Here is a 57,671-nt window from a genome sequence, read left to right as displayed (position 1 = left end):
AGCAGTTCGCCCTGCGCCCGCCGCCCCGCGGCAATCTCGCGCACCCCGGTCACCGTCGACCGGAACACCGCCCACCCCCGCAACCGCTCCCGGTCGACGTCCAGGGAGTCGGCCAGCTTCGCCACCCGGCGCCGCGCGGCGGCCGCGGCCCCCGGTGAGGCCAGGAGGGTGTCGAGCCGGTCCCGTACCAGCCACGCCACGTCGTACGCGCGCTCGCCGACCACCGGCCGCGGTGCGATCGCCAGCCACGGCGCCCGGTCCCCGGCGAGGACGCTGCCCTGCTCGAACTCGCCGTGCAGCAGCACGGGATCCCCGTCGGCCTCCCCGGCGGCCAGCGCCTCGCGCAGCTCCAGCGCCTCGTCCACCACCGCCCACGGCTCCTCGCAGAGCTCCCGCAGGCCGCCCGCCAGGGCCCCCGTGTGCTCGGCGACGCTCGCGAAGGGGTGGCCGGCCGGCGGCGGCACCCACAGCCGCTGCAGCGTCGCCGCGGCCTCCAGCTGCGCCTTCGGCTCCGCCAGCGACCGCAGGCTCACCTCGCCGTGCAGCCGTTCCAGCAGCAGCGCTCCGGCCGCGGGGTCCGCGTCCAGGACCTGTACCGCGCAGCGGCCGTCCCAGTGGACGAGGGCCGCGTGCTCGCGGGCGGGCGCGCCGTCCGGAACGCCGAGCTTGAGCGCGGCGGGCGTGCCGTCGGCCCGGTGCACCAGGACGACCAGACTCGTCCGCCCGCCCGGGGTCCGTACCCGTTCGGGCGTCAACTCCCAGCGCTCCAGATACTCCTGAACGGTGATCGGCAGCCGGGCCAGCCACTGCTGCGCCGCCTCCCCGTACGCGGGGTCGGAGCTCAGGGTGCGAACCAGCCGCTCCGGCGGTTCGAGGCGGTCGTGCACGTTTGCCATCCCTGGGCTGTCCTTTTCGTCTTCGCTGGTCAGGCCCGCTCGGCGAGCCCAGGGAAGGCTACGCTGCCACCCCGCCAGCGCGCCTCGCGCACCGCCGCCTCGCGCAGTGCCGCCGCCGCCTCGGCCCGCAGGGAGCCGTCGGCGGCACGGACGAGATCGGCGTAGACGCCCGCGACCCGGCCCTCCAGACCGGTCGCGAGCCGCACCGCCGCCTGCGCGTCCTGCACCGGGAAGGGGAGCGCGTACGCGGCCGACGCCGCCTGCGGGGTGCCGCCGAGGCCGCGCACGGCGCGGTCCATGGCGTCCCGCCGGGCGCGGTGCGCGTCGTAGGCCTCCCGGGCCTCCGCGGCCCGGGACTCCTCGACGCGGCTGCCGACCACCCCGTACCCGTACACGGCGGCGTGCTCGGCCGCGAGCGCGGCCTGGGCCGCTTCGAGCGCGGTCACGCCGCACCACCTCCGGAGCCGAGCAGGTACGCGTGGGCCGCGCCGGCCGCGGCGACGGAGGCGAGCAGCCGGGCGAGTTCGGGCGGGGCCCCGGCGAGCGCGGCGGTCCGGGCGTCGGCGGTGCGCCGCTCCGCGTCGGCGAGGGCGGCCAGCGCGGCCTTCTCGTCCGCGGGGGCCTGCACCCGCGGGGCGGGCGCGGAGGCGGAAGCAGAGGGGGCCGGCTGCGGCCCGAACGCCTCGGCGTGCCGGGCCACTTCGGCCCGCAGCGGGCGCAGCCGCGCCGCCAGCCCCGCATGGGCGGCGATCGTCGCGTCGTACCGTTCCAGCAGTGCCGCGGAATCGCGTCCCGCCCGTATCCGCAGCTGCTCCGCGGCCGAGGAGTGCTCGGCGCCGGGGCTGCCGGAGCAGCCGCCCAGCAGCGCGGCGGCGCCCCCGGTCAGCAGGGCCGCGGCACCCCCCGCCAGTACCCTGCGTCTGTGCGGGCCGACTGCACCTCGCGTCGTCGTCGTGAGCGGCACGGTCCTCATTTCCGGCTCGTACGGGCCTGATCACCGCACGCGAGCGTACCGGCGCGCGGCAGCACGGCCGTGGACCGGGCACCGAATCGTCAGGCGGCTGCCGGAACAGATAGGCTTTGACCTGACACGCGACTTTCCCACAACAGCACACGCGGCCGAGGAGTCACCCGGATGAGCACCACCCAGAGCGAGAGGCTGCGCGAGCTGCTCGCCCCTCTCGTCGACGCGCGAGAGCTGGATCTGGAAGAAGTCGAAGTGACTCCGGCCGGCAAGCGGCGTGTGCTGCGCATCGTGGTGGACTCCGAGGACGGCGTCCAGCTGGACGAGTGCGCGGAGCTGAGTCGCGAGGTCTCCGCGAAGCTCGACGAGACCGATGCCATGGGTGGCGCCCCGTACGTCCTGGAGGTCACCTCTCCCGGCGCCGACCGCCCCCTCACCCAGCACCGCCACTACGTCCGTGCCACGGGCCGCCTGATGAGGGCGCAGCTCACGGAGGGCGGTGAGCTCGTCGCACGGATCCTCTCCGTGGACGAGGACGGGCTCGATCTGGAGATCCCGGGCGTGAAGGGCCGCAAGCCCACCGCCCGCAGGCTGGCCTTCGGCGAGATCGCCAAGGCGCGGGTGGAGATCGAGTTCAACCGCAAGGCCGCGGACAAGGCCGAAGAGACCGACGACATTCAAGAGGAGGCGTAGCCGTGGACATCGACATGAGCGCCCTGCGGGGTCTGGTGCGAGAGAAGGAGATCTCCTTCGACCTGCTGGTCGAGGCGATCGAGTCGGCCCTCCTCATCGCCTACCACCGCACCGAGGGAAGCCGCCGCCGGGCCCGCGTCGAGCTGGACCGGTCCTCCGGGCACGTGACGGTCTGGGCCAAGGAGGACCCGCAGGATCTTGAGGAGGGCGAGGAGCCCCGCGAGTTCGACGACACCCCGTCCGGTTTCGGCCGGATCGCCGCGACCACCGCGAAGCAGGTCATCCTCCAGCGTCTGCGCGACGCCGAGGACGAGATCACTTTCGGTGAGTTCGCAGGCCGCGAGGGCGATGTCGTCGCGGGCATCGTGCAGCAGGGCAAGGACCCGAAGAACGTCCTGGTGGACATCGGCAAGCTGGAAGCCATCCTGCCGGTCCAGGAGCAGGTGCCGGGCGAGGAGTACAAGCACGGCACCCGCCTGCGGACGTACGTCGTCCGGGTGGCCAAGGGCGTCCGCGGCCCGTCCGTGACCCTCTCGCGCACCCACCCCAACCTGGTGAAGAAGCTTTTCGCCATGGAGGTCCCGGAGATCGCGGACGGCTCGGTGGAGATCGCCGCCATCGCCCGCGAGGCCGGCCACCGCACCAAGATCGCCGTCCGGTCCACCCGGTCCGGCCTCAACGCCAAGGGCGCCTGCATCGGCCCCATGGGCGGCCGGGTGCGCGCGGTGATGGCCGAGCTGCACGGCGAGAAGATCGACATCGTCGACTGGTCGGACGACCCGGCCGAGCTCGTCGCGCACGCCCTGTCCCCCGCACGGGTGAGCAAGGTCGAGGTCGTGGACCTCGGGGCGCGCTCCGCACGGGTGACCGTGCCCGACTACCAGCTCTCCCTGGCCATCGGCAAGGAAGGGCAGAACGCCCGGCTCGCGGCGCGGCTGACCGGCTGGCGGATCGACATCCGCCCGGACACCGAGCAGCCGGCCGAGCAGGCCTGACGGCGGACGGAAGCAGCAGGGGGCGCACGGTGCGCCCCCTGAGCCCGTCCCCGGGCCCGGAAAACTGGCCGATCTTGGCCGAAACGCATACGCGCACGATCAGTGCCCCAAAGGGGTGAGGTCGGCGCGGGGAGGTAGACTTAACCAGTGTCTGGCCGGACGCATGCCCGCGCATGCCCTGAGCGCACCTGTGTGGGGTGCCGGGAGCGAGCGGCCAAGGGCCAACTGCTGCGGACCGTGGTGATCGAGGGCGCCGTCGTCCCCGATCCTCGCGGTACGCTGCCCGGCCGGGGTGCATCCGTGCATCCCACACCGGTCTGCCTCGATCTGGCGGTGCGCCGCCGGGCGTTCCCGAGGGCGTTCAAAGCCCCCGGGCCGCTCGACACCGCGGAGCTGCGCCGGTACATCGAAGGGACCGGCTGATGGCCGGCAGCACCGGCAGGCAACACCGTAAGAAGAACGGCACGGGCGACCGTGCGGTCAGGTACCTCGCGAGTTGGAAGTAGGTCGAGATTGCGATGAGCACTCGATGAGTACGCGATGAGTACGCCCATGAAGTAGCGACGGTCCGGTGGACACCCCGGACCTAGAAGGAGCGAAGTGGCTAAGGTCCGGGTATACGAACTCGCCAAGGAGTTCGGAGTGGAGAGCAAGGTCGTCATGGCCAAGCTCCAAGAACTTGGTGAATTCGTCCGTTCGGCGTCCTCGACGATCGAGGCGCCGGTCGTCCGTAAACTGACTGATGCGCTGCAGGGTCCCGGCGGAGGCGCCGGCAAGCCCTCGGCAAAGCCCGCGGCGCCGCGCAAGGCTGCCGCGAAGCCGGGCGCACCCACTCCGGGTGCCCCGAAGCCCGCCGCCCCGGCCCCCAAGCCGGCCGCGGCTCCCACCACCCCCAAGCCCGCAGGTGCCGCGCCGACGCCCGGCCCGCGCCCGGGTCCCAAGCCCGCCCCGGCGGCTCCGGCCAAGCCCGCCCCGGTCACCCCGGTGCCCGCGGCCGAGTTCTCCGCGCCGGCCCCGGCCGCTCCCCAGGAGCGTCCGGCCCAGGAGCGTCCGGCCGCGCCGCGTCCGGGTGCCACGCCCGGCCCGCGCCCCGGCGCCCGTCCGGGTCCCGCCGGCCAGCGTGAGGGCGGCCGTCCCGGCGGCCCGCGTCCCGGTGCTCCGGGCGAGCGTGCCCCGCGTCCGGGCGGCCGTCCGGCCGGCCCGCGTCCGGGCAACAACCCCTTCACCTCCGGTGGCTCCACCGGCATGGCCCGTCCGCAGGCCCCCCGTCCGGGTGGCGCCCCGCGTCCGGGTGCGCCCGGCGCCCCCGGTGCTCCCCGTCCGCAGGGCGGTCCCGGCGGTGCCCCGCGCCCGCAGGGCCAGGGTCCCCGTCCGACCCCCGGCGGCATGCCTCGCCCGCAGGGCGCTCCCGGTGGCGCTCCGCGTCCCGGTGGTGCTCCCGGCGGCAACCGTCCGAACCCGGGCATGATGCCGCAGCGTCCGGCTGCCGGCCCGCGTCCGGGCCCCGGCGGCGGCGGTCGCGGTCCCGGCGGCGGCGCAGGCCGTCCCGGCGGCGGTGCCGGTCGTCCCGGCTTCGCCGGTCGTCCGGCCGGTCCCGGCGGCGGCGGTCGTCCGGGCGGTGGTGGCGGCGGCTTCGGCGGCGGTCGTCCCGGTGGCGGCGGCCCCGGTGGCGGCGGCGGCTTCGGCGGCGGTCGTCCCGGCGGCTTCGGCGGTCGTCCCGGCGGTCCGGGTGCCCGTGGTGGCACGCAGGGCGCCTTCGGCCGTCCCGGCGGTCCGGCCCGTCGTGGCCGCAAGTCCAAGCGCCAGCGTCGCCAGGAGTACGAGGCCATGCAGGCCCCGTCCGTGGGCGGCGTGATGCTGCCCCGCGGCAACGGCGACACCATTCGCCTGTCGCGCGGTGCCTCCCTCACCGACTTCGCGGAGAAGATCGGCGCCAACCCGGCGTCCCTCGTCGCCGTGATGATGAACCTCGGCGAGATGGTCACGGCCACGCAGTCCGTCTCCGACGAGACGCTGCACCTTCTCGGTGGCGAGATGAACTACCAGGTTCAGATCGTCAGCCCGGAGGAGGAGGACCGTGAGCTGCTCGAGTCCTTCGACATCGAGTTCGGCGAGAACGAGGGCGGCGAGGAGATGCTCGTCGCGCGTCCGCCGGTCGTGACCGTCATGGGTCACGTCGACCACGGTAAGACGCGACTCCTCGACGCGATCCGCAAGACCAACGTGGTCGCGGGCGAGGCCGGTGGCATCACCCAGCACATCGGTGCCTACCAGGTCGCGACCGAGGTCAACGACGAAGAGCGCAAGATCACCTTCATCGACACCCCGGGTCACGAGGCGTTCACCGCCATGCGTGCCCGTGGTGCGAAGTCGACCGACATCGCGATCCTCGTGGTGGCGGCCAACGACGGTGTCATGCCGCAGACGATCGAGGCCCTGAACCACGCCAAGGCGGCCGACGTGCCGATCGTGGTCGCGGTCAACAAGATCGACGTCGAGGGTGCCGACCCGACCAAGGTCCGCGGTCAGCTGACCGAGTTCGGTCTGGTGGCCGAGGAGTACGGCGGCGACACGATGTTCGTCGACATCTCCGCCAAGCAGGGTCTGAACATCGACAAGCTGCTCGAGGCCGTCGTCCTCACCGCCGACGCCGCGCTCGACCTGCGCGCCAACGCGGAGCAGGACGCGCAGGGCATCGCGATCGAGGCCCACCTCGACCGTGGTCGCGGCGCCGTGGCCACCGTGCTCGTCCAGCGCGGTACCCTCCGCGTCGGTGACACGATGGTCGCCGGTGACGCCTACGGCCGTGTCCGCGCCATGCTCGACGACAAGGGCCAGAACGTGGAGGAGGCGGGTCCGTCGACTCCGGTCCTCGTCCTCGGTCTGACCAACGTCCCGGGCGCCGGCGACAACTTCCTCGTCGTCGACGAGGACCGCACGGCACGCCAGATCGCCGAGAAGCGCGCTGCGCGCGAGCGCAACGCCGCCTTCGCCAAGCGCACCCGCCGGGTTTCCCTCGAGGACCTGGACAAGGTGCTCAAGGCCGGTCTGGTGCAGGATCTCAACATCATCATCAAGGGCGACGCGTCCGGTTCGGTGGAGGCTCTCGAGTCCTCGCTGCTCCAGCTCGACGTCGGCGAAGAGGTCGAGATCCGCGTGCTGCACCGCGGTGTGGGTGCGGTCACCGAGTCGGACATCAACCTGGCGACCGGCTCCGACGCCATCGTCATCGGCTTCAACGTCCGCGCCGAGGGCCGTGCCACGCAGATGGCCGAGCGCGAGGGCGTCGACGTCCGCTACTACTCGGTCATCTACCAGGCGATCGAGGAGATCGAGGCGGCCCTGAAGGGCATGCTGAAGCCGGAGTACGAAGAGGTCGAGCTCGGTACGGCGGAGATCCGCGAGATCTTCCGCTCGTCCAAGCTGGGCAACATCGCGGGTGTGCTCATCCGCTCCGGCGAGGTCAAGCGCAACACCAAGGCGCGCCTCATCCGCGACGGCAAGGTCGTGGCCGAGGACCTCACCATCGTCGGTCTGCGTCGCTTCAAGGACGACGTCACCGAGATCCGCGAAGGCTACGAGGGTGGTATCAACCTCGGAAACTTCAACGACATCAAGGTCGACGACGTCATCGCGACGTACGAGATGCGCGAGAAGCCGCGCGGCTGATCACCGCACAGCAACCGGGGCCGGTCGGCGGAATGAATATCCGTCGATCGGCCCCGGCCGTTGCGTGTACGGTGCGAGGAGCGCTGTGCACCAGGCACAGGCACCACACGCCTTCCGGGTGGGCTTCACCCGTCACACATGTATGTAGGGACGCTGTCCTTCGACCTCCTCCTCGGCGACGTCCGGTCGCTGAAGGAGAAGCGCTCCGTCGTCCGCCCGATCGTCGCCGAGCTGCACCGCAAGTACGCGGTCAGCGTGGCGGAGGTCGGCGACCAGGACCTCTACCGCCGTGCCCTGATCGGGGTGGCGGCGGTCTCCGGGGACACGGGGCACCTCACGGACATACTGGACCGCTGCGAGCGCCTGGTCGCCGCACGGCCCGAAGTGGAGCTGCTGTCGGTCAGGCGGCGGTTCCACGGCGACCACGACGACTGAGCACGTCGCGGGCGCCGACAGCACAATGGTTGGAAGACGAGAAGGAGTAGGACCAGTGGCCGACAACGCGCGGGCGAAGAGGCTGGCGGACCTCATTCGCGAGGTGATCGCCAAGAAGCTCCAGCGCGGAATCAAGGACCCGCGGCTGGGCACGCACGTGACCATCACGGACACCCGGGTCACCGGCGACCTGCGGGAGGCGACGGTCTTCTACACGGTCTACGGCGACGACGAGGACCGGGCCGGCGTGGCAGCGGGCCTGGAGAGCGCCAAGGGCATCCTGCGCTCGGAGGTCGGGCGCGCGGCGGGCATCAAGTTCACGCCGACGCTGACCTTCGTTCCCGACGCCCTGCCGGAGAACGCCCGGACGATCGAGGACCTCCTCGACCGTGCGCGCTCGTCCGACGCCCAGGTCCGCGAGGCCTCCTCGGGTGCGAAGTACGCCGGCGAGGCCGACCCGTACCGCAAGCCGGGCGAGGACGGGGACGCAACCGCCGAATGAAGCACAAGAACACGACGCCGGACGGGCTGGTCATCGTCGACAAGCCCGCCGGCTTCACCTCGCACGACGTCGTGGCGAAGATGCGCGGCATCGCCAAGACCCGCCGCGTCGGCCACGCCGGGACCCTCGACCCGATGGCCACCGGCGTGCTCGTCCTCGGCGTCGAGCGGGCCACCAAGCTCCTCGGTCACCTCGCGCTGACCGAGAAGGAGTACGTCGCGACGATCCGGCTCGGCCAGAACACCGTGACGGACGACGCGGAGGGCGAGATCACCTCGTCCACGGACGCCTCCGGGGTCACCCGCGAGGCGATCGACGCCGGGATCGCCAAGCTCACCGGCGCGATCATGCAGGTGCCGTCGAAGGTCAGCGCGATCAAGATCGACGGCGTGCGCTCGTACAAGCGGGCACGCGACGGCGAGGACTTCGAGATCCCCGCCCGCCCGGTGACCGTCTCCTCCTTCGTCGTGCACGCCGTGCTCCCGGCCGAGGCCGAGGACGGCACCCCGGTGCAGGACCTGCTGGTCTCCGTCGTCTGCTCCTCCGGCACCTACGTCCGCGCCCTGGCGCGCGACCTCGGCGCCGACACCGGAGCAGGCGGGCACCTGACGGCCCTGCGGCGCACCCGCGTCGGGCCGTACCGCATCAACGACGCCCGGACGCTCGACCAGCTCCAGGAGGAGCTGACCGTGATGCCCGTCGCGGAGGCCGCTGCCGCCGCCTTCCAGCGCTGGGACGTGAACGAGGAGCAGGCCCGCCTGCTGGGCAACGGCGTGCGCCTGCGGCTGCCGCTCTTCGAGGGCAGCGGTCCGATCGCCGTCTTCGGCCCGGACGGCCGCTTCAAGGTCCTCGTGGAGAACGAGCAGGGACGGGCCAAGAGCCTGGCCGTCTTCGGCTGACACCGCTCACCGTGGGACGGGGAGGTGTCACCGGACACGCTCCCCGCCCCACGATCCCCCTCCCACAGCTCTCTATCCATCCCGGCCCCTTGATTCACCCCAACGGGCAGGCGCTCGGAGTGAACCAGGGGGGTGGAAGGGGGCGCGTTCAGGATGTGATCTGGCCTCGCCGATCATCCGCTGCCTACCGTCGTGTGTACGAGCACGGCGGGGAGGTTCGACGGATGAACGGTCGGCGGGCCGACGCGGAAGACTCTCTGGTGCGTATCCGCGATCTCGCCGGGCGTGTGCGGGGTACGGGATTCCTCGCCGACGACCGTGGCACGCTGGTCACCAGCCACGAGGTCGTCGACGGTCTGGCGCGTCTCGTCCTGCACGCTCCCGGCGAGCTGACCTGCGTGGTCGGCGCGGAGGACGTCGTCGCGCTGCCCGAGTGCAACCTGGCCCTGGTCCGCACGGAAGGGCTCGCCGTCCCCCCGCTGCCCATCGCGGCGGCGGAGCCGGTGGCGGGCGGGGCGGAGGTCCGGCTGCGGACGAGCCGCTGGCAGACGGCCCGGGTCGTCGGCCACGCCGAGATCACCTACACCGCGACCGACCGCTTCCACCTCCTCGGCTCCGCGCTCGAACTCTCGCTGCCCGGGCGCGCCCAGCTGCGCCTCGGCGAGGAGGCCACCGGCGGGCCGGTCCTCGACGCGCGAACGGGCGCGGTGATCGCCGTCCTCGGCACCGCCCACCACTCGGACCGCCGCGCGGGCGGCTTCGCGATCCCGCTGCGCGCCGCGGCCCGCACGGCGGCCGGCGGCCCGCTCGCGGACCTCCTGGAGCGCAACGCGGCCACCGTCCCGGCCTACGGCAGCGAGCTCAACCTCGCCGGCGCGCTGCACCTCACCGCCACCTCGCTCGGTTCGGTCGTCACCCCGCGGCCCTGGCGAGAGCCGGTCGAACGGCCGGACGCGGAGCGGGAATTCGCCCGCTTCCTGGACCGCGGGCCGGACGCGCCGGACGCCCCGGAGGAGCACGGCGGACCGGGCGGCGCCGCCGGCCCGGTCCATGTGTTCGGTCTCGTGGGCGACCCCGGCACGGGCCGCACGACCGAGCTGGGCGCACTGGCCGCACGGCGGGCGCGCGGCGCCGAGCCCGCTCCCACCCTCTGGCTGCGCGGCGCCGATCTCCAGGTGGGCGACGAGAGCGTGCGTGACGCCGTCGCGCGCGCCCTGGAGGCGGCAGGCCGGATCGTCTCCGCCTCCGCGGGCGCGGCGGGCCTCGTCGGCGGCACGGCCGCGCCCACCCCGGAGGCCGTCGCCGAGCTGGGCCACCGGGTGGGGCGCCCGCTGCTCGTCCTCCTCGACTGCCCCGAGGAGATGCCGCCCGTCCTCGCCCACGGCCTGGCCGCCTGGACCGAGGCCACCGCCGAGTGGCTGGCCGCGACCGAGACGCGGATGGTCGTCGCCTGCCGCCCGGAGCACTGGGAGACGGCCGGCGCCCTCTTCCCGCCCGGCATGCTGCACACCCCGGAGCACGGCCCGGAGGGCGACGACCCCCGGGCCCTGCCGCCCTGCTCGCGCATCGGCGGGCTCAACCCCGGCCAGGCCGCCGCGGTCCGCGCCTCCTACGGCATCCCGCCGGACGCCATCGACCTGGCCGACGCCGGGCACCCGCTGGCGCTGCGGCTGCTCGCCGAGGTCCGCGCCGCCCTGCCCGACGGCACCGCGGGCGGCGACGGCACGGGCGAGGCCGCGCCGGACCGGTGGGAGGTCTTCTCCGGCTACCTCGACCTGGTCTGCCTGCGGATCGCCGTCCGGCTCGCCGCCGCGCGCCGCCCGCCCCTGCGCGGCACCGCGGTGCGCCGGCTGGCGGCCCGGGTGGCCGGGCAGGTCCACGAGGCGGCCCGGCGGTGCCTCGGCCCCGGACAGGGCGAGCTGGAGCGGGAGGCCTTCGAGGAGCTCTTCCCATGGCGCACGGGCTGGGCCTCGGCCGTCCTCACCGAGGGCCTGCTCGTCCCGGCGGGCACCGGGTACCGCTTCGCGCACGAGGAGTTCGCCGACTGGCTCCAGGGCGCCCATCTCGACCTGGACGCCGCGCTGTACGCGCTGGTCCACCGCTGGTACGAGCCGGAGGGCCCGCCCGCGGAGGCGCCCGTCCGGCTGCCGTCCCGGCCGGGCAACGGCCCGGCGCCCGCGCCCGCGGGCCACGTCCCGCCCCCGCCCGGCTCCTCGCCGCGCCCCACCGCGGCCCGCCGCAGGCGGCGCGGCGATCCGCCGGAGCCGCCCAAGCCGCTGCCCGTGCCGCGGCACCGGATCGGCCCGGTCATCCAGGCACTCCTGCTGCTGGCCCGCCGCTCCGGCCCCACCGAGCTCTCGCGCCGGCTGACCGCGCTGGTCCACGCGGTGGAGACGCTGGCCGGCGGGCGGCGCGGCGGTGCCGGGCCCGACGGCCAGGGCAGGGCCGTCAGCGATCCGTCCTGGTGGGCGGCCCATCTGCTGGGCGAGGCGCTGCTGCGCGTCCCGGACGCCACGCCCTACATGGGCGTGCTGCGGCTGCTCGCCGAGCGCATCACGGCCCTCTCCCGGGCCGCCGGGGGCTTCGACAACGACCGGGACCGCACGCTGGGCGGCCTCGCCGAGTTCGGCCCCTGGTTCTGGCTCCGCCTCAAGCTCGACCTCGCGGACCGGCTCGACCTGCTCCGTCTGCTCGTCCCCGCGGACGGCCCGCCCCGCGGCTCGGCCCAGGCGGCCGCCGCCCGTGTCCTGGGCGGCAGCACCGCGGCCCGCGCGGAGGCGGCTCCCAGGGGGCTGCGGGGACGGGCGGCGGTGCCGGGGCAGGCCCGGCCGGCAGGCCCTGCGGAGGCGGCTCCCGCATCGTCCGGCGAACGGCCGGAGGCTCCCGCGGTTCCCCGGGCGCGGACGTCCAAGTGGGAGCGGGTGGGCCGGATCCCGACCCGGGCGGAGGCCGCGGCGGGGGCCACCGTGCCGGAGGTCTCGCCCGAGCCGTGGACCCGCAGCCCGGAACAGGCCGGGGCCGGACAACGGGCCGCTGTCGGCCCGGACGACGGGTCCGTGACTGCGGGCCGCCCCGGCGACGGGCCCGGTGACCCCGAGCGGTCCGGAGACGGGCGGACGGCGGCGACCGCCGCCTCGCAGCCGTCCGGCAGCGAGGGGCAAGAGCCGGTCACATCGGCGGTCGGCCACGCCGGCCACGGGCCCGCGGCCCCGGAGCCGTCCGGCAACGACCCGCAAGAGCCCGCCGCCTCCGCGGCCACTCGCACCGGCAGCGGGCCGGCCGCCCCCGCCGGACGGTCCGGCCACGAAGAGCCCGGCCACGAGCACCCCCACTCCGGCACCGTGCCGCCGGAGGCCCCCGGCAAGCGGCCCGCCCCCCAGGCCAACCGTTTTCTCCCCGCCGTCGCCACCCTCCTCGCCCACGACCCGTTCGCCGCCCAGCCGCTGCTCTGCCGCTGGTTCACCGACGACCGGCCGCTGCAGACCGCGCCCGGCGCCGGGCCCCGCCCCACCGTGGCCACCGCCGCGCAGGCCCTGCTGCACACCCACCGCCGCCGGGCCGTCGACGACCTTGCCGAGGCGCTCGTCGACGCGGGCCACCCGAAGGCCGACGAGCTGCTGGCCGCCCTCGCCGAGGACGAGCCCTCCGCGCTGTGCCGGGCCGTCGACCGCTGGGCGCACGACGAGCGCCTGGAGCGGCACGTGGCCGCGGCCGCCTACGGGCTCGGGACCGCCCACCACGTCACCACGGACGCCGACCGCGAGCTGCTCCGCTTCTCCGCGCTCGCGCTGCTCGCCCGTCCCGCCGAGGGCTCCCTGCACGGGGCCGCGCTGGGCCTGCTCGTCCTGGACGGCGGGACCCGCGAGCGGTACCTGCCGCAGGCCGTCGCCCGCTTCGCCGCGGGCGACCCGCACCTGCCGCCCGACGTCCTCGCCCCGGCCCTGAGCACGCACCCCGAGCCCGTCCTGGCCGCCTTCCGCGCGCGGCTGTACGAGCCGGGGGACGGCCCCGCGGCCGTGCTGCGGACCCTCGCCCGGGTCACCGACCCGACCCTGGCCCGGCACGCCGCCGCGCTCGTGCGGGAGCACGTCGACCACCGTCCCGAGGGCGCGGCGAACGCGGCCGAGTTCGTCGACCGGCGCCTGGAGGACGGTCCGTCGGCCCGCGCGGTCCTCTTCCCCCTCGTCGTCTCGCTGCTGCGCACCCGCCCACCGCAGGTCCGCCGGGCCCTGGCGCCGGTCCTGGCGGCCCCGGGCAGCGCGGTCTCGCGCCCGCTGCGGCAGGAGCTGCTGGAGGTGCTGCTGGAGCGCGAGGAGTTCGGGCCGTACGAGCGGGACGTCACGGTGCTCGACGCCCTGCTGCGGGCCGTCGCCAAGGGTGCCCCCGAGCGTCTGGAGAGCCGCACCCGTGATCTTGTTCACCGCACCGGCCTCCTGATGTCCCGCACCCCGGAGGGCGCCGCGTGCTTCGACCGGCGGGTCACGCAGCTGGCCCGGGAGGTGCCGGTGTTCGGCAGCCAGGTGCGCGGCTGGCTGAAGGAGGCCCCGGCGCTGTGGGCCGTGGTCGTCGGACCGAGTGCCCGGATCCGGCTCACGGCGGACGCACAGCACGTGGAGCGGGAGCGGAGCGGGGGTGAGGGGGAGGCGACCGACCCGGCCGATGCGGGGCGCCGTGAACCGGCATGGCACTCTTAGTTCTGCGTAATCGACAGACAAAGGTTCGGGTTCGGCGAGGAGCGGGCACAGTGCAGCGCTGGCGTGGCTTGGAGGACATCCCCCAGGACTGGGGGCGCAGCGTCGTCACCATCGGCTCGTACGACGGTGTCCACCGCGGACACCAGTTGATCATCGGGCGTGCGGTGGACCGGGCGCGGGAACTCGGGGTGCCCGCGGTCGTCGTGACCTTCGACCCGCACCCCAGCGAGGTCGTGCGCCCCGGCAGCCATCCGCCGCTGCTCGCGCCGCACCACCGCCGGGCCGAGCTGATCGCCGAACTGGGCGTGGACGCGGTGCTGGTGCTGCCGTTCACGGCGGAGTTCTCGCAGCTGTCCGCCGCCGACTTCGTGGTGAAGGTCCTGGTCGACAAGCTGCACGCCAAGCTCGTCGTCGAGGGCCCCAACTTCCGCTTCGGCCACCGCGCCGCGGGCAACGTCGACTTCCTGAAGGAGCTCGGCGGCACCTACGACTACGACGTGGAGGTCATCGACCTCTACGTCACCGGCGAGGCGGGCGGCGGTCTGCCCTTTTCCTCGACCCTGACCCGGCGCCTGGTCGCCGAGGGCGACGTCGCGGGCGCCATGGAGATCCTCGGCCGCCCGCACCGCGTCGAGGGCGAGGTGGTGCGCGGCGCACAGCGCGGCCGTGAACTGGGCTACCCGACGGCCAACGTGGAGACGGTCCCGCACACCGCGATCCCGGCGGACGGCGTCTACGCGGGCTGGCTGAACGCCGGCGGCGAGGCCATGCCCGCCGCGATCTCGGTCGGCACGAACGTCCAGTTCGACGCGACGGAGCGGACGGTCGAGGCGTACGCGATCGACCGCGTCGGCCTCGACCTCTACGGGCTGCACGTGGGCGTGGACTTCCTCGCCTACCTGCGCGGGATGGAGAAGTTCGACTCCATCGAGGCGCTCCTGGAGTGCATGGCGGACGACGTGGAGCGGGCCCGCGCGCTGGTCGCGGCGCACGAGGCGGCGGTCACCGCGGGCTGACCGCAGGACGGTCGCGCGGTCGCTCCGCAGGCCGGGCCGAGGCCCTCTTCCTCGGCCCGGGGAACGCCCCTTACGCTACGGACAAGGCTCTCACGAGCGGGCAATACCGGCAGTTCTGTTCAGTGCCTCCGTTTCAGTACCTCCGTTGCTGAAAGCCAGGTGCCTGTGGACCTTCGGGGAATGCTGCGCGGCGCCGACTCCGACGCCCTGCACAAGGAACTCCAGGACGTCGTGCGCAGCGAGGCGTTCCGCCAGGACGCCTGCGGGACCGACCGCACGGCGCGGGTGTACGGGCAACTGCGCGTGGCCTGCGCCGCGTTGGGCCCGGCGCGCGAACTGGCCCTGTACCCCCGGAAGTTGTCGGCGTTCCTGGAGTGGACGGCCGTGGCGGCGCCGGATGCCGTGCCCGTGTTCCTGCTCCACTACCAGCTGGCGGTCGGCACCGTTCTCGCGCTGGGCGAGGGCTGTGCCGGACTCGAGGAGCACCTGGCCGAGCTGGACGACGCCTCCGCGGCCGGCGCCTTCCTGGTGACCGAGCTCGGGCACGGCGGCTCGGCCCACGACCTGGAGACGCGGGCGGTGCACGACGCCGCGACGGGGGAGTTCGTCGTCGACACGCCGGCCACGCGCGCCGTGAAGTTCGTGGCCAACCTGGCCCACGCCGACACGGCCCGGACCGGCGTGGTCGCGGCCCGCCTGATCGCCGGCGGCGAGGACCACGGCGTCTTCCCGTTCGTCATGCGGCTGCGGGAGCGCGACGGGCGCCCTGCCCGGGGCGTCACCATAACGCCCCTTCCGGAGAAGCCCTTTCCGCCGGCGGACTGCGCGGCGGTCTCGTTCGATCAGGTCCGGATCCCCGGCCACAGCCTGCTCACCGGCGGCACCGCCGGGTTCCGCGCCGACGGTTCCTTCCGCAGCAGCATCACCGCGCCGCGGGAGCGGTTCCGGCACACGATCGGGCAGCTGTACCACAGCCGGACCTCCCTCGCGGCCGCGGCCATGGCGATGGCCCGGGCCGCCCTGGTCATCACCCTGCGGTACGCCGCGCAGCGGCAGGTCCCGGGGCCGGGCGGCGGCACCGTCCCGATGCTCGCCTACCGCACCGTGCAGCGGGACCTGTTCACCGGCCTGGCCCGGGTGTTCGCCGGGAGCCTGCTGGCGGAGCGCGCCAAGGACACCGTCGCCGTGCCGAGCCTGGACCGGGAGGCGGACGAACTGTTCGTCATGGTGATCAAGGCCCTGCTGACCGAGACGGCCCTGCAGACCGTCCAGGTGTGCCGCGCCCGCTGTGGGGCGCAGGGGCTGTTCACGGTCAACCGGATCACCGAATTCCTCACCGCCTGCCAGGGGTTCGTCACGAGCGAGGGGGACAACCAGGTCCTGCGGATCACCGCGGGCCGACGGCTGTGCGCGGATCCCCGCCACGGTCCCGGTGAGGTGTGCCCCGGCCCCGGCGGCCCGGACGGCCCCGCCTTCTGGTCCGCCCTCATGGCCGAGCGCGAACGGCGCCTCGTCCGCAGCGTCCCGCACCACGACACCGTGGACGGTTTCGACGCGTGGAACGCCCAGGTCCTCCCGGCGGCCGCGCTCGCCGACGCACGTGCCCAACGGCTGGCGCTCGACGCACTGGTGGAGGGGGCGGAGCGGTGCACGGACCCCTCGGACGCCGAGGCGCTCACCCTGCTCGCCGAGCTCTGCGCCCTCGACCACGGCGACCGGCACAGCGGCTGGTATCTGCGCGAGGGACTGCTCACGCCCGCACAGGCGGGCCGGATCGAGGAGCGCACGGTCGAGGCGTGCGACCGGCTGGTGCCCCATGTCCCCGCGCTCCTGGACGCGTTCGGCATCCCGGACGACCTGCTGGCGGCGCCCATAGCAGCGGCGGACTACACACAGGCGTGGCGCGACGTCCTGCACCTGGCGTCAACTTCTCGGCCCTGAAGGACCGGGCTTGTCGGCTCGGCCGGAGGGGCGTTGATTGCAAGTGGAGCGCGGCTGGCTGTCGCGTGGTCCCCTGCGTTCTGTCCTACCGTGTTGTGGTGGGACTGGGGCGGTTGACTGCGCCCCGCTGCCACGCGGTTTCGCCGCGGTGGGCGATGTTGCGGGAGCCGTTGTGGTCCGCGTGCATGACTGCTCCGCAGGAGCGGCAGGCGAACCGTGCCTGGGTTACCCGGTTGGTGCGGTGGGTGTGCCAGCACTGGGAGCATTGGCGGGAGGTGTTGCGGGGGTCGACGAAGACCACCGCTACACCTGCCCGCCGGGCCTTGTACGCGATGAATGTGCCGAGTTGGGCGAACGCCCACGAGTGCAGCTGGGACCGCTGTTGTTTCCCGGCCGTGACCCTCTGCCGGATGCCGCCCAGGTCTTCCAGGGCGATCCCGCGTGAGGTGCGTTCAGCGGTCGTGACGAGCTGTTTGGCGATGATGTGGTTGGTGTGGGCCGCGTGCCGGGCTTCCCGGCGGCGGAGTCGCTTCAAGGCGCGCTTGGCGGACTTGGTGCGCTTCTTCTGGAGCTTGGCCCGCAGGTCGCGGTGGCGCCGGCGGTACCGGTTCAGGCGGCGTCCGGCGAGCACGGTGCCGTCGCTGGTGGTGGCGATGTTGACGATGCCCAGGTCCACACCGAGAAACCCGTCCGGCTCGTACGGATCAGGTTCGGGCACGTCGACGGTGGCGATCAGGAAGAACATGCCGTCGCGCAGCACCAGATCGGACTCCCCCTTGCGGGAGGCCAGGAGCTTGAGTGCCTGCCCGGAACAGGCGAACGGGATGCCCTTGATCCGCCCGGCCACCGTCCAGATGGACACCGTTCGCTCGTCCAGGTTCCAGGTCAGGATGCGGTCGTCGAACGGCTGCGCCGCGTCCTCCCGGAACCGGACCGGCCTGGACTGCGCGCGCGTCCGGCGTTTCGAACCCTCCGGGCCGAGATTCCCGGCCTTGATATTCGCCTTCAAGGTGGCGTAGGCGTCACACACCTTCTTCACCACCCGGACAGCAGACTGAGCACCGAGACCGAAATCCGCCTTGAGACGGAAGTAGACCTCCTTCTGCAACACATTCCGCCGCTTGAGGCCCTTGGCGAACGCCACCTCGGAGGCAAGATTCGCGGCCCGGTTGCAGGCACGCAAGGTCGCCGCCAGCGCGTCCGCATCATGAGCGGACACAGGCAACAACTTCACCTGCGCGACAACCTTCACGCAAAACACGCTATGAGGCTCAGAGGAGTTGAACAACCTGAGGCCAAGCATTCCGGAGCGATGCCGCGGCGCTCTGCGCCGCAAGACTCAGGAGCCGACTCCTCCTGGGGCCGAAGCCCCCGGGATTCCTCGGCAGGACTAGGTAAAAGGGGCGGGAGGCGATCGTCTCCCGCCCCGTCGTGTCACTGCCGGGGGTTGCCGTACCCCGGGTGCGGCGGCTGCGGCTGCTGCGGCGGTACGGGCCAGCCGGCGCCCGGCTGGGGCAACTGCTCCGGGGAGTACGGGGCGTACGGGCCCGGGGCGGCCGGCCGGCCGGGGACCTGACCGGGGCCGGCCGGTGCCTGGTACGCGCCCGGCAGGGGCGGCGCCTGGTGCTGCGGCGCGGTGCCCGTGCCGGTCCACAGGCCCTGTTGCTGCTGGGCCCGGACGAAGTCCTCGGCGACCATGGCCGAGAGGTTGAAGTACGCCTCCCGGGTCTTGGGCCGCATCATCTCCAGGTCCACCTCGGCGCCCGCGGCGAGGTGCTCGTCGAACGGCACGACGACGACGCCGCGGCAGCGGGTCTCGAAGTGCGACACGATGTCCTCGACCTTGATCATCTTGCCGGTCTCGCGGACGCCGGAGATCACCGTGATGCTGCGCGAGACGAGCTCGCCGTAGCCGTGCGCGGCCAGCCAGTCCAGGGTGGTGCTGGCGCTGCTCGCACCGTCGACGGACGGCGTCGAGATGATGATCAACTGGTCGGCGAGGTCGAGCACTCCGCGCATCGCGCTGTAGAGCAGACCGGTGCCCGAGTCGGTGAGGATGATCGGGTACTGCTTGCCCAGGACGTCTATGGCGCGCCGGTAGTCCTCGTCGTTGAACGTCGTGGAGACCGCCGGGTCCACGTCGTTGGCGATGATCTCCAGCCCGGAGGGCGCCTGCGAGGTGTAACGCCGGATGTCCATGTAGCTGTTGAGGTGCGGGATCGCCTGGACGAGGTCGCGGATCGTCGCGCCCGTCTCCCGGCGCACGCGGCGGCCGAGCGTGCCGGCGTCCGGGTTGGCGTCGATCGCGAGGATCTTGTCCTGCCGCTCGGTGGCCAGCGTCGAACCGAGGGCGGTGGTCGTGGTCGTCTTGCCGACGCCGCCCTTGAGGCTGATGACGGCGATGCGGTAGCAGGAGAGCACCGGCGTACGGATCAGCTCCAGCTTGCGCTGCCGCTCTGCCTCCTCCTTCTTGCCGCCCAGCTTGAACCGGCCCACGGGGTTCTGCTTCTTCGGCTTGGGCTTGCTCTTCAGCAGCCGCTCCGAGGACAGCTCCACGGCGGCCGTGAACCCGAGCGGCGCCCCGTGCACGGACCGCTGCCGCTGCTCGGGCGTCACGGAGGGCCACCCGCCGGACCGCGGGTCGACCGGCGCCTGCGGCATGCCCTGCGGGGCCCCTTGCGGGGCTTCGGGGGACGGCGCGAACGGGCCGGGACCGGGGTAGCCGTAGCCGCCGCCCGGCGGGGGGACGGGGGCGCCCGGCTGGGCCTGGTACGGCTGCGGGGGCGCGGTCGGCTGCGGGGCCTCGGGGGAGTTGGGGTAGCCGTAGCCACCGGGCGCGGGCGCGGGTGCGCTCGGCGGGGTGGCGGGGACGGCCGGCCCGTTCGGGTATCCGTAGCCGCCGGGCGGGGTGGGGACGGCACCGTACGGTGCGCCCGGACCCTGCGGGCCCGCGTGACCGTACGGACCCTGCGGCGCGGGGCCGCCCCACGGAGCGTTCGCCGGGACGGCGGCCGCTTCGGCGTCGGGACGGTCGTGAACATCCTGCGGGGCAGGCGGGGTTGCGGGCTGCGCGGGTGCATCCTGCGCGGCGGGGGAAGGGTATGCGGTGCCGTTGTCGGCGGTGGCCGCGGCGGCGGGTTCCTGGACGCCGGGCAGGCCGAACGGGGCCTGGGGGGCTTGGGGAGCCGCCGGTGCTTGTGCGTTGTCGTTCTGCGGGGCGGCGGGTTCCTGGACGTCGTGTGGACCGAAGGGGACCTGGGGAGCCTGAGGGGCCGCCGGTGCCTGCGCGTTGTCGCCCTGCGGGGCGGGCGCGGTCGCGGACTCGGCTGCACCGGTCGGCGCGGGCGCGTCCTGCGGGGCGGCGGGCGGCTCAGTAGTGCCGTTGCCGTTGCCGTCCGCCGCGGCCTCCTGGGCGCCGGTCCGGCCGAACGGGTCCTGCGGGTCGGCCGGGGACGTCGCGTCGTCGCCGTCCGCAGGGGGCGGGGCGGTGGCCGTGGCCGTCATGGGCTCCGGGTCGGCCGGGGCCGGGACTTCGGCGTCGGTGGCGGCGTCCTGCGGGGCAGGCGCGGGCGCGACGGGCCAGTCATCGCTGTCCTGCGCGGCGGGGGCGTTGACGGCCGCCGGCTCGTCGCCCTGCGGCGCGGGGGAGACGCTCGGCGCCGGCGGGTATCCGTAACCGCCCTGCTGCGCAGGGATGTGCGGCACCGGCACGCCGGGAACCGCGGGCGCCCCGGGGTAGCCGTAACCACCCTGCGGCGCCGCCGGGTTGGGGGCGGGAACAGCCGGCGCGGCCGGGGCTGCCGGGTAGCCCGGGCCGTATCCGTAGCCGCCCGGCGGGGTGACCGGACCCTGCGGTGCCGGAACCGGCGGGAAGCCCGGCGGCGGCGTGGCGGGCGCCGCAGGCGGGAAGTTCGGCGGCAGCGGCGGCAACGAGGCCTGCGGCGCGCCCGGAACGCTCCACCCCTGCGGGGCGGACGGGGCGACCGGCTCGGGCTCGGCCGGCTGCACCGGCTCCGGCTCGCGCGGCGTCACGCCGGGGAACCGCATCGTGGACGGGCTCTGCCCGGCACCGTCTTCCGCGACAGGAGCGGTCGGAGCAGTCGGCGCGGCCGGAGCGGCCGGCGGGGTCGGAGCAGCAGGGACGGCAGGCGCGGGCGGTGCGGCCGGAGCCGGAGCCGCGCTCGCCAGGCCCCCCGCAGGGGACTGCGTGTACCACGCGGGCGGCGTGTAGTCGATCGTGAACTCGCCCGTGTGCTCCGGTTCCAGCTCGTGCTCGGGATCGTGCCCGGCGCCGGGCAGGCCCTCGCCGGCTGTGGTCCCGGCCGCGCGGATCTCGTCCCGATCGCTGCTCACAATGCCTCCTGCTGGTGTGGTCCGGCGCCCATGATTCCTCGTCGGGGCCGACCTGTTCCTGTCGTCCGACTGTCCGGGATTGCCCCGTCTGCTACGCGACAGGCCCCCGGTGCCGGGGATTCTCCACGTGCGTACGCCCACCAAGACTAAACGCCGCCCGTACCGCGGGGGCAGGCCCGCCCCCGGCGCATCGGCGGCCCCCGGGGTCACCTGCCCCGAATCACCGATTCCATGTGACTTCCCCACTCACCGGCCCCAACACCGCCATATCTGCGCCCGATTCGCTCCGTTTCGGGGGAATGGCGGCGTGGTGCCGGTCACTCCATCCGGCGTGCGGCGCCCAACAGGCCCGTCTCCGGCTCGGTCGGCGTCGTGGCGACGTACGTCCGCGCCGTCCGGGTGCACCACAGGGTGACCCCGTCCGGCAGCGTGGACAGCGTCTCGACGTCGTCCGGCGGGAGCCCCATCGAGCGGCCCATGCCGCGCGCCTCGTCCGGCGAGACCCGCTGCACGCCCACGAGATCCGCGCCGGACAACAGCCGTGGCGTGGTGGGCCCGGGGTAGGGGAGCAGGGTCAGCACGGACTGCCAGGGCGCGGCGCCGGCCCGCCCGCGCGGCGGCCGCACGCCGCAGTCGCGGACGACGAGCACGGGGCTGTGCACCGACGGCCCTTGCGGCGGCACGCGGCCGACGTCGTGCAGCGTGATGGACTGCTGCCCGCTGTTGGCGGCCTGCGCCAGGGGCGTCCACAGCTCCCGGCGGCCCGTCTCGACCGCGACCCTGGTGCCCGTGGCGACCGCGCGCAGCGCGATGACCTGAGCCGTCCAGGCGCCGCCCACGAGAACGACCTCGTAGGGAGCCGGCCGGCCGATTCCGAGCACGGCCGGTGCGCCGTCGGAGCCGGAGCCGATGACGACCCCGTCGTCGCCGACGGGCAGTTCCAGCGCCTCGAACTGCTCGGGCAGCAGCTCGTGCCTGCCGCGCCGCGGCCCGAGCAGCCCGAAGCCGAGCCGCGGCCTGCGGGCCGCAGGCGCAGGCGACCTCCTCGCCATCAGTGCGTCCCTCCCAGCGGCAGCGTCGCCAGCACGCCCGGCACCTGCTCGTGGTCCAGACGCACCAGCCCGGCCTTCACGGCCCGGGAGGCGCGCTCCAACGCACGGCCGACCGTGACCAGTTCGTCGGCACTGCGGCCGCATATCCGTATGTGCCCCGCCAGCGTCGGCGCGTGCCGCCCGCCCTGCACACTGCCGCGCCCCAGCGTGAGGCTCATCGTCGTCGACAGCGCGGGCATCGACGTGAGCAGTGCGGCCAGCTGCGGCAGGGACGCCGCCCCCGGCCCCAACTGAGGCCAGCGGCCCACCCAGTACGTGGCGTGCCAGCGGTCGTCGCAGCGCCAGGCCCGCGCGGTCTCCTGCGTCCGCCGTGCGGGCGCGCCCGCACGACTCGCCTGGCCCGCCTGCGCGGTGGCCGCAGGGTTGACGTTCGCGGCCGTGGCGAGCGCGGCCGTCAGCCCGTCCTCGGACAACAGCGACGCGGAGAAACCGGCCCCGCGCAGTCGGCTCGCCAACTGCTCGCCCGCCCGCAGCAGACAGCGCTGCGCGCCTTCCAGCCCGCCTCCCCGTGCCGTGACGGCCTCCGGGCACAACTGCGGGTCGAACTTCAGCGCCACCCACGTGAGCCGGGCGGCCGGAGCGCCCGTCCGCTCCTGCAACGGCGCGTAGTTGCGGGCGGCCAGCGTCTGCGCGGGCAGATGGGGGGCGGGCGCGGGCAGGGCGCTCTGCACCACCTGGACCGACTCCAGCAGGATCCCGTCGACCTCCATCGCGTCCCGCAGCAGCGCGAGCGGAAGCCCCTTCTCCGTGCGGTGCCGCCGCAGCGGCGCGTCCACCGCCTCGACCTGGAGGACGGCCGTCAGGAACGTCCCGTCCCCGACCACGCCGACCTGCCGCTGCTCGCGGTCCGTGAACGAGCCCGTGCGCAGGGCCGGTTCGCACTCGGCCACGGGGGCGAAGCGCGGGTCCGTCCCCGGCGGCACCGGCTCCGCGGCGGCCCGGCGGGCCCGCCGCCGCAGCGCGGCCGCCGTGAACAGCCACTCCGCGACGGGCCGGCGGCCGCGGCGGACGAGCGCCAGGAGCAGCAGGCCCACGGCGACGACCGCGGCGGGCGCCAGCAGCATCGGGCCGACGATCCAGCCGACCAGCACCACGGCGGCCGCGAGCTCGATCAGGACGAGTTGTTGCAATCGCACAGGGCCGACGCTGCCCGCCTGCGTGGCGAGGCGTGGGGTCACCAGGCCCTGCCCGCTTGGGGGTGCGGCGGCGGGCACCGCGGCGGACGCCCGCGCCCGGCCCCGCCCGGCAGGCCCCTGCCCGCCCGCGGCACCGCGCCCGCTCCGTACCCGCGCAGCGACACCCATCCCCGCCAACGCCCCCTCAAACCCCGAACCCCGTACCGGGAACCGCCCCCGGCATCGTGTGTCGATCACTTACCGGCATAGTAGAGGGTCGGTATGACAGCGGGACCGAGGGCGGAGCCCGTCGGCGAACCGCCGACGAAGGCCGGACAACGGGGAGATACGGCGACAGATGGCATCACGCCGGGATGAGCTCAACGCCTACACGTTTGCGAAGAAACGGACGGTTGCCGCGTTTCTGCAACCCTCGCCCACCGGCACGGAGGAGGGCGCGCCGCGCCCGCTGCGCACGGTCCTGCCCGGCATCGTCGCCGGGGCCCTGCTCGTCGCGGCCTGCGGCGCCTGGGGCATGTTCCGGCCGACCGCACCCAAGGGCTGGGACGACCCCGAGGCGCACGTCATCATCGGCAGCGACTCCACCACCCGCTACGTCGTCCTGAAGACCGACGGCAGGAAGCAGCTGCACCCCGTCCTCAACTTCGCCTCGGCCAAACTCCTCCTCACCCCCGACAAGTCCACCGTCATCAAGGTGAAGGAGTCCGAACTCGACAACGGCCACATTCCGCGCGGCCCGACGCTCGGCATCCCCTACGCGCCCGACCGCATGCCCGCCGCCACGGAGGCCGGCAGGAAGAAGCAGTGGGCGGTGTGCGAACAGCCCGGCGGCAACGGCAAGACGACCCAGAAGGCCGTCTTCGTCTTCGCCGACCGCGACCCGAAGCTCAAGAAGCTGACGGGCGCGCAGCGGCTGCACGACAACCAGGCCCTGTACGTCCAGGGTCCTGACGACGCCCGCTACCTCGTCGGCCCGCAGGGCGCCAAGTACCTGCTGGGCGGCACCGACTGGAAGTCGGCGGACCCCGGCGACCGCAACCTGCTGCTCCGCTCCGTCTTCAAGGACGGCGCCGAACCGCAGCGCGTCACCAAGGACTGGCTCGACACCTTCACCGACGGCGCCCCCATCGCCTTCCCGGACATCCCGGGCGAGCCGGGCGCGAAGGCCGGAGTGACCACGCTGCCGCCCGCGGCCGATCGCGTCGGCACGGTCCTGGAGGCCCCGACGGGCAACGGCACCCAGAACTACGTGGTGCTGCCCGGCAAAGTGCAGCGCGTCTCGGAGTTCGTCGCCAAGCTGCTGCTCGACAGCAGGAAGCTGGCCGTCCTCGACCAGGCGGGCCGCCCCGCGCGCGTCGCCGCGTCGGCCTTCACCCCGGACGCCACCGAGTTCGCCGGACAGCAGCACTGGCCGGCCCGCGTGCCGGTCCAGGCCAACTCCGTCGACCCGACGGCGGCCGACCCGAGGAACACCGTCTGCAGCATCTTCGGCGGCCTCGACGACAAGGGCGCTCCCCAACTGTCCACATGGGCCGGCACCGACTACCCGGCCACCACCCCCGACGGCGCCACCAGTGCGTACGTCACCCCGGGTTCCGGACTGCTGTACCGCCAGGTGACCGGACACCAGACGAAGAACGGATCGGTCTTCCTCGTCACGGACACGGGCCTGCGGTACGCGGTGCAGTCCAACAACGACAGCGGAACGGACAAGTCGAAGATCGGCGACGTAGGCAAGCAGGCGGCCGAGGACCCCACTGCGCCACAGGAGGTCAACCAGGCCCAGGTGCGCCTCGGTTACCAGAACGTCGACCCCGTACCCGTCCCCGCGAACTGGTCGGGCTTCCTGCCGACCGGACCGCGCCTGGACACCAACAGCGCGCGACAGCCGCAAGGTTCGTAGGGCGGGGCACACATGAGGACGACAGGACGAGCGACCGTTCTGCTGATGCTGATGACAGCACCGGTGACGGGCACCGCAATGGCGGAGACGCCCATGTCCCTGACGGGCAGGGGCCAGTGCACGTATCCCGCCAAGCCCATCAAGGGCACGCCCTGGTCGCTGCAGCGCGTCATGCTCGACCAGCTCTGGCAGGACACGAAGGGCAGGCGGCCGGACGGCCGCCCGGTGCGCGTGGCGGTCATCGACACGGGCGTCGACGTCACGAACCCGCAGCTCAAGGACGCGGTCGACACCAGGAGCGGGGCGGACCTGCTCTCGCGGCCCGAGGATCCGGACAAGGGCCCGACGGCGGACGTGGTCGGTCACGGCACGAAGGTGGCGGGCATCATCGCCGCCCGCCCGCAGCCGGACACGGGCTTCGTGGGCCTCGCCCCGGAGTCGGTGATCATCCCTGTCCGGCAGAACGACGAGAAGGGCACGGGCACGTCGAAGACCCTCGCCCAGGGCATCGCCAAGGCCGTGGCCGACGGCGCGGACGTCATCAACATCTCGCAGGACACGACGAAGCCGCTGAGCCCCGACTCGGACCTGGAGCTCGCCGTCAAGGACGCGCTGGCCAAGGACGTCGTCGTCATCGCCTCGGCGGGCAACGACGGCACGGACGGCAGCGTGAAGGAGACATATCCCGCCGCGTACAAGGGCGTTCTGGCGGTCGGCGCCTCCGACCGCAACAACGAGCGCGCGGTCTTCTCCCAGGCGGGCGACTTCATCGGCGTCGCGGCACCGGGCGTGGAGATGGTCTCGACGGTCCCCAAGGGCGGCCAGTGCGCGGACGACGGGACGAGCTTCTCGGCCCCCTACGTCGCCGGTGTCGCCGCCCTCATCCGCGCGAAGCACCCGGACTGGAAGCAGTACCAGGTCGTCGCCCAGATCGAGCAGACCGCGGAACGGGCCGTCAACGGCCGTGACCGCTACATCGGCTGGGGCGTGGTGGACCCGGTCCGCGCCCTGACGGACGACGGGCACCCCATCGACGCGGTGACCCTCCCCAAGGGCCCGGCCCACGACGTCCACCCGCCGACTCCCGCCCGCCTGGCCCTCGGTGAGACCCCCGAACAGCGCCAGGAACGTCTGGCCACCTACGTCCTGGGCGGAGCGGCGGTCCTGGTCGCGGCGATCACGGGCGTGGCCGTCGTCGTACGCGACCACCACCGTCGCCGCAGGCCCGCCGCCTGAGGCGCGGGGCGGCACCGATCACGCCGATCGCACTGATCACACGAAGGAACACCGACTCATGACTCATCCCGTGCCCCCGCAGGAGCCGGGCGCGCGGCGCCCGCCCCAGGTGTGGGATACGCGCTTCGATCCGCCGTCGTCGGGCCCGTCCGGGCCGCAGGGGTTCGGCCCGGCGCCGGTGCCGTACGGCCCGGGCGAGGGGGGAGGCGACACGGGCGGCGGACCGGGCCGCGGACGGCGCAAGGCGCTGCTCGTCGTCCTCGCGCTCGTGCTCGTCGCGGGCCTGGGCGGGGGAGGCTGGCTGCTCTGGGGCGATCACGGCAAGGGGGTGAAACGGAACGCCGGGCCTGCGGAGTCGGCACAGGTCGACACCCGGCTGGACTGGATGATCCCGACTCCCGACAAGGAGAAGGGCGCCGACGTCCACGCCTCGAACCCGATGACCTGGTTCGCGCACGGCAACATCGTCCGCACGCGCGACCGGCAGATCACGGCCTACGACATCGAGCACGGCAAGCAGCAGTGGAACGTCCCGCTGGCGGGGGAGGTGTGCAAGGCGGCACGCCGGCCCGAGAACGACATGGTCGCGGTGTTGTACGAGAAGGAGAAGTACAAGTGCAACAACTTGATCCTGGTGGACTTGAAGAGCGGGCGCGCGAAGTGGGAACAGAAACTTCCCTCGTACTCCGGTGACGGGGAGTACATCGACCCTCAAGTTCGCCTGTCGCGCGGTACGGTCAAGGTCATGGGGACGAGCGAGGAGGCCACCTTCGCGGTCGCCGACGGCAAGGTCCTCGACCACCCCAAGACCAATGTCATCTACGACTGCGCGGAAACCGATGCCCCCACCGACGGCAAGATTCTGATATCGATCGTCAAATGCTCGAGCAGCAATCGTGAGTTCCTGCGCAAAATCGATTCCGCAACCGGCCGGGTGGACTGGACGTGGAAGGCCCCGGAGGGTCTCGACATCCTGTCGGTCCCTTCCATCGACCCGGTCACGGTCTCCGTCGGCAAGAGCGAGGCGGACGGCCCGACCGACCTGCTGAGCGTCAACTCCGAAGGCCGCACCCAGTCCACCTACTCCCTCACGGGACAGGCGGGTGGACACGTCTCGGTACGAGGAGACACGGCATATCTGGCGACCCAGCCGAAGGAGACCTCGGCGGGCATCAAGCAGAACGAGATCCAGGCCATCGACCTCAAGACGGGTGAGAAGCGCTGGTCCAGCACCGCGGGCGGCAACCGGGTCAACCGGTCGCTCGATTTCGACGGGGACAAGCTCCTCGTCTACCAGGCACCTCAGGCGGGCGAGGGCGGAAAGCTGGTCGACCTCGACCTGCGCGACGGCTCACCGTCCGTCCGCAAGAAGCTTCCGGCGGAGAGCAGCTCGATCCAGTACGACGCGGATTTCGGCAGTGAGATCTATCTGCAGGACGACCGGGTCTTCATCGTTGCCGACATCGCCATTCCGAGCAACTACCTGATCATGTCGTTCACGTGACGGCCGACGACCGAGCCGACGACCGCACCGCACACGGAGATGTACCTGTGTCCCAACCGCCACCGTACGGACCGCCGCCGTCGCGGCCTTCGCTGTCCCAGTTCACCCACTCCGGCATCACGAAGACCGGCTCGGGACGACGCAAGGTGTGGGTCATCGGCCTGGTGATCCTCCTCGTGCTCGCGGGCGGCGGTGCCTATGCCCTGTGGGGCAGAACGGGCAACGGCCCGTCGTCGAAGACGGGCGGTTCCGGTGCAGCGCCGGGAGCCCTGGCATGGAGCACGGCCCCGAGCACCGCGCCGTCGAAGAACTCCCGTAATGCGTGGGGTACTTGGTTCACGCAGACGACGGTGGTGAAGGCGGAACCCGACACGGTGACGTCCTACGACATCAGGACCGGCGAGAAGAAGTGGTCCCTGATCCTGCCCGGCACGCAGTGCGCGGCCTCGCGGGACGTCGATGCGGACCGTGTGCTCATCGCCCTGAGATACACGGACGCCTGTGACGCGATGACCGTCATCGACATCCGCAAGGGCAAGGCGCTGTGGACACAGCCCATCGTCCTCCTGAAGGCCGACGATCCCGAAATGGACAGCTTCCGGCCGGACAAGTGGCCTGCCGAAATGGAAGTGTCGGTCAGCCAGGGACACGGCCTGATCAGCTGGGCCACGGGCGCCCACATCGTGCGCCTCTCGGACGGCCAGCTGATCGGCGACACGGGAAAACAGGACGCGTGCAGCGACGTCGGCACGGCCGGCGGAGCGCAACTCCTCACGCAGAGGTTCTGCGGGCACCGGGCGACGATTCGCGCACAGAACCTGAAATCGCTGGAAAAGGCCAACTGGCAATGGGACGGCCCCGAGAACCAGACGGTCTCCGACATCCTCTCGACCAAGCCCGTGGTGCTGCTCATGAGCGACGCGGACGGCAAGAACATCGGCAAACCCACCCAGCTGATCGTCCTGGGCGATACGGACGGCAAGGAACGGGCCCGCATCCAGCTCCAGCACGACCACGAGAGCAGCTACTGCACATCGAGCATGAGCCGGTGCGCGGAATACCTGGTCACGGGAGATACGGTGTACGTCGCCGGAAAGGGTTCGACGACGGCGTACGACCTGTCCAACGGCCGTGAACGATGGACGTTCAAGGCGGACGAGAACCGGCTCGCACTCCCGGTGTCGGCCGATGACGGTGAGCTCAGCATCTACGTGGCCGCGACACCGGAACGCGAGGGCAAGCTGATCCGCGTGGCGACACGGACGGGCAGGGAAATCCGCACCGCGGACAACACCCCGGACCTCCGCACCACGGAATGGCAGCTGGCCCACAGCAAGAGCGCGGTCCCGTATCTGGGCGATGGACGCCTGTTGGTGGTCAACGAGGGCCTGCTGGAATCGCAGGACAACGATGTGATCGTGGCGATCGGGGCGCGGACGGGGCAGGGCTGAGAGGGGCGTGCCGGTGGGCACGCCCCGGCCGGTCTCCGCCGGTTCAGGACTCCGGCACCTCGATGTCGAACTCCCCGTCCCGCGCGCCGAGTACGAAGGCACGCCACTCGGCCTCGGTGTACCGCAGCACGGTGTCGGGATCCTCGGACGACCGCATGGCCACGGCGCCGCCCGGCAGATAGGCGATCTCGACCCGCGCCATGTCGGGCGGGCTGTCGGGGGCGCTGAGCCACTCGACCCCCGAGATGTCCATGGCGTAGAGCTCGTCTTTTTCCTGTTCGGTCGCCACTGCGCGGGGCTCCTCGATCGACGGTACGGACGGTAGCGGGGCCGACGCTAGCAACCGGGGCGGGGACGGGACAGGGGTTCGGGCGACTCGGCCGTTATGTGGTGGGGGATCGCCCTTGCGGGTGACTAGAGTTGACGGTGGTGCGGGGGAGCACCGTATGGGGAGGGACGGGGTGGACAACCCGAGTTCGGGCGGCGGGTACTTGGCCAAGGAGGCCGAGACGCTGACGACGTTCAAGGGGCGCATCGACGAACTCTTGGCCAAGCTGGAGAAGTCGTCGGCGTCGCCGAAGGCGATCGGTGATCGCCGGATTTCCCAGGGGGCGTACGGCAAGGGCTTCGACTCGGCACACGATCTTGCCGCGCTCTACGACAGGGTCCATGGACGACTGCAGGAGCTGTCCAAGGTCTTCGGGGACCAGATCGAGGCGACGGGCCTTGCGGCGCTGATCTCCGACCGGGGGTACGACGGTGTCGACGCCGAGCAGGCGGCGCGCATGCGGGCGATTCAGGAGAGCACGCAGAAGCACTACCGGAGCCCGAAGAGCGGCGCAGCGCAGCAGCACACCGGCGATGTCGGCGGGGCCGACGGCTTCTAGGGGGGGGAAGCGAAGAGATGAGTGCGGGCAAGTTCGACGGACTCAGCCACAACGAGCTCTACGCGATGGTGGCCGATGCCAGTCCGAGTCAGCTGACGGAGATGGGCTCGGCGCTGAGCGAAGCATCCATGGAGCTCAACGCGATCAGCGATCTGTTGCGGCACCACGTGGAGCGGGTCAAGTGGCAGGGCGAGGGCGGCGACGCGTTCCGCGAGTGGGGCGGGGAGATGGTCAAGCAGGCGGCCAAACTGGCCGACTACACCGTCTTCGCGGGCAGCTACCTCGGACAGGCCGGCGAAGGCCTGTCCGAGGTGAAGTCGGCCATGCCGAAGCCGGATCCGGCTTCGGAGTGCTTGACCGATCCGGAGAAGGAGCAGGCGCGGCTGAAGGTGACGGAGTCGCATCGTCAGGAAGCGATCAACCTGATGAACAAGCTCGACTCCTACTACCGGGTGGCGCATGAGGGGCTGGCGGGGCTGGAGGAGCCGGTATTCAGGCCGATTCCGTCGGCCGGCGATGTCGACCGATGGGAGCGGCCCTACGGGGGACCGGAATCTCCTGGTGGCACGGGAAGCAGAGGCAGCGACGCCTACTCTTCTCCCTCGGTCGGCGCAACCGGGGCTGCACACACGGCCGGGTCACAACACCAGAGCAGCGCTGTCGGGGCACTTGCGGGCATGGCGAGCCACCCGGCAGACGGTGCACAACCTCATGCGTCCTCAGGAGCCGATGGGGAAGCGGGAACGGCTATTGATTCGAGCGGGGTTGCTGCCCCGTCATCGGATACCGGGATGAGGCCTGGCAACGCTGCGGTACCCGACACTCCGAAGCACATTGGTGGGGTCGGGCCCATGGGCCCGATCGCACTGAGTGGGCCGCTCCCCGGTATGCCTTCTACGGGAGCAAGCCGAACTGTGGCCGGACTGCCGGGAGGCCCCAGCGCGGGCGGGAGCTCCAAGGGCGGCCTCTCGGTTCCGCGGTATGGCAGTGTCCCCCGCGCCGGTGCAAGTGACGGGATCGTTGGCGGTACTCCAACACGGTCCGGCGGTGACTCAGGCGGCCCGCGGTTGCCACGCGGGATGGTCGTCGGAGAAGAGCGCGGGGCGGTGAATCGGATCCCTGTGGGGATGGGCGGACCGACCGGTGCGGCTGGCGGAAGCGCCTCGAGCCCGCAGCGTTTCGGAACGGGCCGCAGGCTGGCCATGGAACCGGGCGGTGTTGTGACCGGTCCGCATGGCAACGGGCAATTGCCGCCGACGGGGTCGAGGCTGCCGCGGGGAACGGTTGTGGGGGCGGAGCGCGACTCCTATGGAGGCGCCGCCAACTTCACACCAGGTGGTTCTGGGCTTGTGCGCGAGAACCCGCCCCCAGGGCCTCTCCATTCCGGCGCCACTGGGGGTAGCGGTGGCCGTCGTCGTGCTGTCAGCAGGCCCGACTACGTTACGGAGGACGAAGAAACGTGGACGGGCGGCCGACGCGATACTGTCCCACCCGTAATCCAGTAACTCGCTGATCTGCTGCTCAAGGAGACGCTGCCCCATGTCGCTCGTGACTCGGCCAGGGCGACGACGTGCCGTGCTCGTGTTGTCGCTGCTGGGCGCGGGACTGATGCCGCTCGGCGTACTGGCGGCTCAGGCGACAGCGGATGATGTGCGTTCGCGGGCGTGGCACTTGGACGCCATGCAGGCGGATGACATGTGGAAGGTCAGTCGAGGAGAAGGCGTGACGGTCGCGGTCCTCGACACCGGCGTCGACTCGTCTGTTCCCGAGCTCCGGGGACAGACGTTGGAAGGCGTTGACCTGTCCAGTGAGCCAACTGGCCCTGACCGTGATCAGGACGGGCACGGCACGAACATGGCGTCTTTGATCGCCGGGACAGGTGTTGACGGTGGTGTTCAGGGACTTGCACCTGGAGTGAAAATCTTGCCGGTCAAGGTAGTTGGCAAGGGCGACCAGGTCTTTTCCGGCGATGATCCTGTCTGGGCCGGAGCGATCCGCTACGCAGTGGATCACGGTGCTCGGGTGATCAGCATTTCAATGGTCGCCCATGGGCTCGTCGGTAATTCGACGAGGACGGAAGCGGCGCTGAAATACGCTCTCGGCAAGGGAGGTTTGGTATTTGCCGGTGCGGGAAACGATGGAGACGGGGCAAACGTCGAGAACTTCCCGGCATCGTTTCCCGGAGTCGTGTCAGTAGGCGCCGTCGACAAGGACCGTAAGGTCACCAAGTGGTCGAACAGCGCAAGCCACGTGGCGCTCGCGGCTCCTGGAGATGACATTCCGGAGCGTTGCACCAAGACGTCCGGCTTCTGCGCATCCGGAGGTACGAGCCAGGCCACCGCCCTCGCCTCCGCCTCCGCAGCCCTGATCTGGTCCAAGCACCCTGACTGGACCAACAATCAGGTCCTGCGCGTCATGATGGACACCGCAGGAAAGCCGGCCACCGGAGGAGTGCCCAGCATCTACCTCGGCTACGGTATCGTCCGCCCCCGCAAGGTCCTGGTGGACGGCGAAGGCAACCCGGGCCCCGCGGACGTCAACCCGCTCCTGGCAGCCGGCAAGGCGGCCGCATCGCCGAAGCCCTCGTCCTCCGGCGAGCCGAAGCCATCGACTTCGACCCGCGACTCCGCGACCAAGTCGAAGCAGGATGAAGGCGGTACGAGCATTTCGTGGCCGAGCATCGCCATCGGCGCGGCAGCCGTCGTCGTGGTGGCAACCGGAATCGTGTTCCTGCGGCGGCGCGGACAGCGCTAGCCGCATCGAGGATCCGCAAAAAAGAGCAAGTCGTACGCAACTCGTGGGGGAAGGTGAACCATGTCGGACAAGCAAAAGGTAACCGACGCCAGTTTCAATGCCTTTAAGAGCTCGATGGAAGAGTCCAGTCAGGCCTTTACGGCCAACCTGCGCACCCTGGTGAACGCCATCGAGAACGTGAGCGGCAGGTGGCAGGGCCAGGCTCACGACGCCTTCGTGCGGGCACAGACGGAACTGAACGATGAGCACGACGCCGTGCGGCGACTCATCGACCACGTCGGAGAGGCTGTCGCCCTGACTCACAAGAACGCCTCGGCCAACGATGGAGACATCGCTTCGCGCATCAAGGGCGTCGACGTGAGTGGCGGTGCGCCGCACGCGTCCGGTGAGAGCGCGCTCAATCACTTCTGAGTCATCCGTAAGCAACGCCACGGGGAGTGGGGAACATGTCGGAAAACTTTGGCGACCTCGTCGTCACTTACGGTTCGCTGCAGGACACGGCCAGGGACATCAAGTCTGCCGGAGCGGTCATCAAGCGCGAGCTCGAGGCCATGAGCAAGGCCGTAAAGGATGTCTCGCACGGTTGGGAAGGCGAGTCGTTCGCAGCGATGACGGACGCGCAGAACCAGCTTGCGAACCGGGCCGCGCGTATCCAGGAGGTTCTGGACCGCGTATCGACTCTGATCCTGACGGGCAGTGACGATTACCAGCAGACGGACAGGAAGTCCGCAGGGCTCTTCGCGGGCCACTGACGAGCGACGCTGGAGCGGGGTGGGCGCCGACAGGATGCCCACCCCACTTGCGCACTCAAAGGGCGGCGTATGCCCGCGCCGCCTCCCGCGAAAGCGCTACCCACGTCTTGCTGCCCGCGAGCGGACCGCCAGCGTCGTCCAGGCCGACGATGCCGCCGCATGCGCCGACCACGGTATCCAGTGTGGAGAGCGCCTCGCGCCGCCGCGCCTGGCATGCCTGCTGAGCCTTCCTGGCGTGCGCAGGGTGCTCGTCGAACACGGTCAGTCGCAGCACTCCGAATCGCCATCGCATGGACAGGTTGGCGTTCTGGCCAGGGGTGAACTGATAGGCGCTCGCGAGGAGTTCTGGCGCGGCGAAGGTGCCGAGCTCACTCATGTCGGGAAGCCCGTGGTCGGTGAGCAGACGTCTCACGATCGTCCGCGCCATGGAGAGGCAGTACGCCCCGGCGGGCAGGCCGAACGAGTAGTCGAGGTTGGCGGGGATCGGTGTCAGCCACGTCGTCGGTGTTGTTCGGGGCAGGCACGAAGGCGGGTTGCTGCTCGTATGTCGAACGTTCCTGCGGGCGTGGGTTGTTCGGACAGTGAGCGGCCCAGGCGACGCTGACCATCGGCGCCCCTACGGCGTACCCTCCGGCCGGCGCCTTCCCCCCTCGTACCGTGGCCTGTTCGACGCGACGACGACATATCCAACGGTGAGGGCCAACCCCAGAAGCCCGATCCCGATGAAGCCGAAGGCGTCCAGCACCGCGGCCCCTGCGCAAATCCCCCCGACGGTGCCCACGACCCCGGCCAGCGTCCCCAGAATCCCCATCATGAGCGTCCGATGGTTCCCGAAGAGCACATAGGCGGCCGGAGGTTGGCCGCTCCGCCTCGGTGGTGTTTTTCCCTGGTGCATTGCGCAGCTCCCCACTTCCAGTGCATTCGCCCGGGTTTTGCGGGGCCGAGCGTTCCGGCCTTGTTCATCAGCCAGTGGGCGTGTCGCTGATGAACTGCGTCCTCGCGAACACTCGTCAGGTCACGACGGCTACACCCACGGCCAGAGCCCCGACACCGACCGCACCGTAGAAGGCACTCACGGCGATCTTCACCTGCACGCGCACGGCCTTCGGCCTCGTGCGGTCGTTCCATCGCGCCCCGAAGACGAGCGCCGGCAGTCCGAACGTCAGGAAGCACACCGCGAAGGCCGTCCCGGCGAGCCAGCCGAGGAAGCATGCCGGGCCGACCACGTAGTACGTCCACGGGGCGCGAGACACCGTGACACGGCGCCCCAGCGCGTACTCCGGTTCGACGACCGCTTTCGGGTCGGTCGTCCCGCCGTCGTCGGAGCGGAACGTGCCCCGGGACGAAGTCGTGGTGCCGCCCCGTGAGCTGTAGCTGTACTTGTAGCCGTCCACGGTCAGCGTGCCCGGCGTTCCGGCGAGGCCTGAGGCGTACGGAAGGGCAGGTACGCAGAAGCTGCCGATGAGGACCGCCATCAGGAGCATGGCCGCACCGCCGAACCGTACCGCTGCGCTGGACGGCGGCGTCCTGTACCGCTTGGCCATGACCTTCTGTTCCCCCGTAGCCGATCGCGTCGGGGATCACCGTAGGCAGATGCAGGCTCCGCCCAACCGTGCATATCGGCACAAGATGTTGGGCGGACAGGCAATCCATACGCGGTCTTTGCCGGGCCCGCTCACACGGCACCCGCGAGCCGCCCTCACTCCGCGATCCCCCGCGTCAGCATCACAACCGCAACGAACCTCCGGTACAGCCGGATCGGGTCCTCATCCGTCATCCGGACCGTCACGGCGTCCTCGCGCACGACGCCTGCGATCCACGTCGCCATCTCGGCGAGGTCCGGGTTGCGGAACCGTACGGTCAGCGTGGCCGGCAGGGTGATGTGCGGTGGTGCGGACCGGGGCAGGGCCAGGACAGCTTCCCTTGCCGTCTCGTGGATCAATTCGCGAGCCGCAGCCGGGTGGACGCTGTCCGCGGCGAACCGCGACACCGACGACTTGACCACGGCGGTGCGGATGCCCGGGCAGAAGGGCTCGATCTCGGCGGCCGTCGTGTCGTCACCGGTGATCAGCACCACCGGCACGCCGTGGCCCAGGGCCACCAGCGCGTTGATGCCGCTCTCCCCGGCGGTCACGCCGTTGAGCCGGACCTCGCTGATCGCCAGGGGGTTGTACGTGTGCGAGAGCGTGGCCGGCGCGCCCGTCATGGAGCCGTGGTACGAGACGAAGAAGACGGCGTCGAAGGAGGCGTCCAGCCCCTGCATCATGTAGAGGGGCTTGTGGCGTCCGGACAGGTAACGGGCCCGGCCCGCAAGGGCGTCGGGGCGCAGGTTGGTCATCTTCGAGTGTGCGTCGTTGACCAGGAATTCCGTCGCTCCGGCTGCCATCGCCCCCTCGATCGCGGCGTTGACCTCCTGCTGCAGCAGGTCCCGGTAGTACGCGTAGTCGCCCGCGGTCTCCGCGGGCCGGCACTGCGACCAGTCGACGACGCCTGCGGTGCCCTCCATGTCGGAGGAGAGGAAGATTCTCACCCCCACACCAGTGCCCCTGCCCAGGGACTCCTACCGGCCATCTCCCTGCCGCCGCTGCGCCGTCACCGTCTGCGCCATCCCCGGCAGGAAGTCCGTGAACAGTTCGTGCACCTCGTGCACGAGCGGCCGCAGCACCCTGAACCGGGCCAGCGACACGCCCCGCGTCGTCAGGCGGGCGCCGCGGTCGGCGAGGCGGCGGCTGCGTTCGCGGGCGGGGGAGCGGTCGAAGACCCAGTAGAGGACGAGGCCCATCTGGGAGAGCCACATCAATTCGGGGAGCACCTCTGCGAGTTCGCCGGGGACCTTCGCCTTGCTGCCCGCCAGGACCTCGCGGTGGACCGCGATGGCCGCCTCCCGTGCGTGTTCCGACTCGGCGGAGAAGGGGCTGAGCGGGCTCTCCGGGTCCGCGGCGTTCTTGAAGAACTGGGCCGCGAACTCGTGGTACGGCTCCGCAATGTCCAGCCACGCCTGGAGCACTCCGGCCAGGCGGGCGTGCAGATCGGTCTCGCGGTCCAGGACGGCGCGGGCCGCCGTCTGGTGTTCGGCGGCGATCCGGTCGTAGAAGCCCTGGATCAGGTGCTCCTTGCCCGCGAAGTAGTAGTACGCGTTCCCGACGGAGACCCCGGCCTCCTTGGCGATGACCCGCATCGTGGTCTTGTCGTAGCCCCGCTCCTGGAAGAGCCGCATCGCGGTCTCGAGGATCAGGGTGCGGGTCTGCTCGCTCTTCTCGGTCTTCGGCTCGGGCTTGGGTTCGGTCCTCGGCCCGGTCGTCCGCTCGGGTTTCGGCTCGGGCCCGGCCGGACGGGGCTCGTTCTCTGGTGGCACGGTGCAGAGCCTAATCCGCGGCTATTCCGCGGGAGTGCAGCCGGTGGCCCCGCAGCGCGCCGGACGCTGCGCCGCGCGGTACTTGGCCGCCGCCAGCACCGCGCCCCGCGCGAGGCGGAGCCCGGTCGGGGTGCTGAGCCGGTGCGCGAGCGGGCGGTGCTCGGCGAGGGCCCAGAGGCAGGTGACCCAGGCCGCGGCTCCCCGGTAGACCTGGCCGCCGTCGCCGACGACGGTGATCTCCTCGGAGGCGGCGGCGTGGTCGAGGCCGGGGAAGCGGCGCCGGGCCTCCTCCGACCCCACCGGCACCAGGTCGAGCGGCACCAGCTGCGGTTGCCGGGCGAGCCAGTTGCGCAGGTGAGTGCAGAGCGGGCACTGCGCGTCGTACAGCACGGTGAGCCGGCGGACCGGGACGCTCAGCGCGTCCCGGCCTGCGGCAGCGGCGGCCGTCGTCGTCATCGGACTCAGTGCCCGGTCGGCGCGGCCCATGGACCCTGCGGGGCGGCGGGGCCCGCCCAGCCCTGCGGCGGGACCGGCGGGATCTGCTCCCGCTCCATCATGCCGCGGCGGCGGAACTTGTTGAGCGCGAAGACGTTGCCGAGGTGCATCACGCCCAGGACGAGCAGGACGACGCCGAGCTTCTGCGACAGCGCCTCGAACACCCCGCGGGCGTCGGTGATCCTGTCGTCGTCCTGCAGGTACAGCGCGATGAACCCGAGGTTCACGAGGTAGAAGCCCACCACCAGGAGGTGGTTGACGGCCTCCGCGAGCTTCTCGTTGCCGTGCAGCACGTCGGCGAGGAAGACCTGCCCGTTGCGGCTGAGCGTCCGTGCGACCCAGACCGTGAGCCCGACGCTGACCAGCAGGTAGATGACGTACGCGACGACTGTGAGGTCCATGTCTTGTCCCCACCCTTTCTTGAACACGTTCAAAACTGCGTCGGTCAGGACTGTAGACCTGTTTTTGAACGCGTTCAACTTGGCGGTGCGGGACGTGACCCGAGGGTCAGGAGTCCAATTTCGATCCTGGTCAAAAGGCTTGGTGCGCCGTTGTGGTGCGCGGGACATTGGGGCTGCCCGAGGGCGCCCCACTCGTCACGGGCGGTCAGGAATCAGTACGAACCAGGCACGACCAGGTACGAACCAGGCACGATCCCAAGGGGGAACCATCATGCGCAGGACGCTGAAGACCGCCGCGGCACTCGCACTCGCCGTCGGCGCGTTCACCACGGTCGGCGCGACCACCGCCTCGGCCCGTCCCGCGGACTCCAGCCACGGATGTCCCTCCGGCGACGTGTGCTTCTACCCGGGCGCCGGGTGGAACAACGACCAGCCGACCAGCACGTACTACAGGTACGGGACCTACAACCTCAGCAACATGTACGGGACCTACCGCATCTTCAACAACCAGACCGGCGGCGCCACCATGCGCACCTGCACGGGCTACAACGGCGCAGGCTGCCAGGGCTACCTGCCCGCCGGCTGGTACATCGACAAGGACATGACGCCGATCAACTCCATCACCCTGGAGCCGTAGTCGGGTCGTCCACGATGCAGCGGACACGTACGCGCGGGCCGGTCCTCCTGTCGGGGAGGGCCGGCCCGCTGCTCATACGCCGGTCGCGCCGTCGATGCGCTCGCGGATCAGGTCCGCGTGACCGTTGTGCCGCGCGTACTCCTCGATCATGTGCACCATGATCCAGCGCAGCGAGACGTCCCGGAAGCCGATCTGCGCGGCGTCCTGCTCCGAGAGCCGGCCGGAGTCGTCCAGCGAGGCGCCGGCCGCCGTCGCCCGGCTCGCGTCGGTCTCGGCGCGCCAGGCGGCCAGCGCCTCGTCCATGCCGTGGTCCGCGGCCGCGTCCGGCGCGAACCCGTAGGCCTGCTCCTCGCCGTACGGCAGCGCGACATCCCGACCGGCGAACACCTTCTGGAACCACTGCCGTTCGACGTCCGTCATGTGCCGGACGAGGCCGAGCAGGGTCAGCCGGGACGGCTCCGCCGAGGCGCGGCGCGTCTGTGCGTCGTCGAGGCCCGCGCACTTCAGCGCGAGCGTGGCGCGGTGGAACTCCAACCAGCTCTCCAGCATGGCGCGTTCACCGGCCTGCGGGGGCGGGATCGTGCGTCCGTCCGGTGTCTTGGTCATGGCGCTCACCCTGGCATGCTCCACCCGCCACGGACAGGGTGCGACCGTGCCGGGTGCATCGGGTCTGTGCCGGGCCGCCGGTGCTCAGCCGCGGGTGGAGAGATGGAATCCCGCCATGTCCGGACCCGTTCCGGACCAGGACCGCCCGTAGCGGGCGGCCACGGCGTCCAGCGGGTGCGTCTCGACGTGCCAGCCGTGCCGGCCCAGCCAGTCGCCGAGCCCGGTGCCGAGACCGCCCTTCCAGAGCGAGGTGAGGTGGGCGACGCTCGGATCGCCGGCGCCCGCCGCCGAGACGTCCCGCCCGCGTTCGTGCGCGAGCCGGCTGCCGGGTGCGGCGAGCCCGCCCAGGGTGTCCAGCAGGCCGGCGGCCTGCTCCCCGGTGAGGTAGACGAACAGCCCCTCGACCAGCCAGGCCGACGGCGCCTCCCGGTCGAAGCCCGCCGCGGCCAGCCGGGAGCCCCAGTCCCCGCCGGTCAGGTCGACGTCCAGCGCGGCCCGTTCGCAGCGCGGTCCGGCGCCCTGCCCGGCCAGGACGCGCTCCTTGAACTCCAGCACCGGCGGCAGGTCCAGCTCGTACAGCCGCACCCCGTCCGGCCAGGGCAGGCGGTAGGCGCGGGTGTCCAATCCGGCGGCCGGCAGCACCACTTGGCGGATGCCGTCGGCGACGGCCCCGAGCAGGTAGTCGTCGTAGAAACGCGTACGGATCACGGCGTAGTTGGCGAGCGACAGCGCGTACGGGCCGGGCTGCCGGCCAGGGGTGTACCCGGCGGCGGTGACGAACGCCCTCGCGTACGGGTCGGTGAAGAGCCCGCCGGGGCGCTCGCTCTCCAGCGCGCGCACGTGGGCGACGGACAGGGCCGTCCTGCTGACGGGGTTCAACGGGCCGGGAGTTGCCATCGGGCCGGGAGTCGTCATGAGGACCGAGGATACGGGTCGGCCGCCGGAGCCCGTCAGGCGCCGTTCAGCAGCGCGGGCAGCTTGCGTATGTCGCCGAAGGAGCGCATGCCCGCGGAACGGGCCGCCTGGACGCCGTACTTGCGCTTGCCGTGCGCGACCTCGGTCGCACCCGCCGTACGTCAGGCGACGAACCAGACCCGTTCGATCTTCTCCGGCCCCACGTCGTACATCGCGACCGCCGTGCGCACGCCGCCGCCCAGGAATCCGGTCACGCGCTCCTGGTCGATCACCACGCGGCCGTGCACGACACGCGACACCAGCTCCGCGTGCAGCTCCGGGCTCGACGCGAACAGCTCGCGGTACCGCTCCCGGAAGGCCGGTCCGGAGCGGTCGGCCATCGCCTTCCCGTCCGGGAAGGCGTGGACGGGGACGTCGTCGACGTAGAAGCTCAGGAACGTCTCCAGGTCACGGGCGTTGTACGCGGCCAGCTGGCCGTCGACGATCTCTTCGGGCGACATGGGGGTCCTCTCGATCGGTTGCGGGGAAGGGGCGCGCCCCGTCAGGGGCGCGGGGAACTGCGCGATCAGCCACGACGCGCCCGCAGCCGACGCACCACCCGGGGGTCCGGGGCGAAGCCCCGGGAACATCGTCTACGGGGCCCTAATCCTCCGGCAGCCACCCCACCTGCACCAGCGGTGCCCCCCGCTTCCGGGACACGAAGAAGCCCCGCCCCGGCGGCATCGGCCGCGGCCGGACCCCGCCGAGGACGTCGCCCTCGCCGGGGTCGCCGGACAACACCACGCCCTGCGCGCCCAGTTCCTTGACGCGCTGCATGAACGACTCGAACATCGAGCGCGACGCACCCGCCGAGCTCCGCGCGACGATGAAGCGGATGCCGACGTCCCGGGCGAACGGCAGGTTCTCCGTCAGGACCGCCAGCGGGTTGTTGCCGCCGGCCGCCACCAGTTCGTAGTCGTCGACGAAGACGAAGAACTGCGGGCCCTTCCACCAGCTGCGCTCCCGCAACTGCTGCGGCGTGATGCCCGGTTGCGGGGCCCGCCGCTCCATCAGGCCCTTCAGCGCGTTCGCGTGCACCGTCAGCGACGAGGCGATCGGCGCGTACTCCAGCAGGTGCGACGGCGGGACGACGTCCAGCAGCGTGCGCCGGTAGTCGCCGACGACGATCTTCGCCTCGTCGGGGCCGTACCGCTCCGTGATCTGCTTCGCCAGCAGCCGCAGCAGGGCCGTCTTGCCGGACTCGCTCTCGCCGAACACCAGGAAGAAGGGATCGGTCTCGAAGTCCACGAAGACCGGTTCGAGCCGGGTCTCGTCGATGCCGATGGCCACGCCGCGCTCCGGGAACTCGAAGCCCTTGGGCAGTTCGCCCGCATCGAGCCGGCGGGGCAGCAGCCGCACATGCGGGGCGTGCGGGCCGGACCAGGCGTCGCGCACCGCGTCGGCCAGCGCCGCCGTGGCCTCCGTCGTGTCGCCCGGGTCGTCGCCCCCGTCGATGCGCGGCTGCGCACCCATGAAGTGCAGCTTCTCGGGCAGCTGGCCGCGGCCGGGCACCCCGGCGGGGACGTTCGCGGCGACCTTGCGGTCGAACTCGGAGTCCATGGTGTCGCCGAGCCGCAGCTCCAGCCGGCCCAGCAGCTGGTCCTTGAGCGCCGGGCGGACCTCCATGTTGCGGGAGGCGGTGATGACGACATGGACGCCGTAGCCCAGGCCGCGGCCCGCGATGTCCGTGACGACGCCCTCCAGCATGTCGTACTCCTGCTTGAAGGCGCCCCAGCCGTCGACGAGCAGGAAGACGTCGCCCCAGCCCTGCTCGGCGAACTCGCCCAGCGCCCGGCGCCGCCGGTACGAGGCGATCGAGTCGATGCCCCGGTCGCGGAAGAACTCCTCGCGCCGCGCCAGGATCCCCGCCACCTCCGCGACCGTGCGGCGCACCCGCTCCGGGTCCAGCCGCGAGGCCACCCCGCCGACGTGCGGCAGGCCGGCGACGGCACTCATCCCGCCGCCGCCGAAGTCGAGCCCGTAGAACTGCACTTCGGCCGGGGTGTGCGTCAGCGCGAACGAACTCACCAGCGTGCGCAGCAGCGTCGACTTGCCGGACTGCGGGCCGCCGACGACGAGCATGTGGCCCGCCGCGCCCGAGAAGTCCCGGTAGAGCACGTCCCGGCGCTGCTCGAAAGGCTTGTCGATGAGGCCCAGGGGCACCACGAGGCGCCCGGGGCGCGGGTATTCGGCGGCGGTCAGGCCGCGGCCCGGCACCACCGACAGCGGCGGGAGCAGCTGGTCCAGGGACGGCGCCTTGTCCAGCGGCGGCAGCCACACCTGGTGGGCCGGCGGGCCCTGGCCCTCGATCCGGCGCACGACGACGTCGAGGACGGTGTCGGCGAAGGCCTCGTCCTCCCCGCACCCCGGGGCCGCACGCAGGGCGGACGGATCCGGGGCGGCGTACGTGACCGGGACCGGCTCCGCCGTGAACAGCACCGGACGCCGCTCGACCGGCAGCCGCCCGCCGTCGCCCGCCGCGGCCGCCGTGGCCGAGCGGTAGGTGCCGGAGACGTACGCGGCCTTGAAGCGCGTCATCTCGTCCGTGCCGAACTTCAGGTAGCCCGAGCCCGGCACGGACGGCAGGTGGTACGCGTCCGGCACGCCCAGCGCCGTCCGCGACTCCGCCGCGGAGAAGGTCCGCAGACCGATGCGGTACGAGAGGTACGTCTCCAGACCGCGCAGTCGGCCCTCCTCCAGGCGCTGCGAGGCCAGCAGCAGGTGCACGCCCAGCGAGCGGCCGATACGACCGATCTGGATGAACATGTCGATGAAGTCCGGCTTCGCCGTCAACAGCTCGCTGAACTCGTCGATCACCAGGACGAGTGAGGCCAGCGGCTCCAGCGGGGCACCGGCCGCGCGCGCCTTCTCGTAGTCGTGGAGGTTCGCGTAGTTGCCCGCCGACCTCAGCAGCTCCTGGCGGCGCTGCAGTTCGCCGGTGATGGAGTCGCGCATGCGGTCGACGAGCGTCAGGTCGTCGGCGAGGTTGGTGATGACGGCGGCGACGTGCGGCAGCGTGGACATGCCCGCGAAGGTCGCACCGCCCTTGAAGTCCGCGAGGACGAAGTTGAGCGTCTCCGAGGTGTGCGTGACGGCCAGGCCCAGCACCAGGGTGCGCAGCAGCTCCGACTTGCCGGAGCCGGTCGCGCCGACGCACAGGCCGTGCGGGCCCATGCCGTCCTGCGCCGCCTCCTTGATGTCGAGCATCACGGGCGCGCCGTCCTCGCCGACCCCGATCGGCACGCGCAGCCGCTCGGCGGCCGAGCGGGGCCGCCAGGTGCGCGACACCTCGATCGAGCCCGCGTCGCCCAGGCCCAGCAGATCGGTGAAGTCCAGGTTGGCGAGCAGCGGTTCGTCGCCGTCGCCCCCGCCCGTGCGCAGCGGCGCCAGCTGCCGCGCGAGCGCCTCCGCGGCCTCGGGGGAGAGCGTGTCCGGCACGCCGTCGTACGCGGCGACCTGCGAGAGCAGCTGCAGCGCACCCGGCCGGACGACCACGGACAGACCGCCGCGCGGCTCGTCCAGTTCGCCCTGCACCAGCTCCACGATCGTCACGCCCTGCAGCCCCTCGGGAGCCGCGAACACCGAACCGGGCGGCACCATCGCGCCGTCCAGCACCACCACGACGTGCGGCTGGTCGAGCACCGGCTGTCCGTCCCGGCTGAACCGCGAACGGCCCTCCAGCCGCGGCATCAGCAGCTCTTCGAGCTCGCTCAGGTCGTCACCGATCAGCCGCCGCGGGCCCGCGCCGTCCACGGCGCCCGGAACCTGCACGTGCGGCAGCCACTTGGCCCACTCCCAGTGCGCCATCGCCCCGCGCGCCGGGACCACCGCCACGACCAGGTCCTCCGGCGAGTGCAGCGTCACCAGCTGCGCGACGAGCGCACGCGCCGTGCCCTGCACCGTCTCCGGCTCGCCCGAGAGCGTCACGTGGTAGAAGGCGCGCAACGACAGGGCGACCGGCATGCCGTCCAACGACGCGTGCGTCGCCAGGAACTGCTGCATCGCACCGGCCGTCAGCGGCTCCAGCTCGTCCACCGGCGCGGTCTCCGGAGCCACCAGGGGAGTGGCCAGCTGCTGCGCGCCCAGCCCGACGCGCACCTGCGCGAAGTCGTCGTCGGTCGCCCGCCGCTCCCACAGCCGGCTCCCCTCGGCGACCACGGACCACAACTGGTCGGGAGAGGGGTGCAGATAGAACTGCGCATCGCGCTGCGCCCGGGCCGTCCGGTGCACGGTGCGCCGCGTCTGCGCGAGGTACTTGAGGTAGTCGCGGCGCATGTCCGCCAGCCGCCCCTGCGAGCCCTGACGGTGCCTGACGAGCATCGCGACGGTCATGCCGATCGTCGAGAACATCATCATGACGCCCATGATCTTCATCATGGGCGCGGCGCCGGGCATGAAGAAGTACACCATCGACGAGGCCATGCCCAGCGTGGGCAACAGCTGCATCAGCATGCCCTCTTGCGGCCCGCGCGGCAGTTCGGGCGGCGGTTCCAGGCGGAGTTCCTCGCTGGGCACCTCCGGCGGGTAGGCCCGCGGCTGGCGCTTGACGACGACCTGGCTCACCGGATCCCTCAACCCCTCCGCGCGGTGGGGCAACAGTGCCGCGCGGACGCCCCTGTGGCGCCGGCCTCCCCCCGCGAGACGGCGATCCTACCGACGCGCCGGTCCGCGGCCCCGATAGGGTGACCGCCGCGCGTATGCACGAGCGAACGGCATGCGTGGTTGTACCGATTCAGGGGGCCCACAAGGTGAACACGTCCGCTGCGACCGGATTCTGCAGAGTGACCGTCGTCGCACCCGACAGCCGGATCGACGTCGCCCTCCCCGACGACATCGCCGTCGCCGACGTGTACCCGGAGATCCTGCGCCTGACCGGGCAGACCCAGCCCGCCGGCGCACCCACCGGCTATCACCTCGTCCGCCGCGACGGCACCGTCCTCGACGGCGCCCGCTCGCTGCTCGCCCAGCGCGTCCTCGACGGCGACCTGCTGTCGCTGCGCCCCTTCGCCGAGTCCCTCCCGCCGGCCGTCCACGACGACGTCAGCGAGGCGGTCGCCTCGGCCGTCACCCGCGGGAACAGCCTCTGGAGCAGCCAACTCCTGCGGGGCACCGGCCTGTTCGGCGGCGCGCTGCTGCTCGTGCTGATGGCGTTCGCGCTGTGGTTCGCCGACCCGGTGCGGCACGACATGCACGGCCTGCCGGGCGTGGCCGCCGCCGCGGCCGGCGTGCTGCTGGCCGCGTTCGCGGGCGTACGGGCCCGGGTCTACGGCGACCGCGGCGCCGCCGTCGCGCTGGGCCTGGCGGCCCTGCCGCACCTCATGACCGCGGGCTCCGGGGTCCTCGCCCTGGACCCCGGGCACGGGACCGGGCGGCTGCAGTTCCTGCTGGGCTGCGTGGCCGTCCTCGTCGGCTCCGTCGCGCTGACCGCCGCGATGCCGGGGGGCGACGCCCCCTTCGTCGCCGCCGTGGTCGCCTCGGCCACCGGCACGCTGGCCACCTTCGGGACGATCCTCACCGGGGCCGCGCCCTCGGGGGCCGCGGCGGTGTGCGCGGTCCTCGCGATCGGGGCGCTCGCCTTCCTGCCCGGGCTCTCGGCGCGGGTCGCCCGGCTGCCCGTCGGCTATGCGGCGCCGCGCTCCGCGACGGCGGACGGCGAGGGCTTCCGGGCCGAGCCGGTCGATGCGGAGCGCATCGCGGTGCAGGTGCGGCGGGGGCACGAGCTGCTGCTGGGCCTGGTCGGGGGCTGCGCAGCCGTCGCCGTCGGCGCCACGGCCGTCCTGGCCTTCTCGGCCGGGGCGTGGGCACAGGCCCTGGCCCTGGCCTCCGGACTGGCGCTGCTGCTGCGGGCCCGGCTCTTCCGCTACACGGCCCAGGTCGGCTCGGTGCTCGGGGCGGGCCTGCTCGCGCTGGCCCTGCTCGTCGTGGGCACGGCCCTGCACGGCTCCACGGACATCCGCACGGTCTGGCTCTCCGCAGCCACGGCGGCGGTCGCCGCCCTCCTGACCGGGGTGGCACTGATCGTGCCGGGCAAGGGGGTGTCCCCCTTCTGGGGGCGCTTCACGGAGCTGGCGGAGAGCGCACTGCTCCTGGCGCTGGTGCCGCTGTGCCTGGGGGTACTGGACGCGTACGGGACGGTCCGGGGGTTGACGGGGGCGTAGGGGGGTGCCCCGGTGAAATGGCGCCCCGTAAGGGGCGCGGGGCTGTCCATATATGCGGCTCCGCCGCGTGGGCGCGACCAGCCACGAACGGCCCGCACCGGACCCACTCGGTGCACCTGGTAAGGTGCGGGGTGGTCGTTTGTGTACGCGCCCCCGGAGTCACATCCGAGGTCAGCGCCCAGCGACCCCGCCTCCCGAGTAACGGAAGCCTCCCTGAGACAGAGACCAGGGGCGCTCGGTGGCCAAGAACACTCAGAAGGAGTACCGCGTGTCGCTCGACGCCGCTACGAAGAAGCAGATCATGGCCGAGTTCGCCACCAAGGAAGGCGACACCGGTTCCCCCGAGGTCCAGGTCGCGATGCTCACCCGTCGGATCACCGACCTGACCGAGCACCTCAAGACGCACAAGCACGACCACCACTCCCGCCGTGGTCTGCTGCTCCTGGTCGGCCAGCGTCGCCGCCTGCTGCAGTACCTGGCCAAGAAGGACATCACGCGCTTCCGCGCCCTGGTCGAGCGCCTCGGCATCCGCCGCGGTGCGGCCGGCGCCAAGTAAGACGCCATGAAGGGAGCGGTTCCCGTCCAAGGGAACCGCTCCCTTTGCGTATCTCGTGGGAAGCAGAAGCTTTGTAGTCTGGTCCCACAACGCAAAACCTGACGAGGAGGAGCGCCGGTCTCTCCGCCGGTCCTCGGTAGTGGCCCCCGGAACAGGGAATTCCGGGTGCTTCGATCGAAGACCGGCCCGCACGGAGCAACGCAGCGCCCTCCGCCACCGTCCCCCGCCACACGGGCAGGGGACGCAGACGAGGAGATAACCCTGGTGGAGAACGAGACCCACTACGCCGAGGCCGTCATCGACAACGGCGCCTTCGGCACCCGCACCATCCGCTTCGAGACGGGCCGCCTGGCCAAGCAGGCCGCCGGTTCCGCCGTGGCGTACCTGGACGACGACACCATGGTGCTGTCGGCCACCACCGCTTCCAAGACCCCGAAGGACCAGCTGGACTTCTTCCCGCTGACCGTCGACGTCGAGGAGCGCATGTACGCGGCCGGGAAGATCCCCGGTTCCTTCTTCCGCCGTGAGGGCCGCCCCTCCGAGGACGCGATCCTCACCTGCCGTCTGATCGACCGCCCGCTGCGCCCGTCCTTCAAGAAGGGCCTGCGCAACGAGATCCAGATCGTCGAGACGGTCATGGCGCTCAACCCCGACCACCTCTACGACGTGGTCGCGATCAACGCCGCCTCCTGCTCCACGCAGCTCGCGGGCCTGCCCTTCTCCGGCCCCGTCGGCGGTACCCGGGTTGCCCTGATCAAGGGCCAGTGGGTGGCGTTCCCGACCCACACCGAGCTCGAGGACGCCGTCTTCGACATGGTCGTGGCCGGCCGCGTGCTGCCGGACGGCGACGTCGCGATCATGATGGTCGAGGCCGAGGCCACCGAGAAGACCATCCAGATGGTCAAGGACGGCGCCGAGGCTCCGACCGAGGAGGTCGTGGCCGCCGGTCTCGAGGCCGCCAAGCCGTTCATCAAGGTCCTGTGCAAGGCCCAGGCCGACCTCGCCGCCAAGGCCGCCAAGCCGACCGGCGACTTCCCGGTCTTCCTCGACTACCAGGACGACGTCCTGGAGGCGCTGACCGCCGCGGTCCGGACCGAGCTCGCGCAGGCGCTCACCATCGCCGGCAAGCAGGAGCGCGAGGCCGAGCTGGACCGCGTCAAGGGTCTGGCCGCCGAGAAGCTCCTCCCGGAGTTCGAGGGCCGCGAGAAGGAGATCTCCGCCGCGTACCGTTCGCTGACCAAGTCCCTGGTCCGCGAGCGCGTCATCAAGGAGAAGAAGCGCATCGACGGCCGCGGCGTGACGGACATCCGCACGCTCGCCGCCGAGGTCGAGGCCATCCCGCGCGTCCACGGCTCGGCGCTGTTCGAGCGCGGCGAGACCCAGATCCTGGGTGTCACCACGCTGAACATGCTCCGCATGGAGCAGCAGCTCGACACGCTGTCGCCGGTGACGCGCAAGCGCTACATGCACAACTACAACTTCCCGCCGTACTCCGTCGGTGAGACCGGCCGCGTCGGTTCGCCGAAGCGCCGCGAGATCGGCCACGGCGCCCTGGCCGAGCGTGCGCTCATGCCGGTGCTGCCGACGCGCGAGGAGTTCCCGTACGCGATCCGCCAGGTGTCCGAGGCCCTCGGCTCCAACGGTTCGACGTCCATGGGCTCGGTCTGCGCCTCCACCATGTCGCTGCTGAACGCCGGTGTGCCGCTGAAGGCCCCGGTCGCCGGTATCGCCATGGGTCTGATCTCCCAGGAGATCGACGGCAAGACGCACTACGTCGCCCTCACCGACATCCTCGGTGCGGAGGACGCGTTCGGCGACATGGACTTCAAGGTCGCCGGCACCAAGGAGTTCGTGACCGCGCTCCAGCTCGACACCAAGCTCGACGGCATCCCCGCCTCGGTCCTGGCCGCCGCGCTGAAGCAGGCCCGCGACGCCCGCCTGCACATCCTCGACGTGATGATGGAGGCCATCGACCGTCCGGACGAGATGTCCCCGCACGCCCCGCGGATCATCACCGTCAAGATCCCGGTCGACAAGATCGGTGAGGTCATCGGCCCCAAGGGCAAGATGATCAACCAGATCCAGGAGGACACCGGCGCCGAGATCACGATCGAGGACGACGGCACCATCTACATCGGTGCCGCCGACGGCCCCTCCGCCGAGGCCGCCCGCGCCACGATCAACGGCATCGCCAACCCGACCATGCCGGAGGTCGGCGAGCGCTACCTGGGCACGGTCGTCAAGACCACCACCTTCGGTGCGTTCGTCTCCCTGCTCCCCGGCAAGGACGGCCTGCTGCACATCTCGCAGATCCGCAAGCTCGCCGGCGGCAAGCGCGTGGAGAACGTCGAGGACGTGCTCGGGGTCGGCACCAAGGTCCAGGTCGAGATCGCCGAGATCGACCAGCGCGGCAAGCTCTCCCTGATCCCCGTGATCGAGGGCGAGGACGCTGCGTCCGACAGCGGCTCCGCCGCGGGCGCCGACAACAACAAGGACGAGTCCGCCAAGTGACCCGTAGTCCCCGGAAGACGGCCCGCACCTCCTCGGAGGGGCGGGCCGTCGCCCGTACCCAAACGCTTCTCAAGGGCGAGAACGGCATCGGCACGGTCCGCCGGACCACCCTGCCCGGCGGCCTGCGGGTCGTCACCGAGACCCTGCCCTCCGTGCGCTCCGCGACCTTCGGCATCTGGGCCAACGTCGGCTCCCGCGACGAGACCCCGACGCTCAACGGCGCCACGCACTACCTGGAGCACCTGCTCTTCAAGGGCACGGCCAAGCGCAGCGCGCTCGACATCTCGGCCGCCATCGACGCGGTCGGCGGCGAGATGAACGCGTTCACGGCCAAGGAGTACACCTGCTACTACGCGCGGGTGCTCGACACGGACCTGCCGCTGGCCATCGACGTCGTGTGCGACATGCTCACCGGCTCGCTGATCACCGCCGAGGACGTCGACGCCGAGCGCGGCGTGATCCTCGAAGAGATCGCCATGACCGAGGACGACCCGGGCGACTGCGTGCACGACCTGTTCGCGCACACCATGCTCGGCGACACCCCCCTCGGCCGTCCGGTGCTGGGCACCGTCGACACGATCAACGCGCTCGGCCGCGACCAGATCGCCCGCTTCTACAAGCGCCACTACGACCCGACCCACCTGGTCGTGGCCGCCGCGGGCAACGTCGACCACGCCAAGGTCGTCCGCCAGGTCCGGGCCGCCTTCGAGAAGGCCGGCGCCCTGACCCGCACGGACGCGGAGCCGGTCGACCCGCGGGGCGGCAGCCGCACGATCCGCACCGCCGGCCGCGTCGAGCTGCTCGGCCGCAAGACCGAGCAGGCGCACGTCGTCCTCGGCGTCCCCGGCCTGGCCCGCACCGACGACCGCCGCTGGGCGCTCGGCGTGCTCAACACCGCCCTCGGCGGCGGCATGAGCTCGCGGCTGTTCCAGGAGGTCCGGGAGAAGCGCGGACTGGCCTACTCGGTCTACTCCTACACCTCCGGCTTCGCCGACTGCGGCCTCTTCGGCGTCTACGCCGGCTGCCGCCCCGGCCAGGTCCACGACGTGCTCAAGATCTGCCGCGACGAGCTGGACCGGGTCGCCGCCGAGGGCCTGCCGGAGGACGAGATCGCCCGCGCCATCGGCCAGCTGTCCGGCTCCACGGTCCTCGGCCTGGAGGACACCGGTGCGCTGATGAACCGCATCGGCAAGAGCGAGCTGTGCTGGGGTGACCAGATGTCGGTCTCCGACATGCTCGCCCGCATCGCAGCCGTCACCCCGGACGAGATCCGCGAGGTGGCCCGCGATGTACTGGGACAGCGTCCTTCGCTGTCCGTCATCGGCCCGCTGAAGGACAAGCAGGCAGCCCGTCTGCACGAGGCCGTTTCGTAATCCGAGGGCAAGCAAGGGAAGCAGGGACGATGAGCAAGCTGCGCGTGGCCGTCATCGGCGCCAAGGGCCGCATCGGCTCCGAGGCCGTACGGGCCGTGGAGGCCGCCGAGGACATGGAACTGGTGGCCGCGCTGGGCCGGGGCGACAGCCTTCAGACCCTGACCCGGGCGGGAGCCCAGGTCGTGGTCGAGCTGACCCACCCCGACTCGGTGATGGACAACCTCGAGTTCTGCATCGCCCACGGCATCCACGGCGTGGTCGGCACCACCGGCTGGACCGAGGAGCGCCTCGCGCAGCTGAACTCCTGGCTGGACGCCAAGCCGGGCACGGGCGTGCTCATCGCCCCCAACTTCTCCATCGGCGCGGTCCTGACCATGGCCTTCGCCCAGCAGGCGGCCCGGTTCTTCGAGTCCGTCGAGGTCGTCGAGCTGCACCACCCCAACAAGGCCGACGCCCCCTCCGGCACCGCCACCCGCACCGCGCAGCTGATCGCCGCAGCGCGCCGCGAGGCAGGCTGCGCCCCGCAGCCCGACGCCACGACCACGGCCCTGGAGGGCGCACGCGGCGCGGACGTCGACGGGGTGCCGGTGCACGCCGTGCGGCTGCGCGGCCTGCTGGCGCACCAGGAGGTGCTCTTCGGCGACACCGGCGAGACGCTCACCATCCGCCACGACTCGCTGCACCACAGCTGCTTCATGCCGGGCATCCTGCTCGGCGCGCGGCGCGTGGTGACCACCCCGGGCCTGACCTTCGGCCTGGAAAACTTCCTGGACCTGGGCTGAGGACATGCGCGCAAAGATCATCTACTTCGCCCTGGCAGCCGTCCTGGTCGTCTACTTCGTCCTGGTCGGCAGCCGCGGCGTGATGCTGATCGAGCAGGGCACGGTGATCACCGTCGCCTTCGGCGTCGCCGTGCTCGTCCTGCCGTTCATCGGGGCGTGGTTCCTCTACAAGACCACCAGGTTCGCGCGCGACGCGAACCGCCTGGCGCGGGAGCTGGAGGCGGAGGGCGGCCTGCCGGTGGACGAGCTGGTGCGCACCGCGAGCGGCCGCATCGACCGGGACTCGGCGGACGAGGTGTTCCGGCGCCGCCAGGCCGAGACCGAGGCGGCACCGGGGGACTGGCGCTCGTGGTTCCGTCTGGCGGTGGCGTACCACGACGCACGGGACACCCCGCGGGCCCGAAAGGCGATGCAGCACGCGATCGCTTTGCGTGACGGGAAGGCAGCCCGCGCCCTCTAGGGGCGCGGGGAACTGCGCGACCAGCCACAGACGGCCTAAGCCCGCCCTCCAAGCTCGGCGACCCGCTCCTCCAAGGAGGCCACGGCCTCGGCAAAAGCCAAGGGCCGCTCCAGGAAATCCGCCCCGTGATCGGTGACGAGCACGGGGAACGGCTCCACGACGAGGCCCCGCCCGGGGACCCGCCGCGGCAGCCCGAGCCACCGCACCGGCTGCTCCACCACGCGCACCGCGCCGGCCTCGGCCCACGGCAGGGTCCTGGTCGAGAGCAGCCGGATCTGCCGCAGCCCGGCGGGGCTGAGCCAGATGCCCGTCCGCACGAGCCGCACCGCCAGGGCGATCAGGGCGACGGCGATCACTGCGCACACTCCGGCGAGGAGAAACGCTCCGGCAAAGGCGATGATCATTGCCGAGCAGAGCACGTACGCCGCGAGCAGCAGCACCAGTGCCGTGCCCCCGACCCGCAACGGCCCGGGCCGGTACGGCCGCCGCCACCGCGCGGGGTCCTCGTACACGGACACCACGGGCGCGTCGCGGTCGGCAGTCAGAAGGGGCAGGGGCACGGCGATTCCTCACTCACACACACGCTCGAAGGTCCTGTGCCGGGTGAGGTTACCCGTTGATCGAAAAAAATTGGGCCCCGGAGCGGTTTCGCTCCGGGGCCCGACTGCCTTCGGTCAACGGCCGTCCTTGGCCTCGGACTGCTGTGTGTGGTGCGCGTTCTGCGGGCCGGCCGTCTGCAGTGCGGGCCAGCCGAAGAGCAGCGCACCGACCAGCCCTGCGGCCACCGTCAGCCCCACGAGGGCACGTCCGGCGACCTCGGAACGGCTCGCGCGATCCGGGGGCGGCGGAGTGACGTTGCTGCGGTAGCGCTCGGCCTCGGCGACGAAGGCGAACGGTACGGGCTCTCGCCGGCGGAACATGGTGGGCTCTCCTAGGAACCTCGGCGTGTGGTGTCACACATAAGGACGTGCGAACGCCCTTCACGGTGCCCGATTTCCGCGACTTCTGTGAAAAATCTCAACCGGCGCCCCTCTTCCCCCGGCTCGCACCGGCGTCCCCCGGCCCGTTGTCGGTGGTGGCCCGTAGGCTTGTCGCCGCCCGAGCAATGCAACTGGAAGGACCGCCGGTGACCGACAGCACCACCGAGGACGCCACGGCAGACAAGCCGACGTTTCGCAGCGACGTGACGGTCGAGCTGGTCAAGCACAGCGCCGCCGACAGCGACGTGCTGTGGGCCGCCCGCGTCTCCACGGCCGGCGAGCAGTCCCTGGAAGAGATCACCAAGGACCCGGAGCGGTCCAAGGGGCTCATCAACTACCTGATGCGCGACCGCCACGGCAGCCCCTTCGAGCACAACTCGATGACGTTCTTCATCAGTGCTCCGATCTTCGTCTTCCGCGAGTTCATGCGGCACCGCGTGGGCTGGTCGTACAACGAGGAGTCCGGCCGCTACCGGGAGCTCCAGCCGGTCTTCTACGTCCCGGGCGAGTCCCGCAAGCTGGTCCAGGAGGGCCGCCCCGGCAAGTACGTCTTCGTCGAGGGCACCCAGGCGCAGCACGAGCTGACCGCCCGCGCGATGGAGAGCTCCTACCGGGACGCCTACGAGGCCTACCAGGAGATGCTGGCCGCGGGCGTCGCCCGCGAGGTGGCCCGCTCGGTCCTGCCGGTCGGTCTCTTCTCCTCGATGTACGCCACGTGCAACGCCCGTTCGCTGATGCACTTCCTCGGCCTGCGCACCCAGCACGAGCTGGCGGCGGTGCCCTCGTTCCCGCAGCGGGAGATCGAGATGGTGGGCGAGAAGATGGAGGCGGAGTGGGCCAAGCTCATGCCGCTCACCTACGAGGCCTTCAACAAGAACGGCCGTGTCGCTCCGTAGCCGACGACGACCGTCCGCGCTTGCCGGCGCGGGCACCGGGTGCCCGTCAGGTGTCCGTATTGCGGCATTTCGGCACCTTCATCTAGGCTGAAAAAACGGACCCGGTACTGCTTGAACCCCCGAGCAGGCAGTACCGGGATCCCTTTGGCACTCCCCGAGGGAGCACCTCACGGTGAGCAACGAGTAGCGTGGGCCCCATGGCTCCGACCTCCACACCGCAGACCCCCTTCGGGCGCGTCCTGACCGCCATGGTCACGCCGTTCACCAGCGAGGGTGCGCTCGATCTCGACGGCGCGCAGCGGCTCGCCCGGCACCTCGTCGACGCAGGCAACGACGGCCTCGTCGTCAACGGCACCACCGGTGAGTCCCCCACCACCAGCGATGCGGAGAAAGCCCAGCTCGTACGTGCCGTGGTCGAGGCGGTCGGAGACCGCGCCCACGTCATCGCCGGAGCCGGCACCAACGACACCCGCCACAGCACCGAACTCGCCCGCGCCGCGCAGGACGCAGGCGCCCACGGCCTCCTTGTCGTCACGCCGTACTACAACAAGCCCCCGCAGGAGGGCCTCGTCCGCCACTTCACGGCGGTCGCCGACGCCACCGACCTCCCGGTGATGCTCTACGACATCCCCGGTCGCAGCGGCGTCACCCTCGAGACCGAGACCATCGTCCGGCTCGCCGAGCACCCGCGCATCGTGGCCAACAAGGACGCCAAGGGCGACCTGGGGGCCGCGAGCTGGGCACTCTCCCGCTCGGGCCTCGCCTGGTACTCCGGCGACGACATGCTCAACCTGCCGCTGCTCTCCATCGGCGCCGTCGGCTTCGTCTCCGTCGTGGGCCACCTCGTCGCCCCCGAGCTGCGCGCCATGCTCGACGCCCACCGCTCCGGCGACGTCGCCAAGGCCGCGGAGATCCACCAGCAGCTGCTCCCGGTCTTCACCGGCATCTTCCGCACCCAGGGCGTCATGACCACCAAGGCCGCCCTCGCCCTCAAGGGCCTGCCCGCGGGACCGCTGCGGCTGCCGCTCGTCGGCCTGAGCCCGGAGGAGACCGGGCAGCTCAAGCGCGATCTCGCGGCCGGCGGGGTACAGCTGTAACAGGGGAAGCGGCCGGGACGGCCGCCGCGCCGGACACCCAGCGTGACCGCGGCGCACCACAGACTTCACAACTCAATACGCAGCACCACGCAACACCACACATCACTTGACACCACTGCAAGTGCACGAAGGTCACGCGCGCCATGTGCCCCCGAGGCATGTGGCGCGCGTGGTGAGGAGAGTCTTTTGAGTCACCCGCACCCTGAACTCGGCCCGCCGCCGCAGCTGCCCGAGGGCGGCCTGCGCGTCACCCCGCTCGGCGGCCTCGGCGAGATCGGCCGCAACATGACGGTCTTCGAGTACGGCGGCCGCCTGCTGATCGTCGACTGCGGAGTGCTCTTCCCCGAGGAGGAGCAGCCCGGAGTCGACCTGATCCTGCCGGACTTCACGTCCATCCGGGACCGCCTCGACGACATCGACGGCATCGTGCTCACCCACGGGCACGAGGACCACATCGGCGGTGTCCCCTTCCTCCTCCGCGAGAAGCCGGACATCCCGCTCATCGGCTCCAAGCTGACCCTCGCCCTGATCGAGGCCAAGCTGCAGGAGCACCGCATCCGCCCGTACACCCTCGAGGTCGCCGAGGGCGACCGCGAGCGCCTGGGCCCGTTCGACTGCGAGTTCATCGCGGTCAACCACTCCATCCCGGACGCCCTGGCGGTCGCCATCCGCACCCCCGCCGGCATGGCCGTGCACACGGGCGACTTCAAGATGGACCAGCTCCCGCTGGACCGCCGCCTCACCGACCTGCCCGCCTTCGCGCGGCTCGGCGAGGAGGGCATCGACCTGCTCCTGGTCGACTCCACGAACGCCGAGGTCCCCGGCTTCGTCCCGCCCGAGCGCGACATCTCCGGCGTGCTGCGCCAGGTCTTCGCGGGCGCCCAGAAGCGGATCATCGTGGCCAGCTTCGCCAGCCACGTGCACCGCATCCAGCAGATCCTCGACGCCGCCCACGAGTACGGCCGCCGGGTCGCCTTCGTCGGCCGCTCGATGGTCCGCAACATGGGCATCGCCCGCGACCTGGGCTACCTGCGCGTCCCGGCCGGCCTGGTCGTGGACGTCAAGACCCTGGACGACCTGCCGGACGACGAGGTCGTGCTCGTCTGCACGGGCTCCCAGGGCGAGCCGATGGCCGCGCTGTCGCGCATGGCCAACCGGGACCACCAGATCCGGATCGTCCAGGGCGACACCGTGATCCTGGCCTCGTCGCTCATCCCGGGCAACGAGAACGCGGTCTACCGCGTGATCAACGGACTGACCCGCTGGGGCGCCAACGTCGTGCACAAGGGCAACGCCCGCGTCCACGTCTCGGGCCACGCCTCGGCCGGCGAGCTGCTGTACTTCTACAACATCTGCAAGCCGAAGAACCTGATGCCGGTCCACGGCGAATGGCGGCACCTGCGGGCGAACGCGGAGCTCGGTGCTCTCACCGGGGTTCCCAAGGACCACATCGTCATCGCCGAGGACGGCGTGGTGGTGGACCTGGTCGACGGCCGGGCGAAGATCGTCGGCAAGGTCCAGGCCGGTTACGTCTACGTCGACGGCCTCTCGGTCGGCGACGTCACCGAGGCCTCCCTCAAGGACCGCCGGATCCTCGGCGACGAGGGCATCATCTCGGTCTTCGTGGTGGTGGACAGCACGACCGGCAAGGTCGTCAGCGGTCCCCAGATCCAGGCCCGGGGTTCGGGCATCGACGACGCCTCGTTCTCGGCCGTCGTCCCGAAGATCGAGGAGGCCATCGCCAGGGCCGCCGCGGACGGCGTCGCCGAGCCCCACCAGCTCCAGCAGCTGGTCCGGCGCTCGGTGGGCAAGTGGGTCTCCGACAGCTACCGCCGGCGCCCGATGATCCTTCCCGTGGTCGTCGAGGTCTGATCCCTGACGTAGCGTCAGCCGTACGGACGGCCGCCCCGGTTCTCGATTTGCATCCGGGCGCGGCCGTCCAGTACGTTTACGACTCCGCCGCGACGGGAACCCCCCACACTTCGTGTGAGACGGGAACTCCCGGAAGCGGTCGGAAAATCGGCTCGATCAGAATCTGATAAAGTCGGTGAGCCCGGTCCGACAGGGCACTGGAAAAGAATTCCGAACCGGAAACGGAACGGAAAACGGATCTGGTAAGGTTGGAAACAACGAAGGGAAGCGCCCGGAGGAAAGCCCGAGAGGGTGAGTACAAAGGAAGCGTCCGTTCCTTGAGAACTCAACAGCGTGCCAAAAGTCAACGCCAGACTATAAAACAACCCCGTCCCGCTTCGGTGGGATGAGGTTCCTTTGAAACACACAGCGAGGACGCTGTGGACGCGCCGGGCCTATTCCGCCCGGTGGTGTCCCGCTCAACGCGAGTGTCAGCCCGCAGTTTTTAATTAAACGCAGTCGGGTAAGCATTCACGGAGAGTTTGATCCTGGCTCAGGACGAACGCTGGCGGCGTGCTTAACACATGCAAGTCGAACGATGAACCGGTTTCGGCCGGGGATTAGTGGCGAACGGGTGAGTAACACGTGGGCAATCTGCCCTGCACTCTGGGACAAGCCCTGGAAACGGGGTCTAATACCGGATACGACCTTCGAGCGCATGCTCGGGGGTGGAAAGCTCCGGCGGTGCAGGATGAGCCCGCGGCCTA

Annotated in this window: 49 protein-coding genes and 1 rRNA gene (2 of these 50 only partly in view); 30 read left to right on the top strand and 20 right to left on the bottom strand. The window is 71.7% G+C overall.

Going from position 1 to position 57,671, the window contains the following annotated elements:
• The 3 genes in view from ACMATS_RS11230 to ACMATS_RS11220 are tightly spaced (at most 29 nt apart) and all read right to left on the bottom strand, a layout consistent with a single transcriptional unit that may run on beyond the window.
• Positions 1–896: the 5' portion of an aminoglycoside phosphotransferase family protein gene (locus ACMATS_RS11230; RefSeq protein WP_414167827.1), read on the bottom strand. 25 nt of this gene lie to the left of the window's left edge; 896 of the gene's 921 nt are visible here — the first part of the coding sequence; its start codon is at positions 894–896; its stop codon lies beyond the left edge, outside the window.
• Positions 897–925: 29 nt separating this feature from the next.
• Positions 926–1,342 (bottom strand): ferritin-like domain-containing protein, encoded by a 417-nt coding sequence (locus tag ACMATS_RS11225; RefSeq protein ID WP_390782116.1) that lies wholly within the window; start codon positions 1,340–1,342, stop codon positions 926–928.
• Positions 1,339–1,869, bottom strand: a complete 531-nt coding sequence (locus ACMATS_RS11220; RefSeq protein ID WP_390782115.1) for a hypothetical protein — start codon at positions 1,867–1,869, stop codon at positions 1,339–1,341. Before ACMATS_RS11220 ends, ACMATS_RS11225 begins: the two co-directional genes overlap by 4 nt.
• A gap of 162 nt (positions 1,870–2,031) precedes the next feature.
• Between ACMATS_RS11220 and rimP the strand changes: the two genes are divergently transcribed.
• The 10 genes from rimP (at position 2,032) to ACMATS_RS11170 (ending at position 16,704) form a co-directional block, all read left to right on the top strand.
• On the top strand, positions 2,032–2,553 hold the full coding sequence (gene rimP, locus ACMATS_RS11215) for a ribosome maturation factor RimP (RefSeq protein WP_391151800.1): 522 nt from the start codon (positions 2,032–2,034) through the stop codon (positions 2,551–2,553).
• 2 nt (positions 2,554–2,555) lie between these two features.
• On the top strand, positions 2,556–3,548 hold the full coding sequence (gene nusA, locus ACMATS_RS11210) for a transcription termination factor NusA (RefSeq protein WP_336415663.1): 993 nt from the start codon (positions 2,556–2,558) through the stop codon (positions 3,546–3,548).
• A gap of 147 nt (positions 3,549–3,695) precedes the next feature.
• Positions 3,696–3,971 carry a YlxR family protein gene (locus ACMATS_RS11205; RefSeq protein ID WP_390782113.1) on the top strand — a complete coding sequence of 92 codons (276 nt, stop codon included), beginning with the start codon at positions 3,696–3,698 and terminating at the stop codon, positions 3,969–3,971.
• A 177-nt stretch (positions 3,972–4,148) separates the two neighbouring features.
• Positions 4,149–7,217, top strand: coding sequence for a translation initiation factor IF-2 (gene infB / locus ACMATS_RS11200; protein WP_336415665.1), 3,069 nt, complete (start codon positions 4,149–4,151; stop codon positions 7,215–7,217).
• Between the two features lie 138 nt (positions 7,218–7,355).
• Positions 7,356–7,652 (top strand): DUF503 domain-containing protein, encoded by a 297-nt coding sequence (locus ACMATS_RS11195; protein ID WP_390782112.1) that lies wholly within the window; start codon positions 7,356–7,358, stop codon positions 7,650–7,652.
• Positions 7,653–7,707: 55 nt separating this feature from the next.
• Positions 7,708–8,154, top strand: a complete 447-nt coding sequence (rbfA, locus tag ACMATS_RS11190) for a 30S ribosome-binding factor RbfA (protein ID WP_390782111.1) — start codon at positions 7,708–7,710, stop codon at positions 8,152–8,154.
• Positions 8,151–9,053 (top strand): tRNA pseudouridine(55) synthase TruB, encoded by a 903-nt coding sequence (gene truB / locus ACMATS_RS11185; protein ID WP_390782110.1) that lies wholly within the window; start codon positions 8,151–8,153, stop codon positions 9,051–9,053. Before rbfA ends, truB begins: the two co-directional genes overlap by 4 nt.
• A 224-nt stretch (positions 9,054–9,277) precedes the next feature.
• On the top strand, positions 9,278–13,747 hold the full coding sequence (locus tag ACMATS_RS11180; protein WP_414167826.1) for a trypsin-like peptidase domain-containing protein: 4,470 nt from the start codon (positions 9,278–9,280) through the stop codon (positions 13,745–13,747).
• A gap of 50 nt (positions 13,748–13,797) precedes the next feature.
• Positions 13,798–14,763 (top strand): bifunctional riboflavin kinase/FAD synthetase, encoded by a 966-nt coding sequence (locus ACMATS_RS11175; protein ID WP_390782108.1) that lies wholly within the window; start codon positions 13,798–13,800, stop codon positions 14,761–14,763.
• 165 nt (positions 14,764–14,928) lie between these two features.
• Positions 14,929–16,704 (top strand): acyl-CoA dehydrogenase, encoded by a 1,776-nt coding sequence (locus ACMATS_RS11170; protein WP_414167825.1) that lies wholly within the window; start codon positions 14,929–14,931, stop codon positions 16,702–16,704.
• 85 nt (positions 16,705–16,789) lie between these two features.
• On the opposite strand, the gene ACMATS_RS11165 is transcribed toward ACMATS_RS11170, so the two are convergent.
• From ACMATS_RS11165 to eccE, 4 genes are all read right to left on the bottom strand, one after another.
• Positions 16,790–18,007 carry an RNA-guided endonuclease InsQ/TnpB family protein gene (locus tag ACMATS_RS11165; RefSeq protein ID WP_414167824.1) on the bottom strand — a complete coding sequence of 406 codons (1,218 nt, stop codon included), beginning with the start codon at positions 18,005–18,007 and terminating at the stop codon, positions 16,790–16,792.
• A gap of 131 nt (positions 18,008–18,138) precedes the next feature.
• Positions 18,139–21,057, bottom strand: coding sequence for an SCO5717 family growth-regulating ATPase (locus ACMATS_RS11160; protein WP_414167823.1), 2,919 nt, complete (start codon positions 21,055–21,057; stop codon positions 18,139–18,141).
• Positions 21,058–21,374: 317 nt separating this feature from the next.
• The gene (locus ACMATS_RS11155; protein ID WP_390782105.1) at positions 21,375–22,109 is read right to left on the bottom strand and encodes a hypothetical protein; all 735 of its coding nucleotides are present in this window, start codon (positions 22,107–22,109) and stop codon (positions 21,375–21,377) included.
• Complete coding sequence (eccE, locus tag ACMATS_RS11150; protein WP_414167822.1) at positions 22,109–23,473, bottom strand: type VII secretion protein EccE; 1,365 nt, start codon at positions 23,471–23,473, stop codon at positions 22,109–22,111. Before eccE ends, ACMATS_RS11155 begins: the two co-directional genes overlap by 1 nt.
• 169 nt (positions 23,474–23,642) lie before the next feature.
• Here eccE and eccB point away from each other — a divergent pair, with 169 nt between their 5' ends.
• From eccB to ACMATS_RS11130, 4 genes are read left to right on the top strand one after another with little or no spacing between them, the layout of a single operon-like run.
• Positions 23,643–25,208: a type VII secretion protein EccB gene (eccB, locus tag ACMATS_RS11145; RefSeq protein ID WP_414167821.1), complete on the top strand. Its 1,566-nt coding sequence runs from the start codon at positions 23,643–23,645 to the stop codon at positions 25,206–25,208.
• A gap of 45 nt (positions 25,209–25,253) precedes the next feature.
• Positions 25,254–26,444, top strand: coding sequence for a type VII secretion-associated serine protease mycosin (mycP, locus tag ACMATS_RS11140; protein ID WP_414167820.1), 1,191 nt, complete (start codon positions 25,254–25,256; stop codon positions 26,442–26,444).
• A gap of 58 nt (positions 26,445–26,502) precedes the next feature.
• Positions 26,503–27,948, top strand: a complete 1,446-nt coding sequence (locus ACMATS_RS11135; protein ID WP_390782101.1) for a PQQ-binding-like beta-propeller repeat protein — start codon at positions 26,503–26,505, stop codon at positions 27,946–27,948.
• A gap of 47 nt (positions 27,949–27,995) precedes the next feature.
• Positions 27,996–29,399: a PQQ-binding-like beta-propeller repeat protein gene (locus ACMATS_RS11130; protein ID WP_414167819.1), complete on the top strand. Its 1,404-nt coding sequence runs from the start codon at positions 27,996–27,998 to the stop codon at positions 29,397–29,399.
• A 43-nt stretch (positions 29,400–29,442) separates the two neighbouring features.
• Here ACMATS_RS11130 and ACMATS_RS11125 read toward each other — a convergent pair whose 3' ends face one another.
• Entirely contained in the window at positions 29,443–29,688 is a 246-nt protein-coding gene (locus ACMATS_RS11125; RefSeq protein WP_171086365.1) for a DUF397 domain-containing protein, read from the bottom strand.
• 172 nt (positions 29,689–29,860) lie between these two features.
• Here ACMATS_RS11125 and ACMATS_RS11120 point away from each other — a divergent pair, with 172 nt between their 5' ends.
• Genes ACMATS_RS11120 through ACMATS_RS11100 form a run of 5 tightly spaced genes read left to right on the top strand, consistent with a single transcriptional unit; the run spans position 29,861 to position 33,792 of the window.
• Positions 29,861–30,286: a hypothetical protein gene (locus ACMATS_RS11120; protein ID WP_414167818.1), complete on the top strand. Its 426-nt coding sequence runs from the start codon at positions 29,861–29,863 to the stop codon at positions 30,284–30,286.
• Positions 30,287–30,303: 17 nt separating this feature from the next.
• The gene (locus ACMATS_RS11115) at positions 30,304–31,791 is read left to right on the top strand and encodes a hypothetical protein (RefSeq protein ID WP_414167817.1); all 1,488 of its coding nucleotides are present in this window, start codon (positions 30,304–30,306) and stop codon (positions 31,789–31,791) included.
• 34 nt (positions 31,792–31,825) lie between these two features.
• On the top strand, positions 31,826–33,040 hold the full coding sequence (locus ACMATS_RS11110; protein ID WP_414167816.1) for a S8 family serine peptidase: 1,215 nt from the start codon (positions 31,826–31,828) through the stop codon (positions 33,038–33,040).
• A gap of 60 nt (positions 33,041–33,100) precedes the next feature.
• On the top strand, positions 33,101–33,451 hold the full coding sequence (locus ACMATS_RS11105; RefSeq protein ID WP_390782096.1) for a WXG100 family type VII secretion target: 351 nt from the start codon (positions 33,101–33,103) through the stop codon (positions 33,449–33,451).
• Between the two features lie 35 nt (positions 33,452–33,486).
• Positions 33,487–33,792 (top strand): WXG100 family type VII secretion target, encoded by a 306-nt coding sequence (locus tag ACMATS_RS11100; RefSeq protein WP_390782095.1) that lies wholly within the window; start codon positions 33,487–33,489, stop codon positions 33,790–33,792.
• Between the two features lie 55 nt (positions 33,793–33,847).
• Here the strand turns inward: ACMATS_RS11100 and ACMATS_RS11095 are convergent, their stop codons facing one another.
• From ACMATS_RS11095 to ACMATS_RS11070, 6 genes are all read right to left on the bottom strand, one after another.
• Positions 33,848–34,219, bottom strand: a complete 372-nt coding sequence (locus ACMATS_RS11095; protein WP_414167815.1) for an ATP-binding protein — start codon at positions 34,217–34,219, stop codon at positions 33,848–33,850.
• 583 nt (positions 34,220–34,802) lie between these two features.
• On the bottom strand, positions 34,803–35,336 hold the full coding sequence (locus ACMATS_RS11090; protein WP_391151821.1) for a hypothetical protein: 534 nt from the start codon (positions 35,334–35,336) through the stop codon (positions 34,803–34,805).
• Between the two features lie 155 nt (positions 35,337–35,491).
• Positions 35,492–36,328 (bottom strand): M55 family metallopeptidase, encoded by an 837-nt coding sequence (locus ACMATS_RS11085; protein ID WP_390782092.1) that lies wholly within the window; start codon positions 36,326–36,328, stop codon positions 35,492–35,494.
• A gap of 24 nt (positions 36,329–36,352) precedes the next feature.
• Positions 36,353–37,009: a TetR family transcriptional regulator gene (locus ACMATS_RS11080; protein ID WP_390782119.1), complete on the bottom strand. Its 657-nt coding sequence runs from the start codon at positions 37,007–37,009 to the stop codon at positions 36,353–36,355.
• Between the two features lie 159 nt (positions 37,010–37,168).
• On the bottom strand, positions 37,169–37,603 hold the full coding sequence (locus tag ACMATS_RS11075; protein WP_390782091.1) for a thiol-disulfide oxidoreductase DCC family protein: 435 nt from the start codon (positions 37,601–37,603) through the stop codon (positions 37,169–37,171).
• A 5-nt stretch (positions 37,604–37,608) separates the two neighbouring features.
• The gene (locus tag ACMATS_RS11070) at positions 37,609–38,043 is read right to left on the bottom strand and encodes a hypothetical protein (protein ID WP_414167814.1); all 435 of its coding nucleotides are present in this window, start codon (positions 38,041–38,043) and stop codon (positions 37,609–37,611) included.
• 271 nt (positions 38,044–38,314) lie between these two features.
• Here ACMATS_RS11070 and ACMATS_RS11065 point away from each other — a divergent pair, with 271 nt between their 5' ends.
• Complete coding sequence (locus ACMATS_RS11065; protein ID WP_391151825.1) at positions 38,315–38,680, top strand: hypothetical protein; 366 nt, start codon at positions 38,315–38,317, stop codon at positions 38,678–38,680.
• 72 nt (positions 38,681–38,752) lie between these two features.
• Here ACMATS_RS11065 and ACMATS_RS11060 read toward each other — a convergent pair whose 3' ends face one another.
• From ACMATS_RS11060 to eccCa, 4 genes are all read right to left on the bottom strand, one after another.
• On the bottom strand, positions 38,753–39,286 hold the full coding sequence (locus ACMATS_RS11060) for a DinB family protein (protein ID WP_414167813.1): 534 nt from the start codon (positions 39,284–39,286) through the stop codon (positions 38,753–38,755).
• 84 nt (positions 39,287–39,370) lie between these two features.
• Complete coding sequence (locus ACMATS_RS11055) at positions 39,371–40,201, bottom strand: SAM-dependent methyltransferase (protein WP_414167812.1); 831 nt, start codon at positions 40,199–40,201, stop codon at positions 39,371–39,373.
• Positions 40,202–40,362: 161 nt separating this feature from the next.
• Positions 40,363–40,701 carry a nuclear transport factor 2 family protein gene (locus ACMATS_RS11050; protein ID WP_390782086.1) on the bottom strand — a complete coding sequence of 113 codons (339 nt, stop codon included), beginning with the start codon at positions 40,699–40,701 and terminating at the stop codon, positions 40,363–40,365.
• Positions 40,702–40,843: 142 nt separating this feature from the next.
• Positions 40,844–44,803, bottom strand: a complete 3,960-nt coding sequence (eccCa, locus tag ACMATS_RS11045) for a type VII secretion protein EccCa (protein ID WP_414167811.1) — start codon at positions 44,801–44,803, stop codon at positions 40,844–40,846.
• Between the two features lie 185 nt (positions 44,804–44,988).
• Between eccCa and eccD the strand changes: the two genes are divergently transcribed.
• The 6 genes from eccD (at position 44,989) to ACMATS_RS11015 (ending at position 52,080) form a co-directional block, all read left to right on the top strand.
• On the top strand, positions 44,989–46,398 hold the full coding sequence (gene eccD / locus ACMATS_RS11040) for a type VII secretion integral membrane protein EccD (protein ID WP_391151832.1): 1,410 nt from the start codon (positions 44,989–44,991) through the stop codon (positions 46,396–46,398).
• A gap of 268 nt (positions 46,399–46,666) precedes the next feature.
• Positions 46,667–46,954 carry a 30S ribosomal protein S15 gene (gene rpsO / locus ACMATS_RS11035; RefSeq protein WP_336417128.1) on the top strand — a complete coding sequence of 96 codons (288 nt, stop codon included), beginning with the start codon at positions 46,667–46,669 and terminating at the stop codon, positions 46,952–46,954.
• A gap of 264 nt (positions 46,955–47,218) precedes the next feature.
• The gene (locus tag ACMATS_RS11030) at positions 47,219–49,465 is read left to right on the top strand and encodes a polyribonucleotide nucleotidyltransferase (protein WP_390782083.1); all 2,247 of its coding nucleotides are present in this window, start codon (positions 47,219–47,221) and stop codon (positions 49,463–49,465) included.
• Positions 49,462–50,838, top strand: a complete 1,377-nt coding sequence (locus ACMATS_RS11025) for a M16 family metallopeptidase (protein WP_390782082.1) — start codon at positions 49,462–49,464, stop codon at positions 50,836–50,838. The genes ACMATS_RS11030 and ACMATS_RS11025 overlap by 4 nt, the downstream gene beginning before the upstream one ends.
• 29 nt (positions 50,839–50,867) lie before the next feature.
• Positions 50,868–51,620 carry a 4-hydroxy-tetrahydrodipicolinate reductase gene (gene dapB / locus ACMATS_RS11020; RefSeq protein WP_390782081.1) on the top strand — a complete coding sequence of 251 codons (753 nt, stop codon included), beginning with the start codon at positions 50,868–50,870 and terminating at the stop codon, positions 51,618–51,620.
• Positions 51,621–51,624: 4 nt separating this feature from the next.
• Entirely contained in the window at positions 51,625–52,080 is a 456-nt protein-coding gene (locus ACMATS_RS11015) for a hypothetical protein (RefSeq protein ID WP_390782080.1), read from the top strand.
• A 35-nt stretch (positions 52,081–52,115) separates the two neighbouring features.
• Here ACMATS_RS11015 and ACMATS_RS11010 read toward each other — a convergent pair whose 3' ends face one another.
• The gene (locus ACMATS_RS11010) at positions 52,116–52,640 is read right to left on the bottom strand and encodes a hypothetical protein (RefSeq protein WP_414167810.1); all 525 of its coding nucleotides are present in this window, start codon (positions 52,638–52,640) and stop codon (positions 52,116–52,118) included.
• A gap of 114 nt (positions 52,641–52,754) precedes the next feature.
• Positions 52,755–53,000, bottom strand: coding sequence for a hypothetical protein (locus tag ACMATS_RS11005; RefSeq protein ID WP_414167809.1), 246 nt, complete (start codon positions 52,998–53,000; stop codon positions 52,755–52,757).
• A gap of 185 nt (positions 53,001–53,185) precedes the next feature.
• Between ACMATS_RS11005 and thyX the strand changes: the two genes are divergently transcribed.
• The 4 genes from thyX to ACMATS_RS10985 all read left to right on the top strand — a co-directional run.
• A complete protein-coding gene (gene thyX / locus ACMATS_RS11000) occupies positions 53,186–53,956 on the top strand; it encodes an FAD-dependent thymidylate synthase (protein WP_390782077.1) in 771 nt (256 codons plus the stop codon).
• A gap of 197 nt (positions 53,957–54,153) precedes the next feature.
• Positions 54,154–55,053: a 4-hydroxy-tetrahydrodipicolinate synthase gene (dapA, locus tag ACMATS_RS10995; RefSeq protein WP_391151836.1), complete on the top strand. Its 900-nt coding sequence runs from the start codon at positions 54,154–54,156 to the stop codon at positions 55,051–55,053.
• A 186-nt stretch (positions 55,054–55,239) separates the two neighbouring features.
• Positions 55,240–56,925: a ribonuclease J gene (locus ACMATS_RS10990; RefSeq protein WP_390782075.1), complete on the top strand. Its 1,686-nt coding sequence runs from the start codon at positions 55,240–55,242 to the stop codon at positions 56,923–56,925.
• Positions 56,926–57,434: 509 nt separating this feature from the next.
• Positions 57,435–57,671 (top strand): 16S ribosomal RNA (locus ACMATS_RS10985) (it continues 1,289 nt past the right edge of the window).

Source organism: Streptoverticillium reticulum, from assembly GCF_047456005.1.
Classification (GTDB): domain Bacteria; phylum Actinomycetota; class Actinomycetes; order Streptomycetales; family Streptomycetaceae; genus Streptomyces; species Streptomyces reticulum.
The sequence above is the reverse complement of the archived record's forward strand: the minus strand, read 5'-3'. Positions and strand labels throughout refer to the sequence as shown.

Coding starts and splice junctions, on each gene's coding strand:
- ACMATS_RS11220 (WP_390782115.1), bottom strand. CDS start 1,869: ATGAGGACCGTGCCGCTCACGACGACGACGCGAGGTGCAGTCGGCCCG.
- rimP (WP_391151800.1), top strand. CDS start 2,032: ATGAGCACCACCCAGAGCGAGAGGCTGCGCGAGCTGCTCGCCCCTCTC.
- ACMATS_RS11195 (WP_390782112.1), top strand. CDS start 7,356: ATGTATGTAGGGACGCTGTCCTTCGACCTCCTCCTCGGCGACGTCCGG.
- truB (WP_390782110.1), top strand. CDS start 8,151: ATGAAGCACAAGAACACGACGCCGGACGGGCTGGTCATCGTCGACAAG.
- ACMATS_RS11180 (WP_414167826.1), top strand. CDS start 9,278: ATGAACGGTCGGCGGGCCGACGCGGAAGACTCTCTGGTGCGTATCCGC.
- ACMATS_RS11165 (WP_414167824.1), bottom strand. CDS start 18,007: ATGCTTGGCCTCAGGTTGTTCAACTCCTCTGAGCCTCATAGCGTGTTT.
- ACMATS_RS11155 (WP_390782105.1), bottom strand. CDS start 22,109: ATGGCGAGGAGGTCGCCTGCGCCTGCGGCCCGCAGGCCGCGGCTCGGC.
- eccE (WP_414167822.1), bottom strand. CDS start 23,473: ATGGGTGTCGCTGCGCGGGTACGGAGCGGGCGCGGTGCCGCGGGCGGG.
- eccB (WP_414167821.1), top strand. CDS start 23,643: ATGGCATCACGCCGGGATGAGCTCAACGCCTACACGTTTGCGAAGAAA.
- mycP (WP_414167820.1), top strand. CDS start 25,254: ATGCTGATGACAGCACCGGTGACGGGCACCGCAATGGCGGAGACGCCC.
- ACMATS_RS11135 (WP_390782101.1), top strand. CDS start 26,503: ATGACTCATCCCGTGCCCCCGCAGGAGCCGGGCGCGCGGCGCCCGCCC.
- ACMATS_RS11115 (WP_414167817.1), top strand. CDS start 30,304: ATGAGTGCGGGCAAGTTCGACGGACTCAGCCACAACGAGCTCTACGCG.
- ACMATS_RS11110 (WP_414167816.1), top strand. CDS start 31,826: ATGTCGCTCGTGACTCGGCCAGGGCGACGACGTGCCGTGCTCGTGTTG.
- ACMATS_RS11105 (WP_390782096.1), top strand. CDS start 33,101: ATGTCGGACAAGCAAAAGGTAACCGACGCCAGTTTCAATGCCTTTAAG.
- ACMATS_RS11100 (WP_390782095.1), top strand. CDS start 33,487: ATGTCGGAAAACTTTGGCGACCTCGTCGTCACTTACGGTTCGCTGCAG.
- ACMATS_RS11095 (WP_414167815.1), bottom strand. CDS start 34,219: ATGGCGCGGACGATCGTGAGACGTCTGCTCACCGACCACGGGCTTCCC.
- ACMATS_RS11090 (WP_391151821.1), bottom strand. CDS start 35,336: ATGGCCAAGCGGTACAGGACGCCGCCGTCCAGCGCAGCGGTACGGTTC.
- ACMATS_RS11080 (WP_390782119.1), bottom strand. CDS start 37,009: ATGCGGCTCTTCCAGGAGCGGGGCTACGACAAGACCACGATGCGGGTC.
- ACMATS_RS11075 (WP_390782091.1), bottom strand. CDS start 37,603: ATGACGACGACGGCCGCCGCTGCCGCAGGCCGGGACGCGCTGAGCGTC.
- ACMATS_RS11070 (WP_414167814.1), bottom strand. CDS start 38,043: ATGGACCTCACAGTCGTCGCGTACGTCATCTACCTGCTGGTCAGCGTC.
- ACMATS_RS11065 (WP_391151825.1), top strand. CDS start 38,315: ATGCGCAGGACGCTGAAGACCGCCGCGGCACTCGCACTCGCCGTCGGC.
- ACMATS_RS11060 (WP_414167813.1), bottom strand. CDS start 39,286: ATGACCAAGACACCGGACGGACGCACGATCCCGCCCCCGCAGGCCGGT.
- ACMATS_RS11055 (WP_414167812.1), bottom strand. CDS start 40,201: ATGACGACTCCCGGCCCGATGGCAACTCCCGGCCCGTTGAACCCCGTC.
- ACMATS_RS11050 (WP_390782086.1), bottom strand. CDS start 40,701: ATGTCGCCCGAAGAGATCGTCGACGGCCAGCTGGCCGCGTACAACGCC.
- dapB (WP_390782081.1), top strand. CDS start 50,868: ATGAGCAAGCTGCGCGTGGCCGTCATCGGCGCCAAGGGCCGCATCGGC.
- ACMATS_RS11015 (WP_390782080.1), top strand. CDS start 51,625: ATGCGCGCAAAGATCATCTACTTCGCCCTGGCAGCCGTCCTGGTCGTC.
- ACMATS_RS11005 (WP_414167809.1), bottom strand. CDS start 53,000: ATGTTCCGCCGGCGAGAGCCCGTACCGTTCGCCTTCGTCGCCGAGGCC.
- thyX (WP_390782077.1), top strand. CDS start 53,186: ATGCAACTGGAAGGACCGCCGGTGACCGACAGCACCACCGAGGACGCC.
- dapA (WP_391151836.1), top strand. CDS start 54,154: ATGGCTCCGACCTCCACACCGCAGACCCCCTTCGGGCGCGTCCTGACC.